52 protein-coding genes, 6 tRNA genes and 1 riboswitch (1 of these 59 cut by a window edge) are annotated in these 55,825 nt (G+C 70.7%); of the genes, 25 read left to right on the top strand and 33 right to left on the bottom strand.

Going from position 1 to position 55,825, the window contains the following annotated elements; genetic code table 11:
* Positions 1-372 carry the 5' portion of an asparagine synthase-related protein gene (locus ACWDEN_RS40255; protein WP_450862917.1) on the bottom strand. Its footprint begins 1,704 nt before the window's first position, so 372 of the gene's 2,076 nt are visible here — the first part of the coding sequence; its start codon is at positions 370-372; the stop codon falls past the left edge of the window.
* A gap of 668 nt (positions 373-1,040) precedes the next feature.
* Here ACWDEN_RS40255 and ACWDEN_RS40250 point away from each other — a divergent pair.
* The 4 genes from ACWDEN_RS40250 (at position 1,041) to ACWDEN_RS40235 (ending at position 6,008) form a co-directional block, all read left to right on the top strand.
* Positions 1,041-2,465, top strand: a complete 1,425-nt coding sequence (locus ACWDEN_RS40250) for an MFS transporter (RefSeq protein WP_208900045.1) — start codon at positions 1,041-1,043, stop codon at positions 2,463-2,465.
* A 61-nt stretch (positions 2,466-2,526) separates the two neighbouring features.
* Positions 2,527-3,744: an L-2-hydroxyglutarate oxidase gene (gene lhgO / locus ACWDEN_RS40245; protein ID WP_351600609.1), complete on the top strand. Its 1,218-nt coding sequence runs from the start codon at positions 2,527-2,529 to the stop codon at positions 3,742-3,744.
* A gap of 71 nt (positions 3,745-3,815) precedes the next feature.
* Positions 3,816-4,640, top strand: coding sequence for a tRNA (guanosine(46)-N7)-methyltransferase TrmB (gene trmB / locus ACWDEN_RS40240; RefSeq protein WP_450862914.1), 825 nt, complete (start codon positions 3,816-3,818; stop codon positions 4,638-4,640).
* A gap of 42 nt (positions 4,641-4,682) precedes the next feature.
* On the top strand, positions 4,683-6,008 hold the full coding sequence (locus ACWDEN_RS40235) for a PrsW family intramembrane metalloprotease (protein WP_351600615.1): 1,326 nt from the start codon (positions 4,683-4,685) through the stop codon (positions 6,006-6,008).
* A 90-nt stretch (positions 6,009-6,098) separates the two neighbouring features.
* Here ACWDEN_RS40235 and ACWDEN_RS40230 read toward each other — a convergent pair whose 3' ends face one another.
* A complete protein-coding gene (locus tag ACWDEN_RS40230; protein WP_450862912.1) occupies positions 6,099-7,043 on the bottom strand; it encodes an aldo/keto reductase in 945 nt (314 codons plus the stop codon).
* Between the two features lie 70 nt (positions 7,044-7,113).
* Positions 7,114-8,139 carry a M23 family metallopeptidase gene (locus ACWDEN_RS40225; protein ID WP_351600620.1) on the bottom strand — a complete coding sequence of 342 codons (1,026 nt, stop codon included), beginning with the start codon at positions 8,137-8,139 and terminating at the stop codon, positions 7,114-7,116.
* 9 nt (positions 8,140-8,148) lie between these two features.
* A riboswitch (cyclic di-AMP (ydaO/yuaA leader) is annotated at positions 8,149-8,293 on the bottom strand.
* Positions 8,294-8,578: 285 nt separating this feature from the next.
* Here ACWDEN_RS40225 and ACWDEN_RS40220 point away from each other — a divergent pair.
* Positions 8,579-8,652: transfer RNA gene (locus ACWDEN_RS40220), tRNA-Met, on the top strand.
* Positions 8,653-8,731: 79 nt separating this feature from the next.
* Here ACWDEN_RS40220 and ACWDEN_RS40215 read toward each other — a convergent pair.
* Positions 8,732-9,865 carry a dihydrofolate reductase family protein gene (locus ACWDEN_RS40215; RefSeq protein ID WP_351600623.1) on the bottom strand — a complete coding sequence of 378 codons (1,134 nt, stop codon included), beginning with the start codon at positions 9,863-9,865 and terminating at the stop codon, positions 8,732-8,734.
* Positions 9,866-9,927: 62 nt separating this feature from the next.
* Between ACWDEN_RS40215 and ACWDEN_RS40210 the strand changes: the two genes are divergently transcribed.
* Positions 9,928-10,437 carry a MarR family winged helix-turn-helix transcriptional regulator gene (locus ACWDEN_RS40210; RefSeq protein ID WP_351600625.1) on the top strand — a complete coding sequence of 170 codons (510 nt, stop codon included), beginning with the start codon at positions 9,928-9,930 and terminating at the stop codon, positions 10,435-10,437.
* 131 nt (positions 10,438-10,568) lie between these two features.
* Positions 10,569-11,201: a GTP cyclohydrolase II gene (locus tag ACWDEN_RS40205; RefSeq protein ID WP_351600627.1), complete on the top strand. Its 633-nt coding sequence runs from the start codon at positions 10,569-10,571 to the stop codon at positions 11,199-11,201.
* A 38-nt stretch (positions 11,202-11,239) separates the two neighbouring features.
* On the opposite strand, the gene ACWDEN_RS40200 is transcribed toward ACWDEN_RS40205, so the two are convergent.
* Both ACWDEN_RS40200 and ACWDEN_RS40195 read right to left on the bottom strand, forming a co-directional pair.
* Positions 11,240-11,884 (bottom strand): response regulator transcription factor, encoded by a 645-nt coding sequence (locus ACWDEN_RS40200; RefSeq protein ID WP_351600630.1) that lies wholly within the window; start codon positions 11,882-11,884, stop codon positions 11,240-11,242.
* Positions 11,848-13,473 (bottom strand): sensor histidine kinase, encoded by a 1,626-nt coding sequence (locus ACWDEN_RS40195; RefSeq protein WP_450862909.1) that lies wholly within the window; start codon positions 13,471-13,473, stop codon positions 11,848-11,850. The genes ACWDEN_RS40200 and ACWDEN_RS40195 overlap by 37 nt, the downstream gene beginning before the upstream one ends.
* Before the next feature lie 220 nt (positions 13,474-13,693).
* Between ACWDEN_RS40195 and ACWDEN_RS40190 the strand changes: the two genes are divergently transcribed.
* The 5 genes from ACWDEN_RS40190 to ACWDEN_RS40170 are packed head-to-tail and all read left to right on the top strand — an operon-like array spanning position 13,694 to position 19,300.
* Entirely contained in the window at positions 13,694-14,386 is a 693-nt protein-coding gene (locus tag ACWDEN_RS40190) for an ABC transporter ATP-binding protein (RefSeq protein ID WP_450862907.1), read from the top strand.
* Positions 14,383-16,752, top strand: coding sequence for an FtsX-like permease family protein (locus tag ACWDEN_RS40185; RefSeq protein WP_450862905.1), 2,370 nt, complete (start codon positions 14,383-14,385; stop codon positions 16,750-16,752). The genes ACWDEN_RS40190 and ACWDEN_RS40185 overlap by 4 nt, the downstream gene beginning before the upstream one ends.
* A 12-nt stretch (positions 16,753-16,764) precedes the next feature.
* Entirely contained in the window at positions 16,765-17,331 is a 567-nt protein-coding gene (locus tag ACWDEN_RS40180) for an ATP-binding cassette domain-containing protein (RefSeq protein ID WP_450862925.1), read from the top strand.
* Positions 17,328-18,842 (top strand): hypothetical protein, encoded by a 1,515-nt coding sequence (locus ACWDEN_RS40175; RefSeq protein WP_450862903.1) that lies wholly within the window; start codon positions 17,328-17,330, stop codon positions 18,840-18,842. The genes ACWDEN_RS40180 and ACWDEN_RS40175 overlap by 4 nt, the downstream gene beginning before the upstream one ends.
* Positions 18,839-19,300, top strand: a complete 462-nt coding sequence (locus ACWDEN_RS40170) for a hypothetical protein (RefSeq protein ID WP_450862901.1) — start codon at positions 18,839-18,841, stop codon at positions 19,298-19,300. The genes ACWDEN_RS40175 and ACWDEN_RS40170 overlap by 4 nt, the downstream gene beginning before the upstream one ends.
* Before the next feature lie 126 nt (positions 19,301-19,426).
* On the opposite strand, the gene ACWDEN_RS40165 is transcribed toward ACWDEN_RS40170, so the two are convergent.
* Positions 19,427-20,155, bottom strand: a complete 729-nt coding sequence (locus ACWDEN_RS40165; RefSeq protein WP_351600649.1) for an SDR family oxidoreductase — start codon at positions 20,153-20,155, stop codon at positions 19,427-19,429.
* 99 nt (positions 20,156-20,254) lie between these two features.
* On the bottom strand, positions 20,255-20,923 hold the full coding sequence (locus ACWDEN_RS40160; protein ID WP_351601179.1) for a nitroreductase: 669 nt from the start codon (positions 20,921-20,923) through the stop codon (positions 20,255-20,257).
* Between the two features lie 146 nt (positions 20,924-21,069).
* Here ACWDEN_RS40160 and ACWDEN_RS40155 point away from each other — a divergent pair, with 146 nt between their 5' ends.
* Entirely contained in the window at positions 21,070-21,720 is a 651-nt protein-coding gene (locus ACWDEN_RS40155; RefSeq protein ID WP_351600652.1) for an FMN-dependent NADH-azoreductase, read from the top strand.
* A gap of 210 nt (positions 21,721-21,930) precedes the next feature.
* Here ACWDEN_RS40155 and ACWDEN_RS40150 read toward each other — a convergent pair whose 3' ends face one another.
* The 6 genes from ACWDEN_RS40150 to ACWDEN_RS40125 all read right to left on the bottom strand — a co-directional run bounded on the left by ACWDEN_RS40150 (position 21,931) and on the right by ACWDEN_RS40125 (position 27,961).
* On the bottom strand, positions 21,931-22,416 hold the full coding sequence (locus ACWDEN_RS40150; protein ID WP_351600655.1) for a MarR family winged helix-turn-helix transcriptional regulator: 486 nt from the start codon (positions 22,414-22,416) through the stop codon (positions 21,931-21,933).
* A gap of 265 nt (positions 22,417-22,681) precedes the next feature.
* A tRNA-Lys gene (locus tag ACWDEN_RS40145) sits at positions 22,682-22,754 on the bottom strand.
* A gap of 99 nt (positions 22,755-22,853) precedes the next feature.
* Positions 22,854-24,389, bottom strand: coding sequence for an amino acid permease (locus tag ACWDEN_RS40140; RefSeq protein WP_351600658.1), 1,536 nt, complete (start codon positions 24,387-24,389; stop codon positions 22,854-22,856).
* Positions 24,390-24,505: 116 nt separating this feature from the next.
* A complete protein-coding gene (locus tag ACWDEN_RS40135; protein WP_450862897.1) occupies positions 24,506-26,710 on the bottom strand; it encodes a DEAD/DEAH box helicase in 2,205 nt (734 codons plus the stop codon).
* Between the two features lie 259 nt (positions 26,711-26,969).
* The gene (locus ACWDEN_RS40130) at positions 26,970-27,503 is read right to left on the bottom strand and encodes a hypothetical protein (RefSeq protein ID WP_450862895.1); all 534 of its coding nucleotides are present in this window, start codon (positions 27,501-27,503) and stop codon (positions 26,970-26,972) included.
* 107 nt (positions 27,504-27,610) lie between these two features.
* Positions 27,611-27,961, bottom strand: a complete 351-nt coding sequence (locus tag ACWDEN_RS40125; RefSeq protein WP_228624376.1) for a metallopeptidase family protein — start codon at positions 27,959-27,961, stop codon at positions 27,611-27,613.
* A 115-nt stretch (positions 27,962-28,076) separates the two neighbouring features.
* Between ACWDEN_RS40125 and ACWDEN_RS40120 the strand changes: the two genes are divergently transcribed.
* The 4 genes from ACWDEN_RS40120 (at position 28,077) to ACWDEN_RS40105 (ending at position 29,992) form a co-directional block, all read left to right on the top strand.
* A complete protein-coding gene (locus tag ACWDEN_RS40120) occupies positions 28,077-29,630 on the top strand; it encodes a metallophosphoesterase family protein (RefSeq protein WP_450862893.1) in 1,554 nt (517 codons plus the stop codon).
* A gap of 80 nt (positions 29,631-29,710) precedes the next feature.
* Positions 29,711-29,783 (top strand) — tRNA-Glu (locus ACWDEN_RS40115).
* Positions 29,784-29,819: 36 nt separating this feature from the next.
* Positions 29,820-29,894: transfer RNA gene (locus tag ACWDEN_RS40110), tRNA-Asp, on the top strand.
* Positions 29,895-29,918: 24 nt separating this feature from the next.
* Positions 29,919-29,992, top strand: a tRNA-Phe gene (locus ACWDEN_RS40105).
* Between the two features lie 92 nt (positions 29,993-30,084).
* On the opposite strand, the gene ACWDEN_RS40100 is transcribed toward ACWDEN_RS40105, so the two are convergent.
* From ACWDEN_RS40100 to ACWDEN_RS40045, 12 genes are all read right to left on the bottom strand, one after another.
* Positions 30,085-31,287 carry a site-specific integrase gene (locus tag ACWDEN_RS40100; RefSeq protein ID WP_450862891.1) on the bottom strand — a complete coding sequence of 401 codons (1,203 nt, stop codon included), beginning with the start codon at positions 31,285-31,287 and terminating at the stop codon, positions 30,085-30,087.
* Positions 31,287-31,484 carry a helix-turn-helix domain-containing protein gene (locus tag ACWDEN_RS40095; protein ID WP_450862890.1) on the bottom strand — a complete coding sequence of 66 codons (198 nt, stop codon included), beginning with the start codon at positions 31,482-31,484 and terminating at the stop codon, positions 31,287-31,289. Before ACWDEN_RS40095 ends, ACWDEN_RS40100 begins: the two co-directional genes overlap by 1 nt.
* A 171-nt stretch (positions 31,485-31,655) precedes the next feature.
* Positions 31,656-32,801: a DUF3631 domain-containing protein gene (locus ACWDEN_RS40090; protein ID WP_450862888.1), complete on the bottom strand. Its 1,146-nt coding sequence runs from the start codon at positions 32,799-32,801 to the stop codon at positions 31,656-31,658.
* A gap of 340 nt (positions 32,802-33,141) precedes the next feature.
* Positions 33,142-34,065 carry a bifunctional DNA primase/polymerase gene (locus tag ACWDEN_RS40085; protein ID WP_450862886.1) on the bottom strand — a complete coding sequence of 308 codons (924 nt, stop codon included), beginning with the start codon at positions 34,063-34,065 and terminating at the stop codon, positions 33,142-33,144.
* Positions 34,062-34,946, bottom strand: coding sequence for a deazapurine DNA modification protein DpdA family protein (locus ACWDEN_RS40080; RefSeq protein ID WP_450862884.1), 885 nt, complete (start codon positions 34,944-34,946; stop codon positions 34,062-34,064). Before ACWDEN_RS40080 ends, ACWDEN_RS40085 begins: the two co-directional genes overlap by 4 nt.
* Positions 34,947-35,035: 89 nt before the next feature.
* Positions 35,036-35,530 carry a hypothetical protein gene (locus tag ACWDEN_RS40075; RefSeq protein WP_450862882.1) on the bottom strand — a complete coding sequence of 165 codons (495 nt, stop codon included), beginning with the start codon at positions 35,528-35,530 and terminating at the stop codon, positions 35,036-35,038.
* Between the two features lie 207 nt (positions 35,531-35,737).
* On the bottom strand, positions 35,738-37,876 hold the full coding sequence (locus ACWDEN_RS40070; RefSeq protein WP_450862881.1) for an ATP-binding protein: 2,139 nt from the start codon (positions 37,874-37,876) through the stop codon (positions 35,738-35,740).
* Between the two features lie 149 nt (positions 37,877-38,025).
* Entirely contained in the window at positions 38,026-38,343 is a 318-nt protein-coding gene (locus ACWDEN_RS40065) for a hypothetical protein (protein WP_450862879.1), read from the bottom strand.
* A 2-nt stretch (positions 38,344-38,345) separates the two neighbouring features.
* Positions 38,346-38,693: an RRQRL motif-containing zinc-binding protein gene (locus ACWDEN_RS40060; RefSeq protein WP_450862877.1), complete on the bottom strand. Its 348-nt coding sequence runs from the start codon at positions 38,691-38,693 to the stop codon at positions 38,346-38,348.
* Positions 38,693-39,553 (bottom strand): protein spdB, encoded by an 861-nt coding sequence (locus tag ACWDEN_RS40055; RefSeq protein ID WP_450862875.1) that lies wholly within the window; start codon positions 39,551-39,553, stop codon positions 38,693-38,695. Before ACWDEN_RS40055 ends, ACWDEN_RS40060 begins: the two co-directional genes overlap by 1 nt.
* Positions 39,550-39,819, bottom strand: a complete 270-nt coding sequence (locus ACWDEN_RS40050; protein WP_450862873.1) for a DUF6284 family protein — start codon at positions 39,817-39,819, stop codon at positions 39,550-39,552. Before ACWDEN_RS40050 ends, ACWDEN_RS40055 begins: the two co-directional genes overlap by 4 nt.
* A 222-nt stretch (positions 39,820-40,041) precedes the next feature.
* Positions 40,042-40,203: a hypothetical protein gene (locus tag ACWDEN_RS40045; RefSeq protein WP_450862871.1), complete on the bottom strand. Its 162-nt coding sequence runs from the start codon at positions 40,201-40,203 to the stop codon at positions 40,042-40,044.
* A 736-nt stretch (positions 40,204-40,939) separates the two neighbouring features.
* Here ACWDEN_RS40045 and ACWDEN_RS40040 point away from each other — a divergent pair.
* The 6 genes from ACWDEN_RS40040 (at position 40,940) to ACWDEN_RS40015 (ending at position 47,491) form a co-directional block, all read left to right on the top strand.
* Positions 40,940-41,698: a GntR family transcriptional regulator gene (locus tag ACWDEN_RS40040; protein ID WP_450862869.1), complete on the top strand. Its 759-nt coding sequence runs from the start codon at positions 40,940-40,942 to the stop codon at positions 41,696-41,698.
* Positions 41,679-42,299, top strand: a complete 621-nt coding sequence (locus ACWDEN_RS40035) for a GNAT family N-acetyltransferase (protein ID WP_450862867.1) — start codon at positions 41,679-41,681, stop codon at positions 42,297-42,299. Before ACWDEN_RS40040 ends, ACWDEN_RS40035 begins: the two co-directional genes overlap by 20 nt.
* A gap of 224 nt (positions 42,300-42,523) precedes the next feature.
* Positions 42,524-42,733 (top strand): DivIVA domain-containing protein, encoded by a 210-nt coding sequence (locus ACWDEN_RS40030; RefSeq protein WP_351600670.1) that lies wholly within the window; start codon positions 42,524-42,526, stop codon positions 42,731-42,733.
* A gap of 140 nt (positions 42,734-42,873) precedes the next feature.
* On the top strand, positions 42,874-46,839 hold the full coding sequence (gene hrpA, locus ACWDEN_RS40025) for an ATP-dependent RNA helicase HrpA (RefSeq protein ID WP_450862866.1): 3,966 nt from the start codon (positions 42,874-42,876) through the stop codon (positions 46,837-46,839).
* A 96-nt stretch (positions 46,840-46,935) separates the two neighbouring features.
* Positions 46,936-47,010: transfer RNA gene (locus ACWDEN_RS40020), tRNA-Asp, on the top strand.
* Between the two features lie 289 nt (positions 47,011-47,299).
* A complete protein-coding gene (locus ACWDEN_RS40015) occupies positions 47,300-47,491 on the top strand; it encodes a DUF6274 family protein (RefSeq protein WP_351600676.1) in 192 nt (63 codons plus the stop codon).
* A 459-nt stretch (positions 47,492-47,950) separates the two neighbouring features.
* Here ACWDEN_RS40015 and bldC read toward each other — a convergent pair whose 3' ends face one another.
* Together bldC and ACWDEN_RS40005 are read right to left on the bottom strand one after the other, a co-directional pair.
* Positions 47,951-48,157, bottom strand: a complete 207-nt coding sequence (gene bldC / locus ACWDEN_RS40010) for a developmental transcriptional regulator BldC (RefSeq protein ID WP_003949541.1) — start codon at positions 48,155-48,157, stop codon at positions 47,951-47,953.
* A gap of 538 nt (positions 48,158-48,695) precedes the next feature.
* A complete protein-coding gene (locus ACWDEN_RS40005; protein WP_351600679.1) occupies positions 48,696-49,538 on the bottom strand; it encodes a hypothetical protein in 843 nt (280 codons plus the stop codon).
* A 204-nt stretch (positions 49,539-49,742) separates the two neighbouring features.
* On the opposite strand from ACWDEN_RS40005, the gene ACWDEN_RS40000 reads away from it, so the two are divergent.
* Both ACWDEN_RS40000 and ACWDEN_RS39995 read left to right on the top strand, forming a co-directional pair.
* The gene (locus ACWDEN_RS40000; RefSeq protein WP_450862863.1) at positions 49,743-50,849 is read left to right on the top strand and encodes a Leu/Phe/Val dehydrogenase; all 1,107 of its coding nucleotides are present in this window, start codon (positions 49,743-49,745) and stop codon (positions 50,847-50,849) included.
* A 290-nt stretch (positions 50,850-51,139) separates the two neighbouring features.
* Positions 51,140-51,397, top strand: coding sequence for a DUF3073 domain-containing protein (locus tag ACWDEN_RS39995; protein ID WP_450862861.1), 258 nt, complete (start codon positions 51,140-51,142; stop codon positions 51,395-51,397).
* A 78-nt stretch (positions 51,398-51,475) separates the two neighbouring features.
* Here ACWDEN_RS39995 and purM read toward each other — a convergent pair whose 3' ends face one another.
* From purM to ACWDEN_RS39970, 5 genes are all read right to left on the bottom strand, one after another.
* Positions 51,476-52,543: a phosphoribosylformylglycinamidine cyclo-ligase gene (purM, locus tag ACWDEN_RS39990; RefSeq protein WP_351600684.1), complete on the bottom strand. Its 1,068-nt coding sequence runs from the start codon at positions 52,541-52,543 to the stop codon at positions 51,476-51,478.
* Between the two features lie 34 nt (positions 52,544-52,577).
* Positions 52,578-54,107, bottom strand: coding sequence for an amidophosphoribosyltransferase (gene purF, locus ACWDEN_RS39985; protein WP_351600687.1), 1,530 nt, complete (start codon positions 54,105-54,107; stop codon positions 52,578-52,580).
* A gap of 201 nt (positions 54,108-54,308) precedes the next feature.
* Positions 54,309-54,767: an META domain-containing protein gene (locus ACWDEN_RS39980; protein ID WP_351600690.1), complete on the bottom strand. Its 459-nt coding sequence runs from the start codon at positions 54,765-54,767 to the stop codon at positions 54,309-54,311.
* Positions 54,768-54,802: 35 nt separating this feature from the next.
* Positions 54,803-55,600 carry a maleylpyruvate isomerase family mycothiol-dependent enzyme gene (locus ACWDEN_RS39975; protein ID WP_351600693.1) on the bottom strand — a complete coding sequence of 266 codons (798 nt, stop codon included), beginning with the start codon at positions 55,598-55,600 and terminating at the stop codon, positions 54,803-54,805.
* A gap of 10 nt (positions 55,601-55,610) precedes the next feature.
* The coding region (locus ACWDEN_RS39970) for a hypothetical protein (protein ID WP_450862858.1) at positions 55,611-55,825 on the bottom strand (215 nt) is incomplete at its 5' end.

The raw sequence follows: 55,825 nt of genomic DNA, 5'->3' as shown, positions 1-55,825 counted from the left end.
CACCGGGCGGGCGCCCGCGAGATCGCCGCAGACGGTGATGCGGCGGCCGACCTTGACGACGGCCGTGTAGCTGCCCGGCCAGGCTGTCAGATGGCGCAGTGCGCCCCCGCGCGCGGTGAACAGGCCGCGCCGCAGCTCCTCGTCGGAGGCGCCGCAGATGCCGAGGACGGCGATGCGGTTGTCCGCGTCGGCCTTCACCACGCGCAGCTCGTCCGGGCGCCAGTCGCCGACGGCCCAGAGCGGATCCGGGTCGCCCCACAGGAGTTGGGAGCCGACCGGGTGCAGCGTCTCGCCGTCGTAACCGGTGGCGCCCGCGGAACCGATCCCGGCGGCGCCCGCGGCGGTGCTGCTCCAACCCACCAACCACCGCATCGACGCCTCCACAGGCTGTGGACAACAGTGCACCGTACGAACCGGATCCCCATGCTGCCATGAGAGGCGCGTTGTGGAAGTGCGGCGGCACCGGCTTCGATCGAGGGAAATGCCCAGCGGGCAGGGGACGGGGGCGACTCGAATGCGCCCCCTGAACGCTCCCCCAAAACGCCCTTCACGCCCTCAAGTTGCATGGTCGGAGCACATGTCGACCACGACAGGCGGGGACTATTTTCAGCCAAATATGCTGAACGGAGCCGGACTTGAGCACGCTCCGTACAGGCCTGCGGAGCGCGTGGCGGCGCGAACACGCGCACAGTCCGGGAGGCGGGCATCGCCTCCCGGACCGGTCCGCCACCCGCGGGGATGAAGGTGGCGGTGTCCCCCAGCCCACTGGATCCAGTACAGCGGGCCGACCCACGCAAGAGCCATGGAACCGCTCCCGAGATGGCCGGAGAAGAGCGCACGGACGGGCGCACGGCCACACGCACGGGGGCACGAGGCGGCAGGCCGTGCACGGTGCGTACAGGACCGCGCTTCCGTACGGACCACAATCCCGCCAACCGGAACAATGCCCCTTAACGCTTGGGATGCGGCGAACTACGCTGGGTTTACGAATGCCGCATGGTTATGCCAGCGCGGCAGCCGTCTGTGTCGAGGGGTGGCGCATGTCCAGGGAGCAACGCGGGCCGAACGAAAAGCTCGGCGCCGTTCTCGCCCTCGCGGGAATCAGCAACGCAGGACTCGCCAGGCGCGTCAACGACCTTGGGGCGCAACGCGGGTTGACTCTTCGCTACGACAAGACCTCGGTGGCGCGCTGGGTGTCGAAGGGGATGGTGCCGCAGGGTGCGGCGCCGCACCTCATCGCGGCCGCCATCGGCCAGAAGCTCGGCCGCCCGGTGCCGCTCCACGAGATCGGCCTGGCGGACGCGGATCCCGCGCCCGAAGTGGGCCTCGCCTTCCCCAGAGACGTCGGACAGGCGGTGAAGTCGGCGACGGAGCTGTACCGTCTCGACCTCGCCGGGCGCCGGGCCGGCTCCGGCGGCATCTGGCAGTCGCTCGCCGGATCGTTCGCAGTGAGCGCATACGCAACGCCTGCCTCGCGCTGGCTGATAACCCCCGCCGACAGCTCGGTCGCGCGGGAGGCGGGCTCCGCCGAGGGCTCCGGCGCACCGATCAAAGTCGGCCACAGCGATGTGCGCAAGCTGCGGGAGGCCGCCGAGGACGCCCGGCGCTGGGACTCCAAGTACGGGGGCGGGGACTGGCGTTCGTCGATGGTGCCGGAGTGCCTGCGGGTGGAGGCAGCGCCGCTGCTGCTCGGCTCCTACTCCGACGAAGTGGGCCGCGCGCTCTTCGGGGCGTCCGCCGAACTCACCCGGCTCGCCGGGTGGATGGCCTTCGACACCGGTCAGCAGGAGGCGGCACAGCGGTACTACATCCAGGCGCTGCGGCTCGCGCGCGCGGCGGCGGACGTCCCGCTGGGGGGCTATGTCCTGGCCTCCATGTCCTTGCAGGCGACGTATCGCGGCTTCGGCGACGAGGGGGTCGATCTGGCGCAGGCCGCGCTGGAGCGGAACCGCGGGCTGGCGACCGCGCGCACGATGAGTTTCTTCCGGCTGGTGGAGGCCCGGGCACACGCGCGTGCCGGGGACGCGCAGGCGGCGGGTGCTGCGCTGAAGGCGGCCGAGGGATGGCTGGAGCGGTCCCGGGAGGGGGACAACGATCCTTCTTGGCTTGGTTTCTATGGATATGATCGTTTTGCCGCGGATGCGGCCGAATGCTACCGGGACCTGAAGGCCCCCCGGCAGGTGCGGAGGTTCACGGAACAGGCCTTGTCCAAGCCGACCGAGGAGTTCGTACGGTCGCACGGCCTGCGGCTGGTCGTCTCGGCCGTCGCCGAGCTGGAGTCCGGGAACCTCGACGCCGCCTGCGAGCAGGGCGTGCGGGCCGTGGAGGTGGCCGGTCGGATCTCGTCCGCGCGCACGACCGAGTACGTGAAGGACCTTCTGCACCGGCTGGAGCCGTACGGGGACGAGCCGAGGGTGGTGGAGCTGCGGGAGCGGGCGCGCCCGCTGTTGATGGCTCCGGCCTGAGAACCGTCACACCCGCGTTTGAAGGCGTTGTCAGTGGCGCAGTGCACTATCGAGGTGGGAGGTGGTGCAGGTGCCGGTCGGGGCCTACGACTGTGATGTGCTCGTGGTCGGTGGGGGGATCGTCGGGCTGTCCACGGCGTATGCGATCACGCGGGCCGCACCGGGCACGGCGGTCACCGTGCTGGAGAAGGAGCCGGGACCGGCCCGGCACCAGACGGGGCGCAACAGCGGGGTCATCCACAGCGGGATCTACTACCGGCCGGGCTCCCTCAAGGCGCGGTACGCGGTGCGGGGCGCCGCCGAGATGGTCAAGTTCTGCGCCGAGTACGGCATCGCGCACGCCGTCACCGGCAAGCTGATCGTCGCCACCGAGCGGGAGGAGCTGCCCCGGCTGCACGCGCTCGTGCAAAGAGGCCGGGAGAACGGGATTCCGGTCAGGGAGCTGGGCGCCGCGCAGATCGGTGAGTACGAGCCCGAGGTGAGAGGGCTGGCCGCCATACACGTCGGGACCACCGGCGTGTGCGACTTCGTCGGCGTCGCCCGGCAGCTGGCGCGGGCCTCCGGGGCCGAGATCCGCTACGGCGCCCGGGTCGTACGGATCGACCGGCGGCCGGAGCGGGGCGTGGCCGTGCTCACCTCGGGCGGAGACGTCGTACGCGCGCGCGTCCTGGTGAACTGCGCCGGGCTGTACTGCGACGAGATCGCGCGGCTGACCGGGGACGAGCCCCCGGTGCGGATCGTGCCGTTCCGCGGGGAGTACTACGAGCTGGCGCGGCCGGAGCTGGTGCGCGGCCTGGTGTATCCGGTGCCGGACCCCGCCTTCCCGTTCCTCGGGGTCCATCTGACCCGGGGCATCGACGGCGGCGTGCACATCGGCCCCAACGCGGTGCCGGCCCTGGCCCGGGAGGGGTACGGCTGGGGGGTCCTACGGCCCCGGGAGCTGGCCGGGACCGTGGCATGGCCGGGGTCGTGGGCGATCGCCCGGCGGCACTGGAGATACGGCGCGGGGGAGCTGCACCGCTCGCTGTCGAAGGGGGCGTTCCTGGAGGCGGTGCGCAGACTGCTGCCCGGGGCGGAGGCGGACGACCTGGTGCGGGCCCCTGCCGGGGTGCGGGCGCAGGCGGTGTTGCGCGACGGGACGCTGGTGGACGACTTCCTCATCCGAGAAGGGAGCCGGGCGGTGCATGTTCTCAACGCGCCGTCCCCTGCAGCGACCGCCTCTCTGCCGATCGGTCGGGAGGTCGGGCGGCGGGTGCTGTCCATGCTCGGGGCGCTGTAGTGGCCGTACCAGGGAGCTCGCCCCCGGCCCCCGTCCGCCCCCTGGTGGAGCGCCGTAAAATCGGAAGCACTGTGTCTGACTTCCTCAACGCCCCCGAAGCCCCCTCGCCGGCCCCCCACCCCCCCGGCGCGTCCATCCGGCATACCCGGGCCAAGGGGGAGCCGCGGTTTCCGGACGGTCCCAGGGCGGACCCCGCCGGGTCGCACTTCGAGCGGCGGATCCGGAGTTTCCAGCCGCGGCGCAGCCGGGTGACCTCCGGGCAGGCGGACGCGCTGCAGCGGCTGTGGCCCACGTGGGGGCTGGACATCGACGGACAGCGGGTCATCGACCTCCCCGAGCTGTTCGGGAACGACAGGCCCGTCGTCCTGGAGATCGGCTTCGGGATGGGCGAGGCCACCGCGCGGATGGCGGCGGCCGACCCGGACACCAACATCCTCGCCGTCGACGTGCACACCCCAGGGCAGGGCAATCTGCTGGCTCTCGCCGACCGCAACGGGCTGTCCAACGTCCGTGTGGGCAACGGGGACGCGATCATCCTGCTCCGGGAGATGCTCGCCCCCGACACGCTCGACGGGCTGCGCGTGTACTTCCCGGACCCCTGGCCCAAGAAGCGGCACCACAAGCGGCGGCTCATCCAGCCCGAGTTCCTGACCCTCGCCGCGACCCGGCTGAAGCCCGGCGCGCTCGTGCACTGCGCGACCGACTGGGAGCCGTACGCCGAGCAGATGCTCGAGGTGCTCACCGCGCACCCCGACTTCGAGAACACGCAGGCGCACGGCGGTTTCGCAGCACGCCCCGAGTTCCGGCCGCTGACCCGTTTCGAGGGGCAGGGACTGGACAAGGGACACGTGGTGAACGATCTGCTCTTTCGTCGCGTACCCCACCAGGACCGATAATCCGCTCCAGCCCCTCGTCCCGTCACCGTTAGGGTCGATGCCGTGGCCACCAGTCCTCCGTTTCCGACGTATCCGCCGGGTCCCCACGGCCCCGTGCCGTTCCGCCATCCGCACTGGTGGCAGCGCAGGTGGGTGCGGTACGGGGCACTGATCACACTGCTCGCGCTGTCCGGGCTCGTCATCCTGGCGCTGGTGCGCAGACAGACCGGTACCGAGGGGTTTCTCGTCGGGCTCGGTCTCGCCGTGCTGCCCGTGCCGTGGCTCATAGCGGCTTTCCGGTGGCTGGACCGGGTCGAGCCCGGCCCCTGGCGGAACCTGCTCTTCGCGTTCGCCTGGGGGGCCTGCGCGGCGGCGCTGATAGCCATCGTCGCCAACAGCTTCGCGACGAAATGGATAGCCACCGCCACGGCCGATCCGGCCAGTGCGAACACCCTGGGCGCCACCGTGATCGCGCCCATCGTGGAGGAGTCCGCCAAGGCCGCGGCCGTGCTGCTGGTCTTTCTCTTCCGCAGACGTCACTTCACCGGGATCGTCGACGGGGTGGTGATAGCGGGCATCACCGCCACCGGGTTCGCGTTCACCGAGAACATCCTCTACCTGGGTACGGCCTTCGGGGCCGACCAGCTCAGCGGCGGCCGCGGCATCCCCTCCGTCACCGCCGCCACCTTCTTCGTGCGCATCGTGATGTCCCCGTTCGCGCACCCCCTGTTCACCACCATGACCGGCCTCGGCTTCGGCATCGCCGCGCTCTCCGCCGAGCGGCAGCGCGCCCGGCGGGCGCTGCTGCCGGTCTGCGGTCTGCTGCTCGCGATGAGCATGCACGCCTTCTGGAACGGCTCCTCCACCTTCGGCGAGTTCGGCTTCTTCGCCGTCTACGGCGGATTCATGGTGCCCGTGTTCGGGCTGCTGACCTGGCTCGCGATCTGGACGCGGCAGCGGGAACTGCGCACCGTGCGCGAGGAGTTGCCGGCGTATGTGCTGGCCGGGTGGCTGGGGCCGGCCGAGCCGTTCGCGCTCGGGTCGATGCGGGCCCGGCGGACGGCCCGTGACTACGCCCGGCACCACGGCGGCAAGCCGGTGGCGCGGGAGGTGGCGCGCTACGAGACGGACGCCACCTCGCTCGCGTTCCTGCGGCGCCGGGGGCGTCAGGGGAAGGCCGGGGCCGACTTCGTCGTACGGGAGCGGGAGCTGCTGGACGAGCTGTGGAAGCGGAGGAACGCGGCACGGCCGGCGCTGGAGTATGCGGCGCGGATGGCTCCACCGGTTCGGCCGATGTACGCGGCGCCGGTGCCGATGCCCACGGCGTATCGGCCGGGGTACGGCAGTCCGGCGGCGCCCTACTCTGCTTACAACCCGTATCAGTCGTGACCGATCGGGTGGCGGAGGGTATGGCACCGCCGGAATCCGCCGTCGTGGCCGAGCGCCGTTGCGGCGGAGGAATCAAGCCGGCGGGAGGGCTCAGGCAGACGCTGCCGTCAGCCGCGCCAGCTCCTCCTCCGTCAGCTTCAGGTCCGCCACGGCCAGGAGGGCCGGGAGCTGGGCCGGCGTGCGGGCCGAGGCGATCGGGGCCGTGATCGTCGGCTGGGCCGCCAGCCAGGCGAGGGCGACCGTGGCGACGGGGGCGTCGTGGGCACCGGCGATCTCGTCCAGGGCCGCGAGGACCTTCTGGCCGCGCTCGGTCTCCGCGTACTCCTGGGCCCGGCCCGCGCGGGCGCTGTCGACCTTGGTGCCGGGGCGGTACTTGCCGGTCAGGAAGCCTGCGGCGAGGGAGAAGTACGGCACGGCGGACAGGCCCTCCTTGGCGGCCAGGTCCTGCAGCGGGCCCTCGTAGGTGTCGCGGGAGACGAGGTTGTAGTGGGGCTGGAGGGCGACGTAGCGGGCCAGACCCTCGCGGTCGGAGACCTCGAGCGAGGCCTTGAGGCGCTCGGGGCTGATGTTGGAGGCGGCGATGTGGCGGACCTTGCCCGCCTTCACCAGCTCGTCCAGCGCGCCGATGATCTCCTCGACCGGGATCTCGGGCTTGTCGAAGTGGGTGTAGTAGAGGTCGATGTAGTCGGTGTCCAGGCGGCGCAGGGAGGCGTCGGCGGCGGCCTTGATGTTGGCGGCGGACAGGCCCTGGAACTCGGGGTGCTGGCTGACCTTGGTGGCGATGACGACGCGGTCGCGGTTGCCGCGGGCCTTGACCCACTTGCCGATGATCGTCTCGGACTCGCCGCCCCGGTGGCCCTCGATCCACGCCGTGTAGGAGTCGGCGGTGTCGATGAAGTTGCCGCCGGCCGCCGTGTAGGCGTCGAGGACGGCGAAGGAGGTGTCCTCGTCGGCGGTCCAGCCGAAGACGTTGCCGCCGAGGCAGAGCGGGAAGACCTGGAGGTCGGAGGAGCCGAGTGTGCGCAGAGAGGTCATGCTCTGTGCCAACGCCGGCGGTGGATGACCGCATTCCACCACCGGCGTCAGGATCGCCCGAACGGAGGCGTCAGGGGGTGAGGCCCTTGTCCCGCAGCCACGGCGCCGGGTCGATGGCGGTCGCCTGGCCGTTCGGGTGGACCTCCAGGTGCAGGTGCGGGCCGGTGACGTTGCCGGTGGCGCCGACGCGGCCGATGACCTGGCCGGTGGAGACCTTCTGCCCGACGGAGACGTTGATCGAGGACTGGTGGCAGAACCACAGCTCGGTGCCGTCGTCCAGGGTGATGACGGTGCGGTAGCCGTAGGCGCCCGCCCAGCCGGCCTGGGTGACCGTGCCGCTGTGGACGGCCTTGATGAGGGTGCCGGTGGGGGCGGCGAAGTCGAGGCCGGTGTGGTAGCCGGAGGACCACATCGCGCCGGGCTGCCCGAAGGTTCCGGTGATCGTGTACGAGACGACCGGCAGCGTGTACTCCTTGGCCAGCTCGGCCAGCCGCTTGGCCTCGGCGGCCTGCTTGGCGTCGGCCTCCGCCTTCGCCTTGGCGTCGGCGGCCTCGGCGGCGGCGGCCTGCTCCGCCTTGGCGGCCGCGGCGGCGGTCTGCTTGTCGGCCGCGGCGATCGCGGCGACGGTGGCCTTGCTGTCGGCCTTGTTCTGCTGCTGCTCGGCCTGGGCCATGATCCGGTTGCGCAGGGCCTCGCCGGCGTTGCCGCCGCCGGCGCTGTCGGTGGTCACACCGACCTTGCTGAGGCCGGTGGCGGTGGCCTGGGGCGTGTCGGAGGAGCCGCCGAAGATGTGCTCGACGGAGTTCAGGTCCGGCAGGGATATGGAGACCGGCGGCTTGCCGGTGTTGGCGCTGGCCATGCCGCCCGCGCCGACCGCGGCCATCACGCCGACGCCGAGGACGGTGGAGCTGCGCGCGAAGCCGCCGCGCTGCTTGGCGACGCGGTGCCGGCCACGGACCGGGGAGACGGAGTCCTCGGTGGGGTTCCACTCCTCCCAGGGCCCCTCCTCGGCGCGGTAGGCGCCGTAGCCGAAGGTCTCCGGCTGGGCTTGCGGGGGCACGAACGGGGCTTCTGGGGCGGGCCGGTTGGACGCCACTCGGGCGTACTCCTTTCCTTCCTCCGCCTACCGGGTTAGCTGACGGGTTCGGAGCAGGAAGGTCTCCTACGCGCGTATACCGGCCGGTATCCGCGCGATTCACCCCAAGGTGGTGGTTCCCCGGCTCCCTTGCGGGATTAGGCGCGTGCGCACGGAGCCGCCTCTTGTGGCGGCTGGGACGACCGCGCTGCGTTATCGAACGTTAATAGACCTGCGAGTCACTTTCCAAGCCGTTCGGCTTGATCATTAACCTTTTCCGAGCGGGACTTACCGGCCAGGAGTGCGGCAAATGGGGCGAGTTGGCCGCCGCTCAGGAGTCTCGGCGTTTTTGATGGTGACTCAGATGTTATGCGGAGGGCGTCCGTCCGGTCACTGTGGGTGAAGACGATCAGGTGGCGCCGGGCGGCACACCGGGTGGTGTACAGTAGAGACACAACGACGCGGGGTGGAGCAGCTCGGTAGCTCGCTGGGCTCATAACCCAGAGGTCGCAGGTTCAAATCCTGTCCCCGCTACTGAAGACTCAGGGCCGGAATCCATGGGATTCCGGCCCTGAGTGCTTTCCGCCCCTGTACGGGACGGGCCGGGGCGGGCTCACCCCAGCAGATGCCCGTTCGGCGCCTTGGCGGGGCCCTCCAGCTCGGGCAGGACGACCACCTCCGCGCCCGCCTTCGCCAGGACGCCGCTCCCGTCGGCCGCGTCCACGAACGTGTCCGGCTCCCGCCAGGCCGTGACCACCCTGCGCACCCCCGCCCGAAGGATCAGCTCGGCACAGGGCGCGGGCCGCGAGGCCCGCCGGGCGCAGGGCTCCAGGCTGCTGTACACCGTGGCGCCGGCCAGCCGCGGATCCGCCGGGTCGAGCTTGGCGAGGGCGGCCTCCTCCGCATGGACCACTGGGTCGTCTCCCTCGCGCGAGTGACCCCGCGCGAGCTCCGTACCGTCGGCCGCGACCACCACCGCCCCCACACTGAACGCGGTCCGCGAGGGCGGACACAGCGCGGCCAGCTCGCAGGCGGTGCGCAGCCAGTGACGGTCGGCGGCGGTGGCGACGGCACCCGTGCCGGGGGCCGTGGGCTCGTAGCGCATGAGAACAACGTCCTCGATCCGGCGGGTCTCGGTCAGGCGCAGCCGGCCGGCCTGGTAGCCGCCGGGGCCGAACAGGCGGGGCGCGGCCGGGTCGCCGACGAACAGCGGCGCGAGGACCAGCTGGAGCTCGTCGGCGAGCCCCAGCTGGAGCAGCTGGGTGTGGACCGTGCCGCCGCCCTCGACCATCAGCCGTCCGACCCCGCGCACGTCGTGCAGGTGGGACAGCAGGGCCCGCCAGTCGAGGCCGGGGCCGAGCGGGACGACGTCGGCGGTGCCGCCGACGCGGCGGACGGCCCGCTCGGCGCCCTCGTCGGTCGTGTAGACGAGTTTGTCGCCGCCGGTGTGCCAGAAGTTGGCATCGGGGTCGAGGTCGCCGGTGGCGGTGACGGTCACCTTCAGCGGGTACTCCGGCCGGCCCGCCCGCACCCGCGCCGCGCGGCGCTCGGCGGAGTTGACCAGCAGTCGCGGGTTGTCGGCGCGGATCGTGCCGGCGCCGATCAGGATGGCGTCGACGGAGGCCCGTACCGCGTCGACCCGGTCGAAGTCGGCCGGGCTGGACAGCAGGAGCCGGTCGGGGCCGGTGTCGTCCAGGTAGCCGTCGAGAGAGACGGCGGCGGACAGCAGCACGTACGGGTACGACATCGGCGCGGTCTCCCTGCGAGGCGAGTCTTGGTTCAAGTTTGAAACAAACTTACACTGGCGGCATGACGACCCGCTGGCTCAGCCCCGAGGAGCAGCGCGCCTGGCGCGCGTACATGGCCGCGACGCACCTTCTGGAGGACGCGATCGACCGACAGCTCCAGCAGGACGCCGGCATGCCGCACCTGTTCTACTCCGTGCTGGCCAACCTGTCCGAGGCGCCCGACCGGCGGCTGCGGATGACCGACCTCGCCGAGTCGCTGAAGATCACGCGCAGCAGGCTGACGTACGCGGTGACCCGCCTTGAGCGGGACGGGCTGGTACGGCGGGAGGACTGCCGATGGGACAAGCGCAGCAGCATCGCCGTACTGACGGACGAGGGGATGGCCGCACTGGAGCGCACGGCGCCCGGGCATGTCGAGACCGTGCGCGCCACCCTGTTCGACCGGCTCACTCCGGAGCAGGTGCGGCAGCTGGAGGAGATCTGCACGGGGATCGCGCGCGGGCTGCAGGGCGGCGACGCCGAGTCCGGGACGGAGGACGTGCCCTGGCGGCGCCGTTCGTCCTGTTCGTGATTCCCGCTGTTCGTGATTCCCGCCGTTCGTGATTCCTGATTGCTTTAAGTTTGAAACATGGGGTAGGGTCCGTGCGAAGCGCTGCTTCAAATCTGAAGCACCTGCACCTGTCCGCACCCGGAGGGACCCGCATGCCCGACATCCCCGCCGCCACGCCGCGCGCCCGCGTCCGGGTACCGCTGCGCTTCCACGACGGCTACGGCGTCGACGCCGAACTCGTCACCTTCCACGGCCTGGCCGACGGCCAGGAGCATGTCGCCGTCGTCCTCGGCGACCCCGCCCCCGGCACCGTCCCACTGGTGCGCCTGCACTCCGAGTGCCTGACCGGCGACGTCTTCGGTTCGGCCCGCTGCGACTGCGGACCCCAGCTGCGCGAGGCGGTCGAGCGCATCGCCGACCGCGGCGGAGTCCTGCTCTACCTCCGCCAGGAGGGCCGCGGCATCGGCCTCTACAACAAGCTCGACGCCTACGCCCTCCAGGACCAGGGCCTCGACACCTACGAGGCGAACGCCGCGCTCGGCCTGCCGGAGGACGCCCGCGACTACACGGCCGCCGCGCAGATGCTCGCCGCCCTCGGCATCGGGGAGCTGGACCTGCTGTCCAACAACCCCGACAAGGCCGAGCAGTTGCGGGAACTGGACGTGGTCGTACGGGACCGGGTGCCGACCGGTGTCTTCACCACCGCCCACAACGTCCGCTACCTGCGCGCGAAGGTCCTCCAGACCCGGCACACGCTGCCGCTCGCGGAACTGAGCGTGAGCTGAGCCCGGCGGCTCGGCCGGACCACGACCGATCACCGCACTCAGCGGTTGAGGTACGCCAGCACCGCGAGGACGCGCCGGTTGTCGTCGTCGGAGGGCTGCAGGCCGAGCCGCGTGAAGATCGAGGCCGTGTGCTTGGACACCGACCGCTCGGTGATCACCAGGTGCTGGGCGATGGCAGCGTTGGAACGCCCCTCCGCCATCAGCGCGAGCACCTCCCGCTCGCGCGGGCTCAGTGCGGCCACGGCGCCGTCCGCGGAGTTGTGGGCCAGCAGACGGGCGATCACCTCGGGATCCATCGCGGTGCCGCCCGCCGCCACGCGTCGCACCGCGTCGATGAACTGGGCGCCGTCCATCACCCGGTCCTTCAGCAGGTACCCCGTGCCGCCCTGTCCGGCGGCCAGCAACTCGCGGGCGTAGAGCTGCTCGACGTACTGGGAGAGGACCAGGACCGGAAGCCCGGGGGTGAGCCGCCGGGCCTCCAGTGCGGCGCGCAGGCCCTCGTCGGTGAAGGTCGGTGGCAGTCGTACGTCCACGATCGCCGCCTGGGGGCTCTCCGCCGCCACCGCGGCCAGCAGGTCGGGGCCGTTGTCCACGGCCGCCGCCACCTCGAATCCGTGTGCCTCCAGCAGGCGCGTCAGGCCGTCCCTCAGGAGGAAGAGGTCTTCGGCGATGACAACGCGCACGGGATCTCCATGTTCACGATGGTCGGACCGCCGGGCGGGCTGCTGACGGCGAGTACTCCGTCGAAGGCGGCGAGGCGGCGCTCGACACCGCGCAGCCCCGTGCCGGCCGCGGGATCGGCCCCACCCCGGCCGTCGTCGGTGACGGTGATCCGCAGCGTACCCGTGGCCGCGCCGCCGTCATGGCCGATCTCGATCCATATCTGCCGGGCCTCCGCGTGCTTGGTCACATTGGCCAGCAGTTCGCTCACCGTGAAGTAGGCCGCCGACTCCACCGGAGCGGGCGCCCGGCCCGGCAGGTCCGAGGTGAAGTGCAGCCGGTACGGCAGGTCGAGGGCGAGTGCGTGCACCGCGTCGGCCAGGCCCCGGTCGGCCAGTACCGGCGGGTGGATGCCCCGGATCAGGTCACGCAGTTCCGCCAGCGCCCGCGCCGAGGACTCCTTGACCTCGGCCAGCATGCTCCGCGCCGCCTCGGGGTCGGTGGCCAGCAGGTGTTCCGCCGTGTCCAGGGCCATACCCATGGCCACCAGCCGGGCCTGCGCGCCGTCGTGCAGATCGCGCTCGATCCGGCGCATCTCGGCCGCCCCGGCGTCGAGGGTGTCGGACCGGGTCTGCGCCAGGTGGCCGACGCGCTGCGCCAGTTCCTCCTGCCGGCTGGGACCCAGCAGATGGCGGGCCGACCTGCCGTACGCCGCCATCAGCCGGGGCGCGGCCCACAGCACGAGCGGCAGCAACGTCACCAACGCCGTCGTCACCGTGAGGAGTACCAGGAACACATGCACGTTGGGGGGCTGCAGCGAGGCGGAACCGAGGAACGTGCCGAGCAGCTGCGCCGCGACGTAGACGGGGAGGGCGACCAGCGCGGCGAGGACACAGCCCACGCCCCCGGTGAAGGAGGTCCACAGCAGGTCCCGCCAGGTCCCCGGGTCGGTCAGGATCCACCGTGTCCACAGCCGGGTTCGCCCCCACAGCGATCGTCCGCCGGTGGCGGGCGCGGCACGGTACGGCACCGGGACGGGCACCCCGCTCCACGAACCCGCCATCCTCCGGTGCAGCCCGGCCACCCAGCGCATGCCCAGCAGGCTGCAGGGGAGCAGCGGCACGCTGAGCCACACGACGCCGTGGTCGCCGCCGGGCAGCGGCCCGTGACGGACCGCCAGGGCGGCCAGCGTCAGGACCGGCGGGACCAGCAGCGCCGCCCAGCCCTTCCCGAAGACGCCCTCGCCGGCCCGGCCCGCCTCACCACCGCGGACGAGCCGGCGCGCCCCCAGCACCGCGCAGGGAAGCAGGGCGAGGAGTGTCAGCAGCCAGAAGTGGTACCTGTCCTTGCCGGCGCCGCTCGTCATCGCGGAGGCCGGCGGTTGCCACGCCCGGATCACCAGGTCGACCACAAGCAGTCCGGGGACGGCCAGCAGGGCCGCGGCCCCGACCAGGCTGACGCCCCAGACCGCGCCCAGTCGGACCGTCGCCAGGACGCCCCTGCCGACCCGGGACGGCTCGGGTTCCGGTTCCCGCGCGCGCCCCGGCGTGGGCTGCCGAGCACGCTCCTGCCCCCGCGGCTCCCTGCCCGGGCTGATCGCACCACTGCTCACGTCCGTTCTCCTCCCCTGTCGCTCCGGACCAGTGTGCGAGCCGGCCGCATCGGCCGGCATCGGCCCTGGGCCCCGGAACAGGGATGTAGCCAGCTACACCCCCAGGACCCCGCTCAGCCCCGTGTCGGCGAACTCCCGTTTTTCCCTAGCTTCTTCGGCGGCTTCGAGGGACACCGCAGGAGCGGCGCCCCGGTCGTTGCCCCGACACGTGGGAGGACCCGTGACCGCGCCGATCATCGAGATCCGCGACGCGAGCAAGAAGTACGACGGCGGCCCCCCGGCGCTGGCCGGCCTGGACCTGGTGGTGAACGCCGGTGAGGCATTGGCGGTCCTCGGGCCGTCGGGCAGCGGCAAGTCCACCCTGCTCAACCTGATCGCCGGGCTGGACCGGCCCTCCGAGGGCACCGTCACCGTGGACGGACTCCGCCTGGACGGGCTGGGCGAGACCGAGCTGGCGAAGTACCGCAGGGAGCGGATCGGGATGGTCTTCCAGTTCTTCAACCTGCTGGACGACCTGACCGTGGCGGACAACGTGCTGCTGCCGGCGCAGTTGGCGGGCCGACCGCGCGCCCTGGCCCGCCACCGGGCGGCCGACCTGCTGGAGCGCCTGGGAATCGCCCGGCACGCGCGCGCCTTCCCCGGCCGTCTCTCCGGCGGTGAGCGGCAACGGGTCGCGGTGGCAAGGGCGCTGATGAACAGTCCGCGTCTGCTGCTGGCCGACGAGCCGACCGGTGCGCTGGACAGCGCCTCCGCGGTGGAGGTCAGGGACCTGCTGGCCGAGCTGAATCGCGAGGGGCAGACGATCGTGCTGGTCACTCACGACACCGCGCTGGCGGCCTCCTGCGCGACCCGCACCGTCGAACTCGTCGACGGCCGGATCGCGCGCGACGTCATGCGGGCGGTGGCCGGATGAGCGCGCTGGGCAAGGTGGTCCGCGCCGGTGTCGGCCGACGCCGGATGCAGACCCTGGTGATGGTGCTGACCACGACGATGGCGGTGGCCGCGGCCGTGCTGGCGACCGGACTGCTGGTCGCCTCGCGGGCGCCGTTCGAGCATGCCTTCGCCAAGCAGCGCGGGGCGCAGCTGACCGCCTGGTTCGACCCGGCCGGGGCCCCTGCCGCGCAGGTGGCGGCGACCGCACACGTCTCCGGGGTGACCGCCGCGGCCGGTCCCTACCCGGTGCTGTCGCTGTCCCCGCGGGTCGGGGCCAACACGTCGCGGTTGCCGGTGGGCGGTGTCATGCCCGAGATGAGCGTGGTCGGCCGGGCGGACACCGCAGGAGCGGTCGACGACCTGGTGCTCACCGCGGGCCACTGGGCCACGGGCGGCGGACAGATCGTGCTCAGCGACCGGAACCCGCCGCTGGGCCTGGGCGACCGGCTGTCCCTCCCGGACCTGCCGGGCAGGCCGGTGCTGACCGTCGTAGGACTGGCCCGGTCGGTGACCGCGACCGCGGACGCCTGGGTCTCTCCGGCGCAGCTCACGTCCCTGACCGCCCGGGGCGGCAGGCCCGGCCTGCAGATGCTCTACCGCTTCCGCGGCGCCGCCACCGATGCCGACGTCACCGCCGACCGCAAGGCCGTCGAGGCCGCCGTACCACCGGGGTCGCTGACCGGGGCCTCCTCCTACCTCCAGACCGAACGGTCCGCGAACCGCACCGAAGCGACCTTCGTCCCCTTCGTGGTCGCCTTCGGGGTGCTCAGCCTGGTCATGTCGGTGCTGGTCATCGGCACGGTGGTCAGTGGCGCGGCCGGCTCGGCGACCAGGCGCATCGGCATCCTGAAATCCCTGGGCTTCGCCCCGGCGCACGTGGTCCGCGCCTACGTCGCCCAAGCGCTGATCCCCGCCTCGGCCGGCAGCGTTCTCGGCGTCGTGCTCGGCAACCTGATGGCGATCCCGGCCCTGCACGAGGCCCAACGCGCCTACAGCACGGGGTCGTCGGCCGTCGCACCGTGGATCGACCTCGCCGTGCCCGCCGTCGCGCTGGCCGTGGTCGTGGCGACGGCGCTGGTCCCCGCGCTGCGTGCCGGGCGGCTGCGTACGGTCGAGGCGCTCGCCGTGGGCCGGACCCCGCGGGCGGCCCGTGGCCGGGCGGTCCAGCGGTGGCTGGCCGGGCTGCCGCTGCCTCGCGCCCTGAGCCTGGGGCTGGCGAACCCCTTCGCCCGGCCCGCCCGTTCGGCGACGGTGGCGGCGGCCGTCGTCTTCGGCACGGTCGGGGTGACCTTCGGGACCGGCCTGGCGGTCTCGGTGAACGGCGTCCAGAACGGACTCGACCGCAGGGATGCGGGCGCGGTCATGGTCCAGGACATCGCACCACCGTCCGGCAAGGGGGCGCAGGACACGGTCGATCCGGCGCTGATCGCGACGAAGATCGCGGCGCAGCCGGGCACCCGGCGGTACTTCAGCACGGAACAGACCCAGGTCCGTGTGGCCGGTCTGACCGGTTCCGTCCACGTGACCGCTTATCGGGGCTACGGGGGCGACTACTCCTGGGGCGCCTACCAGTTGGTTTCCGGAACCTGGTGCCACGGCCCCGGCCAGGCGGTCGTCCCCTACGGCTTCCTGCGGGCCACCGGAACGCACGTCGGCGACACCGTCACCCTCACCGCGAACGGCCGCCGCGCGGCGGTGCGGATCGTCGGCGAGGACATGGACGTCCGCGAGGGCGGCATGGTCATGCTGACCGACAGCTCCTCCCTGGCCGGCCTCCGCCTCAGGATCCCCTCCGAGACGGTGCAGTTCGACATCGACCTGAAGCCCGGCACCGACGCCACGGCCTACGCGGCCTCGCTGGGCAAGGCCCTGCAACCGCCGGGCATCCTGGTGCTCCCGTCCGGTGACAGGGTCAACCCGACGATCATCGCCATGGACGCGCTGGTGGCGATGTTCACCCTGATGCTGGTCGCGGTGGCCGGGCTCGGTGTCCTCAACACCGTGCTGCTGGACACCCGTGAACGCGTGCACGACCTCGGGGTGTTCAAAGCGCTCGGCATGTCGCCGAGGCAGACCGTCGCCATGGTGCTCACCTCGGTGGCCGGGACCGGGCTGGCGGCCGGTGCGGTCGGCGTGCCGCTCGGCGTGGCCCTGCACCGGTGGGTACTGCCCGTGATGGGCCGCGCAGCAGGCACGGCCCTCCCCAAGGCGGACACCGCGGTGTACTCACCGCCTGTGCTGGTCGCGCTGGTACTGGGCGGCCTGGTGATCGCCACGGCGGGAGCGCTGCTGCCCGCAGGGTGGGCGGCGAGGACGAGGACGGCGGAGGCCCTGAGAAGCGAGTAGCGAGGGCGGGGCCTGCTGCCTCCCGACAGGGGAGAGGTGCGGCTGTTCGGCCGGCCCTGGGAGAGGCGGGCCCTGTCCCGCATCGGAGCGAGCATCAACGGCCCCAGTTTCTATGGTCACTTGTCCGCCCGGCAGAACCTGATGGTGCACGCCCATCTGCTCGGACTGTCCGAGGCGGAGGTCGGCCGTACGCTGGACACGGTCGAACTGAACAGCAGCGACCGGAAGAAGGCGAAGGCCTTCTCCACCGGCATGAAGGGACGCCTGGCCCTGGCCATCGCCATGCTGGGAGACCCGGACCTGCTCATCCTGGACGAACCGCAGAACGGCCTCGACCCGGAGGGCATCGCCGCGCTGCGCGCCATGATGCGCCGCTTCACCGACACCGGGCGCACCATCGTGCTCTCCAGCCATCTGCTGGGCGAGGTCGCCTCGGTCGCCGACGACATCGGCCTGATCGCACAGGGGCGCCTGCGCTACCAGGGAAGTCTGACCGATCTGGCGCCGGACGGGGACCTCGAACGCGCCTACTTCGCGCTGGCCGGCGCCGCCGGCGAAGCCCGGACGGCGGCACGATGACCGCCCTCGTACCCCTGACGCCGCTCGTCGGCCTGCCCGCGACCCTGCGTGCCGAGCGCGCCGTCTGGCGACGCAGCACCGTCGCGTACCTGCCCCTGGGCGGACTGGCCTTCGGGCTCGCCAACAGCGCGATGTTTCTCTCCACCGGCCCCGGCAAGACCTGGAAGGACCTCCTCGGCTACCAGAACCTGTGGGCGATGTTCGTCGGCCCCATGCTCACCGTGCTGCTGGTGGTCACCGCGGCCCGCATCGACCGCGGCGCCCGAGGTGGCGGCACCTGGTGCCGGCCCGTGCCCCCGGGGTACCGGCACCTGAGCCGGTTCGCCGTCCTGGCCGCGCGGTCCCTCCTGCTCAATGTGCTCGGCGCCGGGGCACCCCTGCTGGCACTCGGGCTGCTGTCCAGCACCCAGCGGGTCCCCACCGACCGCGCGGTCGAGGCCGTCCTGGTCCCCTGGGTCTCCCAACTCGGCCTGCTGGCCCTGACCCTGTGGCCGGCCCGGCAGCTGCCTCCGGTGGCGGCCCTCGCCGCCGGGTTCGTGTGGACGGTGCTGGGGGTGGTGAACGCCGAGTCGGCCACCTGGACGGTCCTGCCGTTCACCTGGCTGGACCGCGGGGCCCTGCCGGTCCTCGGCACGCACGCCAACGGTGTCGCCCTGGAAAGCCACTCCGCGCCGGCCGGTGCCTCCCCCTGGCCGCCCGCGCTCCTGGGCGCGCTGCTCGCGGCCCCGTTCCTGCTGCTGCCGCGGCTGCGCCCGTCCGGTAGCCGGAGCGCCAAGCACCGGACGACACTCGACCGGCAGGTCTTCGCACCAGGAGCCACGGCGATCCTGGGCACGGTGACGGAGCCCGCCCCCCGCCTCGAACCGGGCAGGCCCCGGGTGGTCGCCGCCGTACTCGGCATGCTCCGCGGCACCGCACTGACCTGGCTGTGCCCCGGCACTGTCGCACTGATCGCGCTGTGGCTGTCCTGGCACGACCCGAACGCCAGTGTCCAGCTGTTCACTCTGCTGGTCCTGCCCATCGGCGCCCTGGTTCTGGGCCTGGTGGTCTGGAGCGCCGGCGGTCAGGGCTGGCGGGCGGTCGCCTCTCGCGCCACCGGCATCTCGGGCCCCGCTGTCGTGCTCACGCTCGTCACGGTCGCCATCGCGGTCGCCGTGTCGCTGATCACCGCGCTCCTCTGTCTGACGGCCGGCATTCCGGCCGGGCATGCCTGGCCGCTCGCGCTCACCAGCGCGACGGTCGGTGCGATGCTCGCCACGCTCACCCTGTGGCTGGCGATCCGTACGTCACAGGCCGTCGCGGCGGTCGTCGGGATCATCGGCATCCTCTTCGGCGTGCTCGTCGGCGGGACCGCCATGCAGCGGACGCTGTGGCCGCTGATCCCCTACTCGTGGGCCAACTACCTCGACCTGCACCGCATGTCGGTGACGCTCCCGGTGAGCCTGGTCGCCACGGCTCTCTTCACTCTCGGCATCACGCACGCGACCCGAAAGGCGGCGGAGAACTCATGACCACCCCCACGCGCACGCAGTTGCGCACCCGCACACGCACGGCGCGAGCCGGAGTACTGCTCGCCACGGCCGCCGGTCTGGCCCTGCCTCTGATCCTGTCCGCCTGCTCGTCCCAGGAGGGCGACGCCCTCACGAAATGGCCGGCCGCGACGCACAATCCGCAACACATCACCGCCGACCAGCTCAGCTCCGCGTGGCCGGTGAAACCCCAGGAGGGCGACGTCCGCTGCGACACGACCCCGTACAACGGCTTCGCCATCACCTTCACGGCACCCGACGGCAAGGTCTACGCGCTCAATGACGTCGCCCACGACGACAAGGGCTACCCGAGCGCCGACACCATCCGGAAGCCCTCGTCGAAGACGATGTGGCGGCTGCGGTCGTTCGGGATGCAGGTCTGCAGCGTCGACCGGGCCAAGCACATGACACGGACACCGAAGCCTCCGAAGACCCCGTGATGCCGGCAGGCCCTTGCCGCGCAAGCCCCGGAGACGAGTCAGCGCCCGAGCCGACGCAGCCGGCTCGGGCGCTGCGCAGCAGCAACCCACAACCAATGGGACAGGACCCGCAGGCGGCGAGGGATGTCAGGAGAGCCAGTCCGTGTAGCGGGTGGGGGCGAGGTGGGCGTTCTTGTCGGTGAGGACGTCGCCCTTGACGACGGCGAACATGCCGGCGGTGGGGTCGGTGACGACGGTGCGGTTGTCGCCCTTGTGGGACAGGGTGATCCGGCCCAGCTCGTCCAGGGTGAAGATCTCGGGGCCGGCGATGTTGCGGATGCCGTTCAGCGGGGCGCCGGCGGCGACCTCCGCGACCGCGGCGGCCACGTCTTTGGAGGCGATGGGCTGGATGGGCGTGGCGGGCAGCCGGACGGTGTCGGCGTCGGCGGTCCAGGACATGGCGGCGTCCATGAACTCCATGAACTGCGTCGCCCGGACGATCGAGTAGGGGATCGACCCGGCCGCGAGGATGTTCTCCTGGAGCACCTTGGCCCGGTAGTAGTCCAACTCCGGCACGTGTTCCACGCCGACGATCGAGAGGATGACGAAGTGGCCGACGCCGCCCTTGTGGGCTGCCGCCAGGAGGTTGTCCATCGAGGTCTGGAAGAAGGCCAGGGAGGCTTCGTCGAAGGTCGGGGAGTTCGTCAGGTTGACGAGGACGTCGGCTCCCGCCACCGCCTCGTCCAGCCCCTGGCCGCTGATGATGTCGACCCCGGTGGACTTCGAGTGCGGTACCGCCTCGTGTCCGGCGGCGTTCAGGTTCTTGACGACCTGTGACCCGATGAGTCCGGTACCGCCGATGACTGCGATCTTCATGGCATGCCTTTCGTCTTGATCACGTGCGCAATATGGCATATGGGCCGCTATACGGATGCGGCATGAAACGGCCCGTTGATCGGCCGAGGAGGGATGGCGTCACAGACCGTCGACGAACGTGACCGTCTCGTCGAGCGGCGCCCGGCCCATACGGGCGTCACCCGCTGTGACGTCTTCGAACCCGAACGACATGCCGCAGAAGAGGATGAGTTCGTCCGGTGGTGACAGGACCTCCGCGACGGTCTTGTGGTACTTCGCCCAGGCCATCTGCGTGCAGCTGTGCAGCCCTTCGGCGCGGAGCAGCAGCATGACGGTCTGCAGATACATGCCGACATCGGCCCACTGGGGCGAACCCATCTCGCGGTCGATGTAGCAGAACAGGGCGGCGGGCGCACCGAAGCAGTCCCAGTTCGCGGCAGCGGCCCGCTGACGTGCCTCCAGGTCCTCACGCGCGATGCCGAGCGCACCGTAGCGCTGCTCGCCGAAGGCGGATCGGCGCTCGCGGTACGGAGACTTCAGTGCGGGCGGATACATCTCGTACTCCGGCGTGTCCCAGGGGTCGCCCGAGGCCAGGCGCTCGCCGGCCCGTTTCTTGAGTTCGGCCAGCGGTGCGCCGGTCAGCACGTAGGTGTGCCACGGCTGGAGGTTCGATCCGGACGGCGCCCAGGCCGCGGCGGACAGCACGCGCTCCAGTGTCTTCCTCGGGACGGGTTGGTCGGTGAACCGACGCACCGCTCGTCGGCTCGTGACCGCCTCGTAGACGTCCACGATCACCCGCCTCCACCTCTGGTCCGGTTCACCTTCATCACACTCAAAATGGTATCACTCAATACCGTATCGTGTGCAACTATTATCGAGCGCGAATCCCCAGCCCCTGGTTCCCCGCCTCGGGCGCCGTTCCTTGGAGAAAACCCATGGCCACGCTGCTGCACATCGACTCGTCCGTGTTCCCGGGCGAGGCGTCCTCGTCCCGTTCGGTCACGGCCGCCTTCCGCAAGACCTGGGAGGAACAGCACCCGGAGGGCACGGTGATCTACCGCGACCTGGCCGCCGCCCCTGTCCCGCACATCACCGCCGCCGCATGGTCCGCCGGTTACGCCGCCCCCGCCGAGCGCACCCCGGAGCAGTCCGCCGCGTTCGCCGCACGCGTGAAGCTCATCGAGGAACTGGAGGAGGCGGACGCCGTACTGATCGGTGCTCCCATGTACAACTTCTCGATCCCGTCGACCCTCAAGGCGTGGCTGGACAGCGTGCTCCTGCTCGGCCGCACCGCGGGCGAGACGCCCTCGGCCCAGGGCACCCCGGTGATCGTCGTCGCCAGCCGTGGCGGCTCCTACGCGCCGGGCACCCCGCGCGAGGGCTACGAGTTCGTACAGAACTATCTGGAGGCCGTCCTCAGGGGAACTCTCGGCCTGGACCTCGACTTCATCGTCCCGGAGCTCACCATGGCCCCCCGCAACCCGGCCATGTCAGAACTGGTCCCTCTCTACGAGGCGTCCCGCAACCGCGCCTTCGAGGACGCGACCGCCAAGGCCAAAGAACTCGCGGAGCGCCTCGCCGCGTGACCCCCTGGCCGTGGACGCCGTGTGACGCCCCGTCCCAGGAGGTCACACGGCGTCGTCGGCGCGTGCACCCCTCCGACGGTGGCCGTGGCGCCCTGTACAGCACACCGCCGGCCACGTATGCGGGCGCGTCACCCTCAATGCCGGTTTCGCGGTGGAAGCCGCATGAGACCAAGGGCGCCGACGCGGCCGACAACCGGTGCGCCCGCGCGCTTACGCCTCGTCGTCCGCCGGATGGGCAAGCCGTGTCAGCAGATCCCTCAGCTTCTCGGGCTCACCGGGCCCCAATTCCGCAACCAGACGCTCAGCCAGAGGCTCCGCAGCGACGTGGACTGCATCGAAGAGCTCCAGCCCCTGAGGAGTGATCTCCACCGCCCGCACCCGCCGGTCCCCCGGAACGAGCTTGCGTACGGCCAGCCCCTTCCGCTCCAGGTCGTCCACGACCCGCATGATTCCGGCCTTGTCCGACCCCGTCGCCGCCACCAGATCCCGCTGCACCGTGGGCCCGTGATTGACCAGCTCGATCAGTACCGCGAAATGCCGCAACTCGATGCCGAGCGGCCGAAGCGCCTCCCCCATCACCGCGGCCGCGCGCCAGTGCGCCCGGCGCAGCAGCAGACCCAGAGCGAAAGGCGACGTGTCCCCGGGGCGGTCGGTCGCATGCGAGGTGGTGGGGCGGTGAGGAACGTCAGCGGCCATGAGGCCAGACTACTTCATTCGATACGGTATCGCCTGAAACTAAATATGCGGGACGGCGCCGCTGGTATCGCAGTGCAACATCCCCGGCCCCGTCCGACAGCCGCCTGATCGTCCGCCGAGGTCCCAGCCGGACCGCAGGCCACGGGCACATCCGCTCACGCATCGCTCACGCACGGGCCCGAAAACGCCGCAGCGCCCGAGCGGGCCGAAGCCGACTCAGGCGCTGCGTAGCAGGGCAGAGGCCATACCCCCCGCCTACCAGCCGTAGGCCCTGTGGGACTCGAACCCACAACCAATGGATTAAAAGTCCACTGCTCTGCCAATTGAGCTAAGGGCCCAGGCGATGTTGCCTGTCCGAGCATAGCCGGACGAGGCCGTGTCTCCGATCGGGTATCGGTGACGCGGCCGCGTCGGGAGGGGACCAAGGTTTCGGATGGTCACTTTTCGACCGGGTTCGGGGCCGGGGCCGCCCGCTCCCCGGTGAGGAACCAGTGACGGGCCGAGGCGAGCCACCAGGTCGCGGCGAAGCCGAGGACGACCAGGACGGCGACGGGGGCGTAGTTGAAGGTCTGCGAGGTGACCGGGGAGACCTGCGGGAGCATGAAGAGGACGGTGATCGCGGCCACCCACAGCACCGAGACCACGCCGATCACGCCCGACCAGCGGCCCAGGTGCCAGGGCCCTCGCTCGAAGGCGGCGCCCCTGCGGACCCGCAGGAAGGTCGGGATGACGTACGCGATGTAGAGGCCGATGACGGCGATCGAGGTCACCGCCGCGTACGCCGTCGAATTGATCAGATAGGGCAGGCCGAGGACCAGGGCGGCCAGCGCGGCCAGCCAGACCGCCGCCACGGGTGTGCGGGTGCGCGGGCTGACCGTGTGCCAGACGCGGGAGAAGGGCAGCGCGCCGTCGCGCGAAAAGGCGTAGATCATGCGGCTGTTGGCGGTCACCGAGGCCATGCCGCAGAAGAGCTGGGCGCCGATCACCACCAGCAGCAACAGCTTCCCCGTCGTCGCTCCCAGCGCGTCCAGGAGGATCTGGGCCGGGGGCGCGCCCGTCGGGGACGTCAGTTCCTTGTCGTACGACTGGATCGCGAACGTGAAGCCGAGCAGGAGCACGAAGCCGGCGATCCAGGACGTCCAGATCGAGCGGACGATGCCCTTCGGGCCCGCCGTGGACGCGTCGTGGGTCTCCTCGGTCATGTGGGCGGAGGCGTCGTAGCCGGTGAAGGTGTACTGGGCCATCAGCAGGCCGAGCAGGACGACGTACGTGCCGCTGCCCCAGCCCGTCTCGTTGACGAACTTCGTGAACACGAACGTCGCCGACTGGTGGTGGTCGGGGACGAAGGCGAGCGCGCCGACGATCACCGCCACGCCCAGCACGTGCCACCACACGCTCACGTCGTTCAGGAACGCGACGACCCGGACACCGAAGGTGTTCAGCAGGCCGTGGAGGATCAGGATCGCCGCGAAGAGGAGGACCGTGCGGCCCGGGGTCACCTCGAAGCCGAACTGCAGGTTCAGGTACGCGCCGAGGAAGGAGGCCGCGCCGAAGTCGATGCCGGCGGTCACCGCGACCTGGCCCAGCACGTTGAACCAGCCGGTGAACCAGGCCCAGGCCGCCGCCGAGCGCGGTGGCGCCAGGCGGTGCGCCCAGAAGTACAGGCCCGCCGAGGTGGGGTACGCCGAGCAGATCTCGGCCATCGACAGGCCGACGAACAGGGTCATCAGGCCCACCGCCACCCAGCCCCAGGTGATCACCGCGGGGCCGCCGGTGGTCATGCCGAAGAGATACAGGGTCAGGCAGCCGGACAGGACCGAGATGATCGTGAAGGAGACGGCGTAGTTCGAGAACGCCGACATCCGGCGGGCGAGGACCTGGGTGTAACCGAGCTGGGCCAGCCGTTCCTCGTCCGACAGGCCCGACGGGCCGGACGCTTCCTGCTGCCCGCTCACTCTCGCGTCATCTGTCATGCCCCCAGCAATTCCCTCCCCGGGGGCGTGACATGCGTCACGCGGTGGCGAAAAAGGGCCCGTACGACGTGGTCGTACGGGCCCTTCTCAGGTCACTCGGCGGCGCTCACCCGGCGTCAGCCGTTGCGCTTCCAGCGCGGCTTGTCCTCGCGGCGGCCGAAGGAGCCGTTGCCGCGATGGTCGTCACGGCGGCCGAAGGGACGCTCGTGGCCGCCGGTGCGGAAGCCCGGGCGGTCGTCGCGGCGGTCACGGTTGAACGGGCGGTCGCTGCCCCGGTGCCCGGCGCGCTCGTCCCGGCGGAAGCCGCCACGCTCGCCACGGTCCCGGTCGAAGGAACGGCCACCGCGGTCGTCACGGCGCTCGAAGCCCCGCTCACCGCGGTCGCGGTCGAACGGGCGACGGTCGTCACGGCGGTCGTCGCGGCGGTCGTCACGCCGCTCGAAGCCGCGGCCGCCCCGCTCGCCACGGTCCCGGTCGAAGGAACGGCCACCGCGGTCGTCACGGCGGTCACGGTCGAACGGACGACGGTCGTCACGGCGCTCGAAGCCCCGCCCACCACGGTCGCCCCGCTCCTCACGGCGCTCGAAGCCCCGCTCAGCACGGTCACGGTCGAACGAGCGGCGCTCGTCGCGACGCTCGAAGCCACGGCCACCGCGGTCACCACGGTCGTCACGGCGGTCGTAACCACCGCGGTCGCGGTCGAAGCCCCGGTCCCGGTCGTGGCCGCGCCGCTCCCGGCGCTCGTACGGCGCCGAAGCCGCCGGACGCTCCTCGCGCTCGGTCTCCCGCTCCGCCGGCTCCTCGGCCACGGCCGCGAGCTCCTCGGCCGCCGTCGCCTGGGCCTCGGCCACCGCGGCGTCCGGGTCCTCGCCACGCTCACGGGCGACGCGGGCGACCAGCCGGTCGGCCTCCTCGCGCAGCTCGGTCGCACGGCGCTGGGCGCGCTCCAGCTGCTTGGTCAGCTGGGTGACCTCGCGCTCGGCCTGCTGGGCGGCGTTGGCGGCGGACTCGGCCTGGACCTCTGTCATGGAGCGGGCGCCGGTGATCTCGGCGACCTCCGGGTCGAAGGCGCCGGCACCCTGGATGATGTGGCGGGCCGCGTCGACGCCGGCGTCCTCCATCAGACGGAAGATCTGGCGGCGCTGGTGCGGCAGGGAGAGCGACACGACCGTGCCGGTGCGGCCCGCGCGGGCGGTACGGCCGGCGCGGTGCAGGTAGTCCTTGTGGTCGCCGGCCGGGTCCACGTTCAGGACCAGGTCGATGCCGTCCACGTGGATGCCGCGGGCGGCGACGTCGGTGGCGACCAGGACGTTGACGTACCCGTCCTTGAAGTCGGCCAGCGTGCGGGTACGGGCGCCCTGGGTCATGCCGCCGTGCAGCGCGTCGGCCTTCACACCGGCGTCGCGCAGCTGCTCGGCGACGCGGTCGGCGCCCAGCTGGGTGCGGACGAAGATGATCGTGCGGCCCTTGCGGGAGGCGATCGCGGCGGTGACCGGCGCCTTGTCCTTGGGCTTCACGATGAGGATGTGGTGCGACATGGTCGTCACCGCGCCCTGGGCCGCGTCCACCTCGTGGGAGACGGGGCTGTTCAGGTAGCGGTCGACGAGGGTCTGGATCTCGTTCTCCATCGTGGCGGAGAAGAGCATGCGCTGGCCGCCGGCCGGGACCTGGTCGAGCAGCTCGGTGACCTCGGGCAGGAAGCCCAGGTCGGACATCTGGTCGGCCTCGTCCAGGACGGCGATCTGCACGTCCTCGAGGGAGCAGGCGCCGCGGTTGATGATGTCGCGCAGGCGGCCCGGGGTGGCGACGAGGATGTCGACGCCGCGCTCCAGGGCGTAGATCTGGTTGCCCATGGAGGTGCCGCCGCAGACGACCTTCATCTTCAGGCCGACGACGTCGCCGTACGGCTGGAGGGCGTCGGCCACCTGCATGGCCAGCTCGCGGGTCGGGGTGAGGATGACGGCGCGGGGCCGCTTCCTCTCGGTGCGGCCGCCGGCCAGCTGGGCCAGGGTCGGCAGACCGAAGGAGAGGGTCTTGCCGGAGCCGGTGCGGCCACGGCCGAGGATGTCCTTGCCGGCCAGGGCGTCCGGGATGGTCGCGGCCTGGATCGGGAAGGGGGTCGTCACGCCGTTCTGCGCGAGCTTGCGCACGACGCCCTCGGGCAGGCCGAGGTCGGCGAAGGTGGTCTGGGGGGTGGTGTCAGCGGCCTCGGGGGCCTCGGTGATCTCGGCCGTCGCGTCGGCGAGCTCCTTGTCGAGCTCGCTGAGCTCGTTGAACTCGTTCTCGGACACGACGAACTGATCAGTACTGGACACGGACATGCGAATGCGAAACCTTCCGGAGTCTCGTCGGCACGCGCCCGTCAACTCCGTGATTCGCTCACGACCGCCTCGATGCGGTCCGCCACGGCAAAGGAGAGTACGCGCCACACGGCGCGCTCTGTGGTGGCGCCGGGCAAATGGGATCAAACGATCTACCACCATACGCACCCACCACCCCTGAACGCAAACTGGCTCCGTTTCCGCAGGTGAGCCGCATCGCCGTGCCCCGGCGACCACACCCGGGGACCAGGTGCCGAGATCACGAACCGACGCCCGCCCCGGGCTCCGGTGCCGGTTCGCGCTGGACGAGCTGCGTTCCCGCCGCCTGATGGGCCGAGGAGGACGGCTCGGCCGACGGGGGCTCGGAGGTCGCCGGCGGCGGGCTGGAGGCGGGCGGCTCGGGCGGGGCGGAGGTGGCCGTCGGCGTCGGCGGGGCATTGCTCGGCGCCGGGCCGCCGGGGTCGACGGTCCGGCCGGGCCCGCCGGGCGGCGCGGGGGCCACGGGCGAGCTGACCTTGCCGGACGGGGCGGTGGCCGACGGGGAGGCCGACTTCTCTCCCGGCTTCTTCTTGCCGCCGTGCTCGTGCTTGCCGTCGTCGGCCGCGCCGTCGTGCCCGCCGAAACCTCCGGCGCCGTGCACCGGGCCGCCGTCGGGCGCCTCGCCGCCGTGCCGCCCCGCCGAGTGCGAGCGCCTGGCCGGGCCCGCGTCGTCACCCACGTTCACACAGCCGGCGGCAGCGGCGAGGGCCAGCACCGTGACGGTGAGCCGGACGGGTACGGACAAGGGGCGCACGGCGGCCACCTCCGGAGGCAAGGAAAGAAGTCAACCTCCCCAACTCCCGCCGCCCGCAAGAGGACACGCGCCGCGTTCGCACCGGCGCTCACCCAGGGGCGGGGCGCTCACCCGTAGCCGAGGGTGTGCAGCCGTGCGTCGTCGATGCCGAAGTGGTGGGCGATCTCGTGCACCACGGTCACCTCGGTCTCCGCGACGACGTCCTCGCGGGAGTCGCACATCCGCAGTGTGGGCCCGCGGTAGACGGTGATCCGGTCCGGCAGCACGCCCGCGTACCACTCGCCCCGGTCGGTCAGCGGCGTGCCCTCGTACAGTCCGAGCAGCTCGGGGTCGTCGGCGGGCGGTTCGTCCTCCACGAACACCGCCACGTTGTCCATGAGCCGCATCAGCTCCGGCGGGATCCGGTCGAGCGCCTCGGCGACCAGTTCCTCGAACTCCTCGCGCGTCATCTCCAGCACATGGTCATTGTCCGGTACGAGGGCCCGTACGAGAGTGGTGCGGCACCGCATATCCGCCCCCGTACTTGGGCATACGGCACCAATGGTCCGCGTCCCTGTCGCAGCCCTCCGCACGATGACGAACCGCCTGCGCCCCGCGACGAGCCGCACGCACCCTGCCCGTCGCGGTGCCCGCCCGCTCCCCGCCCTGGAACTCGCCGCCCGCCCCCATCCCTGGCTCCGCGCCCTCGGCCTGACGGCCGTGGTCCTCGTCGGCGCCTGGCTGGGCCTGCTGATCGTCGGCAATGTACGGGCCCCGGTCGGGCCGATGAACACGACGATGGCGCTGCGCCCGTCGCTCACCGGCGGCACGAAGATCAACGTCTCGCCGCTGGGCGCGCTCACCCTGGACAGCCATGTGGCACCGGTCCGCCTGGACGTCAACGTGGACCAGCTGGACGCACTCCGCGCCCAGGCCCTGGTGGACCACCCCGAGCGGATCTCCGGCCTCCAGGACGAGGTCGCCAGGGACGTCGAGCACGGCACGCTGGACCTGGCCGTGCGCTCCTGTGTCGCCGTGGTCGCCGGCGCCACGGCCCTCGGCCTCGCCGTCTACCGCACCCCCCGCCGCTCCCTGGCCGCCGGCGGCCTCGCTCTGGCCCTGCTGGCCGCGTCCGGGGCGAGCGCGTACGCCACCTGGAACCCGAAGTCGATCCTCGAGCCGAAGTTCTCCGGGCTGCTCACCTCGGCACCGGCGGTGGTCGGCAACGCGCGCAGCATCGTCACGGAGTTCGACGTCTACCAGAAGGAGCTGGCCCGCCTGGTGACGAACGTGACGAAGCTCTACGACGTCACCTCCACGCTCCCGGCCTACCAGCCGGACCCCTCCACCATCCGGGTCCTGCACGTGTCGGACATCCATCTCAACCCGGCGAGCTGGAAGATCATCGCCTCGCTGGTGGACCAGTACAAGGTGAACGTGATCGTCGACTCCGGCGACACGATGGACCACGGTACGGCGGCGGAGAACGGCTTCCTGGACCCGGTCCGGGACCTGGGCGCGCCGTACGTCTGGGTGCGGGGCAACCATGACTCCCGGACCACCCAGCGCTATCTGGAGCGCATGAAGAACGTGCACGTCCTGGACGACGGCCGGGCGCAGACGGTCGCGGGACTGCGTTTCGCGGGCATCGGGGACCCGCAGTTCACCCCCGACCGCTCGGTGGTGCCCGGCGGGGACGCGGCCGAGCGGCTTGCGGGAGACCGGCTGGCCAGCGCCCTGCGCGACCAGCGGGCGGCCGGCACCCCGGTCGATGTGGCGATCGCCCACGAGCCGTCGGCGGCCCGCGAGACGGACGGCGTGGTGCCGCTGGTGCTGTGCGGCCATCTGCACCACGAGGGGGACGAGATGCTGCCCTACGGCACCCGGCTGCGCATGGAGGGTTCCACGGGCGGAAGCGGGCTGCGGGCACTGGAACGCGCGTACCCCGCCCCCATCGAGGCCTCGATCCTCTACTTCGACCGCCACAGCCACCGTCTCCAGGCCTGGGACGCGATCAAACTGGGCGGGCTGGGCGAGGCGACGGCCGAGGTCAGCCGCCATCTGTCGGACGAGAACCGGCCGAGGACCACCCCCTCCCCGGGCACCCCGTCCCCCGCTACCCCCGCCTCGTCCGCCCCCTCGCCGTAAACCGTTTTGGCGATCCTCCCCGCCATCCCATATGCTTCTCACGTCCCCGACGCGCTGAGAAGCGCCCAGGCGGGCCGATAGCCCTCATCGTCTAGCGGCCTAGGACGCCGCCCTTTCAAGGCGGTAGCACGGGTTCGAATCCCGTTGGGGGCACGCAATACCGTGTGCGACACTGTTGCACGCACGCTTGGTCCTGTGGAGCAGTTTGGAGTGCTCGCCACCCTGTCAAGGTGGAGGCCGCGGGTTCAAATCCCGTCAGGACCGCTGGTGTTTCACGTGAAACACCGTGGCTGGGTAGCTCAGTTGGTACGAGCGTCCGCCTGAAAAGCGGAAGGTCGCCGGTTCGACCCCGGCCCCAGCCACAGCCGCCCTCACCAGGGCATGAGCCCCTCCCCGATTCCGCCGGGGAGGGGCTTTTTCGTGCCACCTACGCCAACCGATACGCCAACGACTCTCAGGAGAGGGTGTCACCCAGCTTCCTGAGCGCCTTCCGCTGCTCGTCCAGGGAGGCGTGCGCGTAGACCTTCATGGTCACCCCGATGTCACTGTGACCCACGATCTGCCGGACGATGTGGGGCGGCACCCCGAGGTCCAGCAGCAGCGAGACGGCCGAGTGCCGGAGATCGTGAAACCGGATCTCCAGACCGAGACGCTCCCGGAGCGGATACCAGCTACGCCGGAGGTTGTCCGGCTCCAGCGGGGTGCCGATGCGGGATGTGAAGACCAGACCCTCTTCCTTCCACTCCACGCCCGCGGCGGCCCGCTCCTGTGCCTGCCGCTCACGGTGCTCGGTGAGCGCCTTCACCACGAGGGGCGGTAGTGGGACCGTGCGGACGGATGCCAGGGTCTTGGGCTTGACGAGTCGCAGCTCTCCCCCGACGCGCTGTAGCGCTCGCTCCACGGTGAGCGTCTCTCGGTCGAGGTCGACCGCGTCCCACCGAAGCCCCAGCAACTCGCCGCGCCGCATCCCCAGGACCAGGGCCAGCACGTAGACGGCGTGCAGCCGGTCGTCTCCGGATGCGCGGAGCAGAAGCCGGGCATCGGCGACGCTCAGCCCCTTCCCGGTGTCGTACGAGGGCGTAGGGACCTGTACGAGCTGGGCGACGTTCCGCACGATCAGTTCCTCCCGTACGGCGTTCTGCAGCGCGTTGCGGAGTACGGCGTGAATTGACTGCACCATGCGGCGGGACAGCAGGGTCTTGCAGCACTCGCCCGCCGCGCAGCACTCCGGCTCCGGACGCTCCTTGTCCCAGCCGTGCTTGCAGCACTGGCACTCGGACGCGACGCGAGCGAGCCACGTCCGAACCTCGGCGGCCCGGAGGGTTCGGATCTTCTTCCGGCCGAGTCCCGGAACGAGGTGGACACGCGCCACGCTCTCGTAGCCCTGGTAGGTCTTGGGGCGCCGGTGGACCTTGACCACCGTGGCGAGCCAGTAGGTGAGGTAGTCCTCCAGGTTCATGTTTGTGTCGGGCACCGGGATGCCCTGGTTCTCCTGAGCCTGGAGTTCGGTGATCTTCTGCCGCACCTCGTCACGGGTCTTGCCGTAGACCGAGACGCGCTTACGGATGCCGCTCGTCGTGGTCACGTACACGCGACCGTGGTACGTGCCGTCTTTGCGGATGGTGATGCTGCCTTCGCCGTTGGCACGCTTGGCCATCAGTCGTCGTCTCCCAACCGGTTCTGGATGTAGGTGCGGAGGGCATCGGCCGGTACGCGTCGAGCGCGGCCGATGGTGAAGCTCTGGAGCTGCTTGGACCTGATGAGGTCGTAGACCTTGAAGCGGCTCAGCCGCAGCGCGGCCATGACCTCGGGGACCGTGAGCGCCTCGTGGCTCGGGGGCAGGGCGGTGCTCATGCGGTGACTCCTCCGGGGAACAGTCCTTCGGGGGCCTCTCTGGGGGCCGCTACTTCCGCTACCGCCGCTACCGCGCAGGTCAGGGGCCTGTTCGAGGTAGCGGGAAGGGGTAGCGGTAGCGGATGGGGTAGCGGCTCGCGGTGGTGCTTGCCGCTACCCCGTTGCTGCTGGTCAGACCGCGTTTTCCGTGCCGGGTAGCGGAGGTAGCGGACTTTCCGGGGGTGGGGGGCAGTAGCGGGCCCATGCGTCCCGGAGATCGGCGGCGTAGTAGCCCTTGAGGACGCTTCCGGCGGTCTTGATGTTGCGGGAGGTGATCGGCTCGTTGTCGGCCGTCATGTACTCGGCGAGCATCCGGGACAGGCGCCGGTTGTCGAGGGGCTTGCCGTGCAGATCGGCCCATGGGGCGTCGTCCAGGGCGTTCAGCCGGTCGAGGATGGCGACGGTGGGCAAGCGGTCGATGCCGACCATGACGTGATCGCGCAGGTCGGTCAGCAGCCGGATTCCAAGGCTGCCCTTGTCGTTGGCCTTGGAGGCGGTCACCAGCGTCACGCACGCCGCGCGGGCCCGTTCGGGCCAGGCGCCGCCGGCCGCGTCGGCTACGGCGAGCAGGGGTTCCCACACATCCGCCGGCCGGTCGGTGACCCCGTCCGGCATGTCGGGCCACGCACCCATGACGAACCCCCGGGCGTGTTCGGCCCATTGCGCGAGCCGGTCACGCAGCTTGTGCCCCTCCGCCTCGTGGACGCGGGCCCGGAAAGGTTCGATGCGTTCGTTGCGAGCCCGGCGCCGCATGCGGATCACAACGGAGCGGGTCATGATCGTGTCCGGCAGGTTGCCGAGTCCGGCGACGGCGACCCCGGCGTACGAGGGAAAGGCTTGAACGGTCTGGTTGCCGCCGTCGCCGATACACCGGTAGGTGACTCCGGTCCGACGGTGCCCGGCGTTCAGGAACCCGCGCAGCTCCTCGTTGTCCCCCGCCTTGGGCCCGAAGATCGTGTCGATCTCATCGAACAGGATCGTTGGCCGGCCGGTCGGGTTGGACACGGACCGGAACAGGGCGGCGGCGGACGCGTTGACGGCCGTCATCGGCTGCGGGACAAGGGTTTCCACGATCTCCAGCGCGCGGGACTTCCCGGACCCCGGTTCCGGAGAGAGGAAGGCCAGACGCGGGGTGGAGTCGAAGCAGTCGAGCAGGTGGGCGTGGGCGTCCCACAGCGCGACGGCGACGTAGGCGGCCTCGGTGGGGAAGACGTTGAAGCGTCGGTGGAAGGCTTCCACCTCGTCCAGCAGCGCGGCCCCGTCAATGGTGGGGGTCATGCGGCGGCCCTTCCTTCCTGGGAGCTCCGGAGCGGGCAGGTCTCGCGGTGGGCGGTGTGAGCTTCGATCAGTGCGAGCACCCGGGCGTGGCCGACGGCGCTTCGATCCCAGCCACACAGGCACTTGGAGGTGGCCGTGGGCACCGTGCCGCGCGAGGCGCAGATGTGCAGCCACGCGACGTACCGGCCGTCTCCGGCCTGCGGCTCAGAGCGAAGAGCAGAAGGGACGCCCTTGCGGGCGGCGCCTTTCGGCTCGCCTATGGCCGTCGCGTCCACAGCCTGTGGAGCGGCGTGCGGGTGCCGGGTCGCGGCGGGCAGGCTCTTAGTAGGCGGGGGGCTGGTCACGCTGCACCCCTCCCAGCCGAGTTCTCGCCGATGGACCAGTCCAGGCCGCGCCGGATCACGTCGTCGTAGTAGCGCTGAGGCTGGGTCGCGTTGCCCGCCGCTGCCCTACTAAGAGCCTGCTCAACCTCCGCGCGGGTGAGGTCGCCAGACGCGACCAGCCGACCGAGCGCGCGTGCGGCCCGCAGAAGGGTCGCGTTGCGGGTGCCGTCGGCGGCGTGGGCGACGTTGGCGACCTCGTTGCGCAGGGCTGCCGCCGCGTATCCGCCCGCGCGGGTGGTGAACGGCACCGTGGCGGCCTGTGCGGGCTTCTGAGGCGGTTTCAGGGCCTTAAACAGCCAGTTGGGCAGCGGGGCGGGCTCACGGTCGTCCAGGACCGTATACGCGCCGTCCGGGGTCGTGCTGCCGGCCGCGACGACGTACCCGCCCCACCCCCGGGTGTCGATCTTCCGGGCCAGTCGTCCGGCGGTGTTGTGCAGCCGGGCGCCGGGAGGCTGGGTGAAGTACAGGTGCTCACCGCCGCGCGCGGTCCGCACTCGGTAGGTAGGTGGGACGGTCTGTCCGGCGCGCTCGCAGAGCGCCGCAAAGTTGGCGACGCCGTCAGGCGTTCCTTTCGGCTCTTGCGGTTTGAGCGTGTCCAGGTCGACCACGAGCAGTCCGGATGGACCGGTCGCGATCCCGATGTTGTACGGCTGTTGAGCCCATGCCGCGATCAAGAGTTCGGTGTCGGTGGTGGCGCGCTGCTCGGGGGTCTTGTGCCCGTCCGCACAGCGGCCGGTGCCGGGGCAGTACTTCTCTGCGTGCCCGGCCGGCCGCTTGTCCCCGGGGCGCAGGGGGATGACGTGCCAGCCACGCTGTGTGGCCTGTGTCGCCCAGGCCAGCAGACCGAGACGGACCAGGTCGGTAGAGGCGGGGGCGTTCATGCCGCGCTCCTGTCCGTGAGCAGCGTCTGACGGTGGTCGGGGATGGCGTTGATGACGCGCTGACGCCAGCGCAGCGCGTAGGGAAGGCAGTTGGCGCAGTTCTTGTGGGTGTGGCCGGGCATGGGGGGCCTGCGGCGGGCGTGGTAGCTCCACGCCGCACTGTCTGCGGAGGCGAGGAGGTGGCCGACTCGTTGCAGACCGAGGGTTTTGAAGCCGAAGCCGTGCAGCCTCAGGCCGTGGGCGGCCATCGCGGTGACGATGGCCGCGCCCTCGCGGGTGGACTGCAAGCGGCAGACGGACCCCAGCCCCACCGTGGGTTCGCGGCGCAGGTCGACGCCGGCGCGCTCGTAGAGTTCTACGCACTGCTCGTACTCGGCGACCGTGCGGCCTTGCAGCACGGGGACGATGCGCAGGTCGGGGGCGAGGGAGCGCAGTTCCAGGAAGTTGGCGACGGTCCGGCGCTGATGCTCGGGCACGCTGAGGTGAGTACCGACGAACGTGAGCGGGCCCGCCTGCCCGCCGTGGATGATGAGGTCTTCGCACATCCAGTCCTGCGGGGCGGCCCACTCGTAAGGGCCGACGCATTCCCAGATGCGGCGCAGGTCATCCACGTACTGGCGGGGGGAGCGGGTCCAGCGGCCGTGACGCTGGAGTTCGGTGAAGCCGCCGGAGTCGACCGCGTACGGGCCGCGTGCCGACTCCAGCCGGGCCGCGCCGGCGAAGTGCTCCGACTTCAAGAACAACGGCACGTCGGTGAGCTTGATCCAGTGCCGCTTGTGCGTGGTCAGGTAGAACCGCATCCCGCCCGGAGCGGGAGCTCCCGCCACGCGGGCGGGGTTGGCCGGCAGTGGGGCTCGCCGGACGTGGGCCGGTTGGGTCATGCTGGATGCCTCCAACAGGTCTTTTGCGGACTGGTTGGCAAGGGCGGCCCCGGATCTTTGGCGAGACGAGGGGGCCGCCCTTGGCGTGGCTAGCGGTTGGTGGTGCGGGCGAACAGGCCGCGCGTGTGCGTGGTGGTGTTCTCCTGCTTCACGGGGCCGCTGTAGTGGTGGTGGTGCTCGGTGTGGATGTCCTTGAGGGAGCGCAGGGCCGATCCGACGGCCGTGACGACGGCGGCCACGCCGGCGATGGGCAGGGTGACGAACAGGACGTCGGTGAGGGAGACGGCGGCCAGGCCCCGGCAGGCGAGCCAGACGCCGCACCCGATGCCGACGAACGCGGCGCCGACCCCGATGCCAGCGACGATGGTTCCGGCGGCCCACGCAGGGACGATTCGACGGTCCGGCTGCAGGACCGGGGGCGTGCTGCCGTAGGCGGGCAGAGGGCTGGTGTCGCGGTAGGCGGTCGGCGTCTCGGGCGCAGGCCGGCAGGCGTCAGCGATGATCCGGCAGGCTTCGGCGGCGGCCACGTCGTCGCTCATCCCGACCGCCGTGGGGGTCGTTCCGGGGGCGTTCTCGGGGGTCATGCGGAATCCCTTCCGGTGCTGGGTGAGGGAGGTTGAGGCACCCCCTTCGGGGTGCCGTGTAGAGGGGCTTTTCGAGGGTCTGACCTGCGCGCCTCCCTGACTCCCTGACGGATCATTAATGCTGGTCAGGGGCAGGGAGGTGGGTCAGGGAGGGGTTCAGGGAGTTCTCCCTGCCTCCCTGTCCCGTCGGGGGTCGCCTCCCTGTGATCAGGAAGCGGAAGCGGAACCGGTGTCGTCGCGGTTGGCGAGCGCGCGGGCAAGCCGGTCACGGCTGATGACCATCACGCCGTCGGACTTGTACGGCTCCGCCCCGGTGCCGTCCAGGACACGCTTGAGGTCGAGGAACGACCAGCCGCCGTACGCCTCGGTGTTCAGCCCGGCGAGCCGGGTGATGACCTCCTGCGTGCGCACACGGGCGTCGGTGCCGACCACGGCCGCGATGTCGGCGAGCGGATCCCGCTCCTCGTCGCGCACGATGGCGTGCAGGGTGACGACGCCGGAGCGCAGGGCCTTGGCCCGGTCGGCGATGACCTGCGCTTCGTCGTCGCTGATGTAGTGGGTGCGCACGGTGATGGACGACTGGCCCTTGGGGATCTCGATGCCGTCGGACGCGACGACGAGGGTGCCCTTGTCCAGTCCGGGCCGCAGCAGGTGCGGGGCGGCGCCGCCGTTAACGGCCTTGTCGCCCAGCGCCATGCGGGACTGGGATTCGGTACCCAGGGCGAGCGCGGCGCGGGTGTGGGCGCCCTCGCGGACCAGCTTTGGAAGGTTCTGGTCGGTGGGGTCCTGGGTGCCCTGCCAGAGCAGGACGTTGACCGCACGGCCCTGGTTGTGGATCTTCCGGCAGGCCATGAAGTAGCGGGAGTTCTGGCTGCTGCCGCCGTAGGGCCGCTTCTCCTCGTCCTTGACCGGGCACATGAACGCCACCTGTGCTTCGTCCACGAGCAGGATCAGCGGCGGGAACTCGGTGCCGGCCGGGGCCAAGAGCCGCCGGTTCATCTCCTCTACGCCGCCCTCGACCATCTCGGTCGCCTGGATCACGTGCTCATCGGTCGGCCCCATGATGAGCACGGTGGCCAGGCCGTCGAACATCCTCCAGTCCTTCAAGCCCTTGAGGTCGGCGATACGGAACTCGACGGTGCGGTCCAGGGCCAGCCACAGGGCGAGCGAGCGCAGCGCGGCAGTCTTGCCCTGGTTCGACATACCGGTGACCAGCACCATCCGCTGGAACATGCTGATCAGCGCGGCATCCCCACGGAGATCCTGCCCCCACGGCGCCCTGCCCTTCGCGTAGTCGGCGGTCATCGTCTCGTCGGTGACCAGCGGGGACGGACCGATCGCCTCATCCAGCGCGCCGGAGTCAGCCACCCACAGCCGGACCGTGCGAGCCGCCTGCGGGATGGTGATGAACACCTCGTGCTCATGCCGGGACAGGTTCTCCGCGAGCTTGCGGCGGCGCTGCTGGACCTCGACCGTGGACACCCCGGACGGCAGGGTGACGTCGACCTCGACCCCGCACCCGGCAATGGTGATAGGCCCGAGCATGGACGCGCCAGCGTCCCCCATCTCCGTGATCGCCTTCCGCAGCGCCGGGACACCGAGGTCGCGCAGGGCCTTGACCACGATCGACGGGGTGATCGGCTCGCCCTCACCGTTGCGGACGTTGGCGGGCAGCGCCCACTGCGGGGCGGCCTGCTGGTGGGCGCCGACCGACCACAGCGCGAGCAGCGCCAGCAGCGGACCGAGGGTGATGGCGGGTCCCCACACCACGCGCACGATGGTGATCATCAGGTTGATGAACTTGATGACCGCCATCAGCGGCGTGACGACTTCGGTGGCGTCCTTTGTGGCGATCGCCATCACGACGCCCAGCAGGACCAGGCCACCGACGCCCATACCGGCGCTGACGGCCGCGCCCTTGGCCGCGTCCAGCGGGGAGTGCAGCAGGTCCATCCGGCGACGGTGGCGTGCCTCGCGGTAGCGCTGCCCGCGCTCTTCCCACTCGGCAGCCGCCTCGTGGTTGCCCGCGGCTTCCGCCGCACGGAGCATCCGCTCATAGCGGGCGGCGGTGCGGCCGTCCCAGGTGCGGCGGGCCGCGATCCGGGCGCCACCGGCGACGTAGAGGGTGTGCCGGGCGACCGCGCGGGCGGTCGTCCGGGTGGTCTCGTGGGTGACGAAGGTCTTGATGGCGCGGCCGGAGCGCACCCACAACGGCAGCACCGAAGCGGGCGGTTCGGCCGGAGCATCGGTGACGAGAGTCAGAGTCGACCCCTCACCAGCGGAAGAGCCGGTGGGCTCGCGGTCGGGGTCGGTGGTCTTGTAGAGGTGAACGACGTTCTCGGTCATGCTGGGATTGCTCCTGACTGCCCTGATCAGGGCGGGAGTTGAGAGAGAGCGCCGGGGCGGCCGGGTCCGTGGCAGGGACGGCCGCCCCGGCAGTCGAGGCATACGGGCCGCGCGTCAGGCGGCGGGGAGAGCGCGTGGCGGGAGCGTGGTCACCACCACCCCGAGGACTTCTTCGCGGCCTTGTCCTGGGCGGCCTCGGTCACGAGACGCTGACGCTCGGCCTTGAACGCGGCGATCTCGGTGATGAGCCGAGTCTCGGCCGAACCGAACAGGTTGTCGATTTTGTTGTCCGCGCGGGCGGTGCCGTTGCCTCGGTGGAGGCTGTAGGCGCCGCCGGCCACGGCCCGCAGGATCGCGCGCCGCTCGTGGCCCTCCAGCGGCCACATCTCTTGGTTGCGCACGGCCTGGAGCTTGCGTTCGGCGTTCTGGATCGCCTTGTCCAGGCGGCGGATGTCGGACTTGCTCACGGTCAGGCACTCCTGAGGTCGTGGGAGGGTTCGGGGAAGGCACAGGGCGCGCACGTGCCGAGCGAGGGCGGGATGACGTATCCGGCATCCGTGCGGCAGGCGGGGCAGATGCGGCGGGCGGCGTTGGCCTTGGCCAGGGCCGCCCACTTCGCCGGCGTCATCGGCCGCACGGGCTTGGCCAGGTCGACGCGGTACAGGTAGGCGACCAGGGGGCCGCGCCGGCGGCGGGGGCGTTCGAGCTGGGCTGCCACCGGCTGACCGCCGGGGCGCAGTCCGCACGCCCGCAGTTGGCGGTAGGTGGCGTATCCGTCCGGGGCCAGGCGCCACCGGAACACCGGCAGCGCCGCCATCACGCGACGCGCTTCCAGGCGGCCCGCAGGCGGACCTCGGAGGCGGAGTGCCCGGCCGCCCGGAACCGGGAGGACATCTCCCGATACGACAGGGCCGGATCCTCACTGCGACGGATCTCGTCCACCAGCGAATCAAGCTCGTCATCAGTGAGCGCGGGCCCCTCCAGCGCAGGCACCGCAACCGGCTCCAACGGCCCCCAGACGGGCAGTTCCCAGCGGGGCGTGACGCCGGGTGTGACGCGGGCCGTCACGCTGGTCAGAGCCCTGCCGGTGTCCTCACCGGCGCGGGCCGCTTCCAGCGTCGACCACGCCCCGGCCAGGGTCTTGGCGGTCTTGGCCGTGACGCGTGCGACGCGAGCCCCGGCACCCGTCACGGCCTCAAGCCGGGTCGCCTCGGTGGCCGCTTCGGAGCGGAGCCGGGCGCGGGCCACGGCCGCTTCATCGCGGGCCTCTTGCTGAATGCCCCGGATCGCGTCCAGCGCGGCCGGGGTAAGCGCGGTGCGTTCCCACAGCCCGTGGACCAGCCACAGAGCCTTCGCCGCGACCGGCAGCCATGCCACGGCCAGCCACGCCCCGGTAGAGCCGTCTGCGGTCAGAAGTGCGTGAGCGACCAGGACGCCGGCCGCGATGAGGCCGAAGGACCAGCCGACGCCGGTCACGATGCGGGAGTGGTCGCCCTGCGCGGCGAGACGGCGCTCATAGGCGAGGGTGGCCAGCCACCCGCCGTCGATCCCGAGACCGACGACCAGCGCGACTAGCCACGGCACGGTCTGACCGAGCCACATCACGACCACGGCCAGGGTGAGGACCATGGACACCGCCGTCATCGCGACGGCGGGCAGTGCGGTCCGGGCCTTCACGCCGCGCCACCGGGCAGGCTCGTCATGGCCGTGCGGTTCGCGAGCGCTGCCCGCTCCGCCAGAACCCGGCGGCGCGCCCGCCGGATCCGGCGGGCGTCCAGCTCACTCGGGGTGCGGTCCAGGGTGATGATCTGCGCGTCCAACAGGTCGACGTCCGCTTCGATCAGCGGCATCTCCTGCTCGATCGCGTCCAGCTCCGCATCCGTCGGCTCCATGAAGTCGGCGAACGCGGTAACAGCGTCCTGAACAGTGACGATGTGGTCCATTGGGTCGTGGTTCCTCTCATAGGTGGAACGGCCCAACAGCGGCTCCCGGGAGGCACCCCGGGAGCCGCGCGCCGTTGAGATGTGGATCAGCCCCAGTGGGGCGGTAGCGGCTCCAGCGCACGGCCGGGGAGCGGGTGCAGCGGGTCGCTCCGCGCACTGCACCGCCCAGCACGAATGCACCGAGCACCTCACGCGAGCACCGGGGAAGCACCCCGGAGCTCTCTACTTGCTCTTGGCCTTGGCCGCCTTGTGCTGCTCGCCCATCTGCTGTGCGCGGGCGTGACTGCCGGTCACCCAGCCTGTGGCGCCGCAGCTGCAGGAGTACTGGTAGCCACGGCCGCCCGGGCCGTACCCGATGACGATGCTGTGCCTGGTACCGAACACGCGATGCCCTCCAAGGTGATGCGCCTTCGGAGTCGAATCCCGGCTCCCCGCACCCCCGCCCGTACGGGGCCCCGCTCACGGCAGGCCCGGACGGGCGGGAGGGGCAGCCGGCCGCAGCGTCAGGCGCTGCGAAACCAGAAGATGGACCGGGGAAGTTGAGGCGCCGCCGGCCGGTCCGTCTCGGCGGCGCCCAGGTATGTCGTCGGTTCACGACCGACCTCCCGCAGATCGCAGGGACACGGCTTCACCGATGCGCCGTTGCCACGGGGCACCGGTCCCGAGCCGGGTAAGTCGGGCGCGTCATCGTCACTGCTCTGACGCCAGCAGGGCGGCGCGAACCAGGTGGCACCCGACGGGCTGACCTCCCGTGAGGAAGGGATGATCCCGAGGGATGTTCTCCAGAGCTGACACGCGGGGCGGGACAGGTTCACCCACCGCGAAGTGGCCGCCGACGGCCGTCACCCGGGCCGTTGCGGGGGACGGGGATTCACACCCCGTCGAATTGACACCCTGTTGAGTTCTCAATCAATCGGCGCTCCCTTCGGTACTCACCCCTGCGGGGCTTCCCCTCCGGTGCACCATGTACGGCCGAACCGTACGTGACACCCCTTCCGACTTGTCTGGAGGAGTGCCGCAGCAAGAGATTGCACGAGTCGCACTTGGAGAGTCAAGCCCCCTGGTCTAACTTGTACGGAGGAGCTGGAGCAGAGGGGATGCCGTGGCAGTACGACGAGGAATGACGAAGGCTCAGGAAATCGCCTATGAGCTGCGCGAACAGATCCGGTCCGGCAGGTTGGCGCCAGGTGAGGCCCTGCCCAGCGAATCCAAGATGATGAGTCACTACGGCTACAGCCGCGAGACCATCCGTGCCGGCGTACGCCTCTTGATTGAAGAGGGCTTGGTCGTCGCCGGACAGGGACAGGGGAAGTACGTCCGCGAGGACTACCCCGCTGTCGTGTGGAACTGGACGACTTTGGAGAGTCGGGGTCGCCACGCCAACGCGGAAGAAGGGCGGACTGCCGGCGACCAGTGGGCGAGCGCAATCGCGGAGAACGGAAACACTCCCCGCCAAGAGATCACGGTGTCGATCGTTGTGCCCCCGCCCCATGTCCGAGAGCGCCTTGGGCTCCCCGAAGACGGATTGGCTGTGGCGCGCAAGCGCGTCCGGTTCATAGACAACCGGCCCTATGCACTGGCCGACTCGTACTTCCCTCAGGAACTCGTTGCTGGCACACCCCTGATGGAGCCACGGGACGTCTCCGCGCCGGGCGGCATCCTCGCCTCCGTAGGACTCGTGCAAGCCAAGTACGTGGACGAAATCTCAGTCCGTATGCCGACTCACCAGGAAGCGGAGCAACTTGGCCTTCCCACAGCTACTCCAGTCGCAGAGCACACCCGAACGGGCTATGACGCGGACGATCGCCCCCTCCGCTGCATGGTCACCATCCTCCCCGGAGACAGGCACAAGATCCTCTATGAGGTCAGTACGGACTGAGTACCTCCGCCCCGCAGCGGCGGAGGACGTACCCGCTCTCTTGGCTCTACGCACAGAGGCCGAAGGGTGGCTACGCACCAAAGACACCGACCAGTGGAGCGACCCGGAGACTGGTGAGCGCGCCATCTCAAAGTGGCGCGCGAGCATAGACGAGGGGCGGGCATGGGTCGTCGTTGGCGAGCATGACGAAGTGCTCGCCACAGTCAGCCGTGGCCCTGTCGATCGGGACTTCTGGACCGATGCCGACCGCCCCGAATCAGCGCTCTACCTCTATAAGCTCATCGTCGCCCGGCAGGCGTCCGGCCGACAGCTCGGAGCGCGGGTCATCGACTGGATGTCCCGTCTCGCGGCGCTGGAAGGGCGGAACTGGGTTCGCATCGACACTTGGCGCACGAACACCGGGCTGCACGCCTACTACGAACGGCTTGGCTTCAGGCATGTCCGCACGGAGGCGCCACCGCACCGGCTCTCAGGATGGCTCGCTCAGCGGCCGGCGGGTGAGCTAGCCATGCCAGACGGCCTCTTGCCGGTCCACCCCGCTACTGTGAGCCAGAGCACGGGCGCGACCACCAACCCCGCAGTACCCCACCAGAGGGGCTGAAGCGCTGGTCAACGGTGGGGCGATGGCGAGAACGCCTACGCCAACCCGTACGCCAACAGCAGCGCACAAAGACAGTTACCCCCCGACACTCACGCCCCCTATGATCAGGCTGCGCCCTCCAGGACGCGGCCTGAAAAGCGGAAGGTCGCCGGTTCGACCCCGGCCCCAGCCACAGCCAGAAGGCCCCGTTCAGCGAACGGGGCCTTCGTCGTAGGGGGGCATGCGTGGCAGACGACTTCCAGGGTTTCCCGGGTTTCCAGGGTTTCGACATCGCTCGGCGTGGTTATGACCGCGCCCAGGTGGACGCCTACCTGGCCGTTCTGGCCGCGGGTACGGCACCGGAGGCGCCACCCGCTTTCGACATCGCCCGGCGCGGGTACGACCGTACGCAGGTGGATGCGCGGATCGCCGAGCTGCGAGGCGGGGGACGATGAGTCAGGGCACCGGGGTCAGCGGCACGACCACCGCCTACCTGGGCAGCAAGGCCGTCGCACCGCCGGCCCGGCGCACCCTCTGAACACCGCGGGCAAATCGTTCGCGTGTTTTTCGGGCGGGGTGAGATCCTGGATCGCGTATGTCTACGCATCCCGCCCCCGCTCTCGGCACCCTCGCCCCCCGTCTGTCCGAGTTGTCCCTGCGCGACGCGCATCGGCTCGGCCGGCGGCTCGAGGGCGCGCGCAAGATCCGTAAGCCGGAGGCCCGCGCCGCCGTCCTCGCCGAGATCGAGGCGGAGGTCGGCAAGGCCGAGGCCCGCATGGCCGAGCGCCGCTCCCGTGTGCCCTCCATCGGCTATCCGGATCAGCTGCCGGTCAGCCAGAAGAAGGACGTGATCGCGGCGGCCATCCGCGATCACCAGGTCGTCATCGTGGCCGGTGAGACCGGTTCCGGAAAGACCACGCAGATCCCGAAGATCTGTCTGGAGCTGGGGCGCGGCGTACGCGGCATGATCGGGCACACCCAGCCCCGGCGTATCGCCGCCCGTACCGTCGCCGAGCGCGTGGCGGAGGAGCTGAGGACGCCCCTCGGCGAGTCCGTCGGCTGGAAGGTGAGGTTCACCGACCAGGTGAACCCGGACGCCACCTTCATCAAACTGATGACGGACGGCATCCTGCTCGCCGAGATCCAGACCGACCGCGAGCTGCGCGCCTACGACACGATCATCATCGACGAGGCGCACGAGCGGTCCCTCAACATCGACTTCCTGCTGGGTTACCTGGCGCAGCTGCTGCCGAAGCGGCCGGATCTCAAGGTCGTCATCACCTCGGCGACGATCGACCCCGAGCGCTTCTCCCGGCACTTCGGCGACGCCCCGATCATCGAGGTCAGCGGCCGTACGTACCCCGTGGAGGTGCGCTACCGGCCGCTCCTGGAGGAGGACTCGGACGACGCCGACCGGGACCAGATCACCGCGATCTGCGACGCGGTCGAGGAACTCCGGGCCGAAGGCCAGGGCGACATCCTCGTCTTCCTCTCCGGTGAGCGTGAGATCCGGGACACGGCGGACGCCCTGGAGAAGAAGTACCCCCGCGCCGGAGGCGCTGATTGGCAGGGCACCGAGATCCTGCCCCTCTACGCCCGGCTCTCGCACGCCGAGCAGCACCGGGTCTTCCAGCCGCACACCGGGCGCAGGATCGTTCTGGCCACCAACGTCGCCGAGACGTCCCTCACCGTCCCCGGCATCAAGTACGTCATCGACCCCGGCTTCGCCCGGATCAGCCGCTACAGCCACCGCACCAAGGTGCAGCGGCTGCCCATCGAGCCGGTCTCCCAGGCCAGCGCGAACCAGCGCAAGGGCCGCTGCGGCCGGACCAGCGACGGCATCTGCATCCGCCTGTACTCCGAGGACGACTTCCTCGCCCGCCCGGAGTTCACGGACGCGGAGATCCTGCGTACGAACCTGGCCTCCGTCATCCTCCAGATGACCGCGGCCGGCCTCGGCGACATCGAGAAGTTCCCCTTCATCGACCCGCCGGACCACCGCAACATCCGCGACGGCGTGCAGCTGCTGCAGGAGCTGGGCGCGCTCGACGCCGCGCAGAAGGACCCGCGCAAGCGCCTCACCGACACCGGCCGCAAGCTGGCCCAGCTGCCCGTCGACCCGCGCCTGGCCCGCATGGTCCTGGAGGCCGACCGGAACGGCTGTGTCCGCGAGGTCATGGTCATCGCGGCCGCGCTGTCCATCCAGGACCCGCGCGAGCGCCCCGCCGACAAGCAGGCCCAGGCCGACCAGCAGCACGCCCGCTTCAAGGACGAGACCAGCGACTTCCTCGCCTACCTCAACCTGTGGCGGTACGTCCGCGAGCAGCAGAAGGAGCGCGGCTCCAGTTCCTTCCGCCGGATGTGCAAGCAGGAGTACCTGAACTTCCTGCGCATTCGCGAATGGCAGGACATCTACACCCAGCTGCGCACGGTCGCCAAGCAGATGGGTATCCACCTCAGCGAGGAGGACGCCCCCGCCGAGCGCGTCCACATCTCGCTCCTCGCCGGCCTCCTCTCCCACGTCGGGATGAAGGACGTGAAGGACGGCAACAAGAACGAGTACCTGGGCGCCCGCAGCGCCAAGTTCGCGATCTTCCCGGGTTCGGCGCTGTTCAAGAAGCAGCCCAAGCTCGTGATGTCGGCCGAGCTGGTGGAGACGAGCCGGCTCTGGGCGCGGGTCAACGCGAAGATCGAGCCCGAGTGGGTCGAGCCGCTCGCCGAGCACCTCCTGAAGCGGACGTACAGCGAGCCGCACTGGGAGAAGGACCTGGCGGCCGTGATGGCGTACGAGAAGGTCACGCTGTACGGCGTCCCGATCGTCGCCCAGCGCAAGGTGAACTACGGCCGTGTCGACCCGGAGACGAGTCGCGAGCTGTTCATCCGCAACGCGCTCGTGGAGGGCGACTGGCGCACGCACCACAAGTTCTTCGCCGACAACCGCAGACTCCTCAGCGAGGTCGAGGAGCTGGAGCACCGGGCGCGGCGCCGGGACATCGTGGTCGACGACGAGACGCTCTTCGACTTCTACGACCAGCGGGTGCCCGAGCACGTCGTGTCCGGCGCGCACTTCGACTCCTGGTGGAAGCACAAGCGGCACGAGCAGCCGGACTTCCTGGACTTCGAGCGGGAGATGCTGATCCGGGAGTCGGCGGAGGCGGTCACCAAGGCCGACTACCCGGACTCCTGGCGGCAGGGACCGCTGAAGTTCCCGGTGACCTACCAGTTCGAGCCGGGCGCGGACGCGGACGGCGTCACGGTCCACGTCCCGCTGCAGGTGCTCAACCAGGTCACCGACGAGGGCTTCGACTGGCAGATCCCGGGTCTGCGCGAGGAGGTCGTGACGGAGCTGATCCGCTCGCTCCCGAAGCCGATCCGCCGTCACTACGTGCCCGCGCCGAACTACGCCAAGGCCTTCCTGGAGAAGGCGGTGCCCCTGCAGGAGCCGCTGACGGTGACGATGGCCCGCGAGCTGAAGCGTATGGTCGGCGTCCCCTTCGAGGCCGAGGACTTCGACTGGTCCAGGGTCCCCGACCACCTCAAGATCACCTTCCGGATCGTCGACGAGCGGCGCCGGAAGCTGGCCGAGGACAAGGACCTGGAGGCGCTGAAGCTCAGGCTGAAGCCGAAGGCGAGGCAGGCCCTGTCCCAGGCCGCGGCGGCGACCGCGTCCCGCGAGGGCGGCGAGTCCCTGGAGCGCAAGGGCCTGACCGACTGGACGATCGGCACCCTCACCCGGGTCTTCGAGACCCGCCGGGCCGGCCAGCCGGTCAAGGCCTACCCGGCGCTCGTGGACGACGGCGACACCGTCTCCGTCCGACTCTTCGACACGGAGGACGAGCAGGCCGAGGCCATGTGGAAGGGCACCCGGCGCCTGATCCTGCGCAACATCCCGGTGAACCCGGCGAAGTTCGCGTCCGAGAAGCTGACGAACGCCCAGAAGCTGGCGCTCTCCGCGAACCCGCACGGCTCCGTGCAGGCGTTGTTCGACGACTGCGCGATGGCGGCGGCCGACAAGCTGATCGCGGACTTCGGGGGTCCGGCCTGGGACGAGGAGTCGTACCGGAAGCTGTACGACAAGGTGCGCGCGGAGATCGTCGACACGACGGTCCGTACGGTCGCCCAGGTGCAGCAGGTGCTGGCCGCCTGGCAGGCCTGTGAGCGGCGCCTGAAGGCCGTGCGCAGCCCCGCCCTGCTGGCGAACCTGACGGACGTACGCAGGCAGCTGGACGCCCTGGTGAAGCCGGGATTCGTCACCTGGGCGGGCATACGGCGCCTGCCCGACCTGATGCGCTACCTGGTGGCCGCGGACCGGCGCCTGCAGCAGATGCCGACGAACGTCCAGCGGGACACCACGCGCATGGAGAAGGTCCACGAGATGCAGGACGAGTACGCCTGGCTCCTGGAACAGCTCCCCAAGGGCCGCCCGGTCCCCTCCTCGGTCCTGGGCATCCGCTGGATGATCGAGGAGCTGCGGGTCAGCTACTTCGCCCACGCCCTCGGCACCGCGTACCCCGTATCCGACAAGCGGATCGTGAAGGCGATCGACGCGGCCGCGCCGTAGCCGTCCGGACACAGAGAGTGAGTTCGACCAGGCGGGCTCACCTCCTGTACAGTCTCTTCTCGCAGCGCAGTGCACGAGCCAAGCGCCGCGAAACCTGGTCCTGTGGAGCAGTTTGGAGTGCTCGCCACCCTGTCAAGGTGGAGGCCGCGGGTTCAAATCCCGTCAGGACCGCATGGACGAAGGGCCCGCATCCGGCAACGGATGCGGGCCCTTCCGCATGTCGGCACGTCCCCTTGGCCGCCTCGGTGCCGGTCCGCCTCCAGCCCGTCCGGCGCTTGAGGGCAAGGCCCGTTCAGGGCCGTTGCGGGGGCCGGGGGCGGCAGTCCACAGCGGGAGCCGGTCGGGGCACCCGGGGAAGCCGCCGAACCGGCGGAGCCACCCCGCTCCCTTGACGGCGTCACATTCCGTCGGTACCCAGAAGACAGGGCCCGTTCCCCTGTGCGGTCCGCGGAGGTGGCGTATGGCGGCATCGGTCAGGCACGAGACGCGGGCGCTGCTGAGGGCTCATCTGGCGGCCGCCTCGTCCTACCGGCATCTCACCCGCCACTGCCCCGTCTGTCACCACCTGCTGCGGCTGGCGATGGACGCCGGCACCCGGGTCCCCGAAGCGAGCGACGAGGAGGCCGAGGACGAAAGTCCCCGCAGCGCATGACCGACGCCGGCCCCAACACCCCTGCCCGCGTGGGACGCTGGAGACCGGCCGCTTCACTAGCGCACCCCTGCCGTCGGCAACAACCGCCGGGGCATGTGACGGGAGTCACCGCATGAGTTTTTAAAAGGGCGGTACTTACCCCTGTCCTACAACAGGTCAATTTAATATGTGCAATTGCACCCCCCTCATGGGTCACGCACAGCGATGGCGACAGCCATGCGCAGACTCCGACAAGCCCGCTCACAGCGGCCCATCCACATCCCGGCCAGCGCACAAAAAAGATCGCGCTGGACCCGGCGGAGTCCAGCGCGATCTACGACGCACCCTGTGTCGCTGCCTACAACGTTCTCTTCGGCTTGGGCGAGGGGCCTGTTGGGGCAGATCCCGCGTCGCTTGAAGCTAGGGTTCGGGCGCCTCGGCCGGTTGGGGGACCTGCCGGATTGCCCGGTATTCGGTTGTTCAGGCCTCGCTGCGCTGCTGCGGGATGCCCGCGAGCAGTGCGCGGACCTCGGCCTCGCGGTAGCGGCGGTGCCCGCCGAGCGTACGGATGGAAGTGAGCTTGCCGGCCTTCGCCCACCGCGTGACCGTCTTCGGGTCGACGCGGAACATCGTGGCGACCTCAGCCGGGGTCAGCAGCGGCTCGGCATCAGGGGTGCGAGCGGTCATGAGCGGCCTCCTCGGGAGAACCGAACCTTCTCGGTTCTTTCCTCTAAATTCTGCACCTTGACCCGCGTTGCCCGAAATGGCGGACGCGAGTCGAGTCGGTTATAGGACGAACGGCTTGTCCTCGGCACTACAACTACACCATCTGTCCAGCCGCGTCGGCCAAACCGATGGAATTGCCCTCCCAGGTGTTCATCAGCGACGGAAGCCGATGGACCATGCCATAGCGGACAGTCACGCCACTGTGACGATCAGTCACAGGACGATCAGGAGCCACAAGACCCCCCAAAGCAGGCAATGCCGAGATTCCGCCCACAATGGAGCACAGTTGGACGGACGGAGCCCTCCCCGGACTCCTTGTCCTATTTTGGCATGAGGAGCGGTAAGCGACGCAAGAGCCGCGTAAGTGCCGTCCATCACCCTTGGGGCAAAAGTCCAGATCGGGACCAACGTCCCGTCACATGGTCAAGTGGCCTAGACCGTACGCCGTTCGACGCCGTTCGAGCCGTGACGTACGTCACTCCTGAGGGATTCGGGAACCTCAGTTCGCCGAGCGCCGATCCCGGACCGCCCGCCACCGCTCCACGAGCCGCACATAGGCCTCTCCTGCCGCCGCCCCGTCGCCCCGCCGCAGCGCCTGGATCCCCTCGGCCACGTCCGCCGCCGAGTGGTCGCCCTCCAGCTCGCCCGCCGACAGCACATGCACCAGGCCGCCGTAGTCCAGCTCCACCAGCGAGCGCGGATGGAACTCCTCCAGCCAGCGGCCGACGTCCACCAGGCCGTCGATCAGCGGCCCTTCCTCGACGGCGTCCTTCAGCGTGCGCAGCGCCCGCGCCACCCGCCGCCGGGCCTGCACCATCGGCGTGCGGTAGCGCAGCAGGGGCGGCACCTCGGCGGTGCCCTTCTCGTAGCGCCGCTCCTCGTCGGAGACCAGCACGAACCAGTTCAGCGGCACCTGCCAGGTCGCCGTACGGATCCACGGGCGGGCGTCGGGGTTGCGGGTCAGCCAGCGCTCGTAGTCCTGGGCGGCCTGGCGCCGTACGACGGGGGGCAGCACCGCGTCCAGGACCGGCGCCGGAAGCTCCTCGGCCAGCTCGCCGAGCGCCTGCCAGCCGCGCAGCCGGGTCCGCCAGGGGCACACGCAGACCACGCCGTCGACCTCCGTCACGAAGGCGTCGCTGCTCTCGTGCACCGGCACCACGACCGGCGGGGTGGGCAGCAAGTCGGCCAGGGAGCGGCGCAGTTCGTCCTGGTACGAGGGGCGGTCGGAGCGGCGTGCGTAGCGCGCCCAGTGGCTGCGCTCCGGCTCCGGGAAGGCGCCCAGCGGCTCGTACACGCGCAGGTACGCGGCATAGGGGACGACCACGGAGGACACCTTCGGCACGCCTGCTCCCTCCCCATCGGACCCGGCTCGAAACCACTGCAAATCGTCCCACGGACATGCGTGCACGATCGGCGCGGGAGAGTGATCCTGAACACTGCGCGGACGGTGGTCGTGCCGAGGCTCTACGCTCATGCCAGCCGGTACCCCGCCACCCGCACGGGGCCCGGTTGCCCCACTCGCCGCTAGTACACAGGAGTCACCACAGTGACCGACGTAACCGGCGCGTCTGCTGATGTCCTGCACGCGCTGTTCCACTCGGACCAGGGCGGCCATGAGCAGGTCGTGCTCTGCCAGGACCGCGCGAGCGGCCTCAAGGCCGTGATCGCCATCCACTCCACCGCCCTGGGCCCGGCCCTCGGCGGCACGCGCTTCTATCCCTACGCGACCGAGGCCGAGGCCGTCGCCGACGCCCTCAACCTCGCGCGCGGGATGTCGTACAAGAACGCCATGGCCGGCCTCGACCACGGCGGTGGCAAGGCCGTGATCATCGGCGACCCGGAGCGTGACAAGACCGAGGAGCTGCTCCTCGCCTACGGCCGCATGGTCGCCTCGCTCGGCGGGCGCTACGTCACCGCCTGCGACGTCGGCACATACGTCGCCGACATGGACGTCGTGGCCCGCGAGTGCCGCTGGACCACCGGCCGCTCCCCCGAGAACGGCGGCGCCGGGGACTCCTCCGTGCTCACCGCCTTCGGCGTCTACCAGGGCATGCGCGCCTCCGCGCAGCACCTGTGGGGCGACCCCTCGCTGCGCGGCCGCAAGGTCGGCATCGCCGGCGTCGGCAAGGTCGGCCACCACCTGGTGAAGCACCTGCTGGACGAGGGTGCCGAGGTCGTGATCACGGACGTGCGCGCGGACGCCGTCCAGCGGATCCTCGACCAGCACCCCGAGCGCGTGACGGCCGTGGCCGACACCGAGGAGCTGATCCGGGTCGACGGGCTCGAGATCTACGCCCCCTGCGCGCTGGGCGGCGCCCTGAACGACGCCAGCGTGCCGGTGCTCACCGCCAAGGTGGTGTGCGGCGCGGCCAACAACCAGCTCGCGCACCCGGGCGTGGAGAAGGACCTCGCGGACCGCGGGATCCTCTACGCGCCGGACTACGTGGTGAACGCCGGCGGGGTCATCCAGGTGGCCGACGAGCTGCACGGGTTCGACTTCGACCGGTGCAAGGCGAAGGCCGCGAAGATCTTCGACACCACGCTGGCCATATTCGCACGTGCGAAGGCAGACGGGATTCCGCCGGCCGCGGCGGCCGACCGTATCGCCGAGCAGCGGATGGCCGAGGCCCGCGGCAGCCACGCTGCGCACTGAGTCCGTCGCACAGGTGAGCGGTACCCGCCGGTGGGGACTTCGAGAGAACTCTCACTTCCATCGGCGGGTCGTTCCCCGATAAGTGGTTAAAATCGCCACTGACCAGCGAGGACGGGGCGCCTCGAAGGTCCTGTGCACACGCGCGTGCTGCGGGCGACGTACCGTATGGGCGCGGGCTCAGGTACCGTGGAAGCCCTACGGACCGGCCTCTCCACGGAGGGTCCGTTCCGGATCATGAACGCGTGTCAGACTCTGGGGCCGTCGAGCCCCGTCACCGAGGGGGTCGAGCCATGGGGCGCGGCCGGGCCAAGGCCAAGCAGACAAAGGTCGCCCGCCAGCTGAAGTACAACAGCGGTGGGACTGACCTGTCACGTCTGGCCAGTGAACTGGGCGCATCGACTTCGAGCCAGCCGCCGAACGGCGAGCCGTTCGAGGACGATGAGAACGACGAGGACGATCTCTACTCTCGTTACGCCGACCTCTACGAGGACGACGACGAGGAAGAGGCCGACAACGATCCTCACCAACAGCATCGTCGCGGCGCTTGACCTTGCAGTGACCAGTCCGGTCGGTGGCACAGCCACCGACCGGTTTCTGTGCTGTGCGCACGGTCGCCGGCCGCGGAATCAGGCCGCGTAGTCCCCCACCAGCTCCGCGCCGGTCTCCTTGGCGCCACGGTCGGTGATCTCGCCGGCCACCCAGGCGTCGACGCCGCGGTCGGCCAGGGTCGCGAGGGCCACCTCGGTGGACTCGGCGGGGACGATCGCCATCATGCCGACGCCCATGTTGAGGGTCTTCTCCAGCTCCAGGCGCTCGACGTTCCCGGTCTTCCCGACCAGGTCGAAGATCGCGCCCGGGGTCCAGGTGGAGCGGTCGACGACCGCGTGCAGCGCGTCGGGGATCACGCGGGCCAGGTTGGCCGCGAGGCCGCCGCCGGTGATGTGCGAGAACGCGTGCACGTCCGTGGTGCGGGTCAGCGCCAGGCAGTCCAGCGAGTAGATCTTGGTGGGCTCCAGCAGCTCCTCGCCGAGGGTGCGGCCGAGCTCCGGGACCTCCGTCTCCAGGGCCAGGCCGGCGGTGTTCAGCAGGACGTGGCGGACCAGGGAGTACCCGTTCGAGTGAAGGCCGGAGGACGCCATGGCGATCACCGCGTCACCCTTACGGATGCGATCCGCGCCGAGTAGCCGGTCGGCCTCCACCACGCCCGTACCGGCCCCGGCGACGTCGAAGTCGTCCTCGCCCAGCAGGCCAGGGTGTTCGGCCGTCTCGCCGCCCACCAGGGCGCAGCCGGCGAGCACACAGCCCTCCGCGATGCCCTTCACGATGGCAGCGACACGCTCGGGGTGGACCTTGCCGACGCAGATGTAGTCGGTCATGAACAGCGGCTCGGCACCGCACACCACGATGTCGTCCATCACCATGGCGACCAGGTCGTGGCCGATGGTGTCGTAGACGCCCATGCGGCGCGCGACGTCGACCTTGGTGCCGACGCCGTCCGTGGCGGAGGCGAGGAGCGGGCGCTCGTAGCGCTTGAGGGCGGAGGCGTCGAAGAGCCCGGCGAAGCCGCCGAGGCCGCCGAGGACCTCGGGGCGCTGGGTCTTCTTCACCCACTCCTTCATCAGCTCGACCGCGCGGTCGCCCGCCTCGATGTCGACGCCCGCCGCTGCGTAGCTGGCACCAGTTGTCTCAGACATGACTGTGAGAGCTTTCGTGTCGTACTGCAGGGTGTTACGGGCGACGGATCGCGTCGGCCGCGGCCGTGGCGGCGGGACCGGCCGCCAGCTCGGTCTCCAGGAGCTGCTTGCCGAGCAGCTCGGGGTCCGGCAGCTCCATCGGGTACTCGCCGTCGAAGCAGGCGCGGCACAGGTTCGGCTTGGCGATGGTGGTCGCCTCGATCATGCCGTCGATGGAGATGTAGGCGAGCGAGTCGGCGCCGAGCGAGGTGCCGATCTCCTCGATCGTCATGCCGTTGGCGATCAGCTCCGCGCGCGTGGCGAAGTCGATGCCGAAGAAACAGGGCCACTTCACGGGCGGCGAGGAGATCCGGATGTGGACCTCGGCGGCGCCCGCCTCGCGGAGCATGCGGACCAGGGCCCGCTGGGTGTTGCCGCGCACGATGGAGTCGTCGACGACGACCAGGCGCTTGCCCTTGATGACTTCCTTCAACGGGTTCAGCTTCAGGCGGATGCCCAGCTGGCGGATGGTCTGCGAGGGCTGGATGAAGGTCCGGCCGACGTAGGCGTTCTTCACGAGACCCGCGCCGAAGGGGATGCCGGAGGCCTCCGCGTAGCCGATGGCGGCCGGGGTGCCGGACTCCGGGGTCGCTATGACCAGGTCGGCCTCGACGGGGGCTTCCTCGGCCAGCCGGCGGCCCATCTCCACGCGGGAGAGGTACACGTTCCGGCCGGCGATGTCGGTGTCCGGGCGGGCCAGGTACACGTACTCGAAGACACAGCCCTTGGGCTTCGCTTCCGCGAATCGGGAGGAGCGCAGGCCGTTCTCGTCGATGGCGACGAACTCGCCCGGCTCGATCTCGCGGACGAAGCTCGCGCCGCAGATGTCCAGGGCGGCGGTCTCGGAGGCGACCACCCAGCCGCGCTCCAGGCGGCCGAGGACCAGCGGGCGGATGCCCTGCGGGTCACGGGCGGTGTAGAGGGTGTGCTCGTCCATGAAGACGAGGGAGAAGGCGCCCCGCACCTTCGGGAGGACCTGGTGGGCCGCCTCCTCGATGGTCAGCGGCTTGCCGTCCTCGTCGACCTGGGCGGCCAGCAGGGCCGTCAGCAGGTCGGTGTCGTTGGTGGCCGCGACCCGGCTGGAACGGCTGTTGTTGTCGTTGGGCAGCTCGGCGACCATCTCGGCGAGCTGGGCCGTGTTGACCAGGTTGCCGTTGTGGCCGAGCGCGATGGAACCGTGCGCGGTGGCGCGGAACGTCGGCTGGGCGTTCTCCCACACGGAGGCGCCGGTGGTCGAGTAGCGGGCGTGACCGACCGCGATATGACCCTGGAGCGAACCGAGCGAGGTCTCGTCGAAGACCTGGGAGACCAGGCCCATGTCCTTGAAGACGAGGATCTGGGAGCCGTTGCTGACCGCGATTCCCGCGGATTCCTGACCCCGGTGCTGGAGGGCGTAGAGCCCGAAGTACGTGAGCTTTGCGACCTCTTCACCCGGAGCCCAGACACCGAAGACGCCGCAAGCGTCCTGGGGGCCCTTCTCGCCGGGAAGCAGATCGTGATTGAGTCGACCGTCACCACGTGGCACGGCACCGAGTGTAGGCGAGGTCGACCACTGGTCCGAATTGGGGATACGTGCCCTTAACGGGAAAGGGCTTACCGATCACCTTGTCGGTTTCCGCGTTTGCGCAGGTCAGAGAGGTACGTCCGGGGATCTGAGAGTCGGCGGCGGCTCTGCGGGCATCGGTCGCGGGCCGGTTCGCCGGATGCGTGAGTGAGGTGTCGCACATCATCCGGGCGCGTTGCGGCTGAGGTGGATGCGGTCGCCGTCGCCGTCTGTGAGCGTCAGTTTCGCGTGTTGCGTCTCGGCGACGAGCGTGCCGGTGGTGAGCGCGCGGGCGAGCGCGCGCTCGAAGTCCATCCGGTCCGGAGCGCAGGCCATCCGGGTGGTGCGCAGGTCGCCGAAGGTGATCCGGTCGCCGTGGACGGTGACCCGGGCGCTGAACTGGTTGCAGCCGAGGTTGCCGGCCGCCTTGCCGTCCGCGTCGATGCGGAGGCGGGCGGAGGCGGGCGCGTGCCGGGTCGTGCCGCCGACGGTGAGGCTGTCGACCCGCCAGTCGACGCCGGTCACGGGCTGCTGGACGGTCACCGCACCACTGTCCGCCCTCCCGTTGCCGCACGCCACCGTGAGGACGGCGAGCACGGCGGCCGCCGGTGCGAGGACCATGCGCTGCTTGTACCGGTTCATGGCGATTCGACGGTGGAGCGGCCGGGTCGGTTCCGCTACGACATGAGCGGCAGCAGCCCCCCGATGTCCGCCCGCTCCCCACTGGCGCTCACCTTGGCCTCCTCCACGGCGTCCTTCCAGCTCAGGCGGCCGGTGGCGAGCCGGATCCAGGTCAGCGGGTCGGTCTCCACCACGTTGGGCGGGGTGCCACGGGTGTGCCGGGGCCCCTCGACGCACTGCACCACGGCGTACGGCGGCACCCGCACCTCGGTGGAGCCGCCGGGCGCCTTCACGGCGAGCGCGTCGGCGAGCAGCCGGGTGGCGGCGGCCAGGGCCTGGCGGTCGTACGGGATGTCCAGACCCGGTACGGCGGCGTTCAGGTCGTCGGTGTGGACGACGAGTTCGGCGGTGCGGGTGACCAGGTAGTCGTCCAGGGGCAGCGCACCGGCGCTCGTCTGCAGGATCCGGCTGCCGGAGTGCTCGGCGAGCAGGGTGCGCAGGGACCGGTCGATGTCCGTGAGGTGGGCGTCCAGGTCCTGGTGTCCGGCGGACAGGTTCCGGGTGAACTCGTCGATGGCGGCGGCGTTGGCCGCGGTGGCGAAGGGCCAGTCGAGCAGGACGGCGTCCGCCTTCGGCGGCTCGGGCAGGGCGAGCGCCCGGGGGATCGCGGTGAGCGCCATGCCGATGTGCACGACCAGCTCGCGTACGGTCCACTCGCCGAGCCGGGTGGGCAGGGCGAGCTGCTCCGGGGTGAGACCGCGCACCGCCTCCCGGACGCTTCCGAACTGGGCGAGGACCGCGGCGCGGGTCCTGTCGGGGTCGTAGCTGCGGGCGCGCTTCTTGGCCGGTGGCATGGCGGTGAGCCTATGCCCTGGCGGCGCGGGCCTTCAGGGCATTTTCGACCAGGCCGAACGCCCGGCCCGCCCGGTCGACGGTCTCTTCCGCTTGAGCCCGTGGCCGCATGAGAAGGGCCCCGTCCGGCTTCCGGACGCTGTTGGTTAATTCGGGCCCGTGCGTGACGTCGGCTCCCAAGACCTGGTTGTGGTCTTGGGAGCCGACGTTGTCGTATGGGGTGGGTG

This window comes from Streptomyces sp. NPDC001153 (genome assembly GCF_053598315.1).
Note: the sequence above shows the minus strand (reverse complement) of the source record. Positions and strands in the feature narration are given on the sequence as shown.

Excerpts from the sequence above, each read along its gene's own strand:
- ACWDEN_RS40095 (WP_450862890.1), bottom strand. The coding sequence starts at position 31,484 with ATGAGCACCGCCCTGCCCCCGAGCCACGAGGCGCTCACGGTCCCCGAG.
- ACWDEN_RS40170 (WP_450862901.1), top strand. The coding sequence starts at position 18,839 with ATGACCACCCCCACGCGCACGCAGTTGCGCACCCGCACACGCACGGCG.
- ACWDEN_RS40135 (WP_450862897.1), bottom strand. The coding sequence starts at position 26,710 with ATGTCCGTGTCCAGTACTGATCAGTTCGTCGTGTCCGAGAACGAGTTC.
- ACWDEN_RS40120 (WP_450862893.1), top strand. The coding sequence starts at position 28,077 with ATGACGAACCGCCTGCGCCCCGCGACGAGCCGCACGCACCCTGCCCGT.
- ACWDEN_RS39995 (WP_450862861.1), top strand. The coding sequence starts at position 51,140 with ATGGGGCGCGGCCGGGCCAAGGCCAAGCAGACAAAGGTCGCCCGCCAG.
- ACWDEN_RS40080 (WP_450862884.1), bottom strand. The coding sequence starts at position 34,946 with ATGACCCAACCGGCCCACGTCCGGCGAGCCCCACTGCCGGCCAACCCC.
- ACWDEN_RS40205 (WP_351600627.1), top strand. The coding sequence starts at position 10,569 with ATGCCCGACATCCCCGCCGCCACGCCGCGCGCCCGCGTCCGGGTACCG.
- ACWDEN_RS40075 (WP_450862882.1), bottom strand. The coding sequence starts at position 35,530 with ATGACCCCCGAGAACGCCCCCGGAACGACCCCCACGGCGGTCGGGATG.
- ACWDEN_RS40100 (WP_450862891.1), bottom strand. The coding sequence starts at position 31,287 with ATGGCCAAGCGTGCCAACGGCGAAGGCAGCATCACCATCCGCAAAGAC.
- bldC (WP_003949541.1), bottom strand. The coding sequence starts at position 48,157 with ATGACCGCTCGCACCCCTGATGCCGAGCCGCTGCTGACCCCGGCTGAG.
- ACWDEN_RS40090 (WP_450862888.1), bottom strand. The coding sequence starts at position 32,801 with ATGACCCCCACCATTGACGGGGCCGCGCTGCTGGACGAGGTGGAAGCC.
- ACWDEN_RS40210 (WP_351600625.1), top strand. The coding sequence starts at position 9,928 with ATGACGACCCGCTGGCTCAGCCCCGAGGAGCAGCGCGCCTGGCGCGCG.
- ACWDEN_RS40215 (WP_351600623.1), bottom strand. The coding sequence starts at position 9,865 with ATGTCGTACCCGTACGTGCTGCTGTCCGCCGCCGTCTCTCTCGACGGC.
- ACWDEN_RS40175 (WP_450862903.1), top strand. The coding sequence starts at position 17,328 with ATGACCGCCCTCGTACCCCTGACGCCGCTCGTCGGCCTGCCCGCGACC.
- ACWDEN_RS40035 (WP_450862867.1), top strand. The coding sequence starts at position 41,679 with ATGAGGTCAGTACGGACTGAGTACCTCCGCCCCGCAGCGGCGGAGGAC.
- ACWDEN_RS40015 (WP_351600676.1), top strand. The coding sequence starts at position 47,300 with ATGGCGGCATCGGTCAGGCACGAGACGCGGGCGCTGCTGAGGGCTCAT.
- ACWDEN_RS40140 (WP_351600658.1), bottom strand. The coding sequence starts at position 24,389 with ATGACAGATGACGCGAGAGTGAGCGGGCAGCAGGAAGCGTCCGGCCCG.
- ACWDEN_RS40070 (WP_450862881.1), bottom strand. The coding sequence starts at position 37,876 with ATGACCGAGAACGTCGTTCACCTCTACAAGACCACCGACCCCGACCGC.
- ACWDEN_RS40040 (WP_450862869.1), top strand. The coding sequence starts at position 40,940 with ATGACGAAGGCTCAGGAAATCGCCTATGAGCTGCGCGAACAGATCCGG.
- ACWDEN_RS40085 (WP_450862886.1), bottom strand. The coding sequence starts at position 34,065 with ATGAACGCCCCCGCCTCTACCGACCTGGTCCGTCTCGGTCTGCTGGCC.
- ACWDEN_RS40165 (WP_351600649.1), bottom strand. The coding sequence starts at position 20,155 with ATGAAGATCGCAGTCATCGGCGGTACCGGACTCATCGGGTCACAGGTC.
- ACWDEN_RS40250 (WP_208900045.1), top strand. The coding sequence starts at position 1,041 with ATGTCCAGGGAGCAACGCGGGCCGAACGAAAAGCTCGGCGCCGTTCTC.
- hrpA (WP_450862866.1), top strand. The coding sequence starts at position 42,874 with ATGTCTACGCATCCCGCCCCCGCTCTCGGCACCCTCGCCCCCCGTCTG.
- ACWDEN_RS40050 (WP_450862873.1), bottom strand. The coding sequence starts at position 39,819 with ATGGACCACATCGTCACTGTTCAGGACGCTGTTACCGCGTTCGCCGAC.
- ACWDEN_RS39975 (WP_351600693.1), bottom strand. The coding sequence starts at position 55,600 with ATGCCACCGGCCAAGAAGCGCGCCCGCAGCTACGACCCCGACAGGACC.
- ACWDEN_RS40185 (WP_450862905.1), top strand. The coding sequence starts at position 14,383 with ATGAGCGCGCTGGGCAAGGTGGTCCGCGCCGGTGTCGGCCGACGCCGG.
- ACWDEN_RS39980 (WP_351600690.1), bottom strand. The coding sequence starts at position 54,767 with ATGAACCGGTACAAGCAGCGCATGGTCCTCGCACCGGCGGCCGCCGTG.
- ACWDEN_RS40150 (WP_351600655.1), bottom strand. The coding sequence starts at position 22,416 with ATGGCCGCTGACGTTCCTCACCGCCCCACCACCTCGCATGCGACCGAC.
- ACWDEN_RS40155 (WP_351600652.1), top strand. The coding sequence starts at position 21,070 with ATGGCCACGCTGCTGCACATCGACTCGTCCGTGTTCCCGGGCGAGGCG.
- purM (WP_351600684.1), bottom strand. The coding sequence starts at position 52,543 with ATGTCTGAGACAACTGGTGCCAGCTACGCAGCGGCGGGCGTCGACATC.
- ACWDEN_RS40230 (WP_450862912.1), bottom strand. The coding sequence starts at position 7,043 with ATGACCTCTCTGCGCACACTCGGCTCCTCCGACCTCCAGGTCTTCCCG.
- ACWDEN_RS40060 (WP_450862877.1), bottom strand. The coding sequence starts at position 38,693 with ATGGCGGCGCTGCCGGTGTTCCGGTGGCGCCTGGCCCCGGACGGATAC.